General features: G+C 32.5%; 45 protein-coding genes (1 of these 45 running past the window's edge). 18 read left to right on the top strand and 27 right to left on the bottom strand.

Annotated features, from left to right (window positions below; all coding sequences use genetic code 11):
* Both BMY33_RS10505 and BMY33_RS10500 read left to right on the top strand, forming a co-directional pair.
* Positions 1-1469 carry the 3' portion of a SusC/RagA family TonB-linked outer membrane protein gene (locus tag BMY33_RS10505; protein ID WP_091408115.1) on the top strand. The gene continues 1534 nt to the left of window position 1, outside the view, so 1469 of the gene's 3003 nt are visible here — the last part of the coding sequence; its start codon lies beyond the left edge, outside the window; the stop codon is at positions 1467-1469.
* A 29-nt stretch (positions 1470-1498) separates the two neighbouring features.
* Positions 1499-2872, top strand: coding sequence for a RagB/SusD family nutrient uptake outer membrane protein (locus tag BMY33_RS10500; protein WP_244543004.1), 1374 nt, complete (start codon positions 1499-1501; stop codon positions 2870-2872).
* Positions 2873-2942: 70 nt separating this feature from the next.
* On the opposite strand, the gene BMY33_RS10495 is transcribed toward BMY33_RS10500, so the two are convergent.
* The 4 genes from BMY33_RS10495 to BMY33_RS10480 are packed head-to-tail and all read right to left on the bottom strand — an operon-like array spanning position 2943 to position 9690.
* The gene (locus tag BMY33_RS10495) at positions 2943-6485 is read right to left on the bottom strand and encodes an efflux RND transporter permease subunit (protein WP_091408111.1); all 3543 of its coding nucleotides are present in this window, start codon (positions 6483-6485) and stop codon (positions 2943-2945) included.
* Positions 6486-6490: 5 nt separating this feature from the next.
* Positions 6491-7657 carry an efflux RND transporter periplasmic adaptor subunit gene (locus BMY33_RS10490; protein ID WP_091408109.1) on the bottom strand — a complete coding sequence of 389 codons (1167 nt, stop codon included), beginning with the start codon at positions 7655-7657 and terminating at the stop codon, positions 6491-6493.
* 8 nt (positions 7658-7665) lie between these two features.
* Entirely contained in the window at positions 7666-9087 is a 1422-nt protein-coding gene (locus tag BMY33_RS10485; RefSeq protein WP_091408108.1) for a TolC family protein, read from the bottom strand.
* A gap of 3 nt (positions 9088-9090) precedes the next feature.
* Positions 9091-9690, bottom strand: a complete 600-nt coding sequence (locus BMY33_RS10480) for a TetR/AcrR family transcriptional regulator (RefSeq protein WP_091408106.1) — start codon at positions 9688-9690, stop codon at positions 9091-9093.
* 296 nt (positions 9691-9986) lie between these two features.
* On the opposite strand from BMY33_RS10480, the gene BMY33_RS10475 reads away from it, so the two are divergent.
* Positions 9987-10961, top strand: coding sequence for a polyprenyl synthetase family protein (locus BMY33_RS10475; RefSeq protein WP_091408105.1), 975 nt, complete (start codon positions 9987-9989; stop codon positions 10959-10961).
* A 96-nt stretch (positions 10962-11057) separates the two neighbouring features.
* On the opposite strand, the gene BMY33_RS10470 is transcribed toward BMY33_RS10475, so the two are convergent.
* Entirely contained in the window at positions 11058-11402 is a 345-nt protein-coding gene (locus tag BMY33_RS10470; RefSeq protein WP_091408103.1) for a hypothetical protein, read from the bottom strand.
* A gap of 181 nt (positions 11403-11583) precedes the next feature.
* On the opposite strand from BMY33_RS10470, the gene BMY33_RS10465 reads away from it, so the two are divergent.
* Complete coding sequence (locus BMY33_RS10465; RefSeq protein WP_091408102.1) at positions 11584-12210, top strand: hypothetical protein; 627 nt, start codon at positions 11584-11586, stop codon at positions 12208-12210.
* An 11-nt stretch (positions 12211-12221) separates the two neighbouring features.
* Here the strand turns inward: BMY33_RS10465 and BMY33_RS10460 are convergent, their stop codons facing one another.
* Both BMY33_RS10460 and BMY33_RS10455 read right to left on the bottom strand, forming a co-directional pair.
* A complete protein-coding gene (locus tag BMY33_RS10460; protein WP_091408101.1) occupies positions 12222-12593 on the bottom strand; it encodes a hypothetical protein in 372 nt (123 codons plus the stop codon).
* Between the two features lie 138 nt (positions 12594-12731).
* Positions 12732-13253: an alpha-ketoglutarate decarboxylase gene (locus tag BMY33_RS10455; RefSeq protein ID WP_244543003.1), complete on the bottom strand. Its 522-nt coding sequence runs from the start codon at positions 13251-13253 to the stop codon at positions 12732-12734.
* Positions 13254-13367: 114 nt separating this feature from the next.
* Here BMY33_RS10455 and BMY33_RS10450 point away from each other — a divergent pair, with 114 nt between their 5' ends.
* The 3 genes from BMY33_RS10450 (at position 13368) to lpxD (ending at position 18730) form a co-directional block, all read left to right on the top strand.
* The gene (locus BMY33_RS10450) at positions 13368-16154 is read left to right on the top strand and encodes a 2-oxoglutarate dehydrogenase E1 component (protein ID WP_091408100.1); all 2787 of its coding nucleotides are present in this window, start codon (positions 13368-13370) and stop codon (positions 16152-16154) included.
* 60 nt (positions 16155-16214) lie between these two features.
* Positions 16215-17447: a 2-oxoglutarate dehydrogenase complex dihydrolipoyllysine-residue succinyltransferase gene (gene odhB, locus BMY33_RS10445; protein ID WP_091408099.1), complete on the top strand. Its 1233-nt coding sequence runs from the start codon at positions 16215-16217 to the stop codon at positions 17445-17447.
* Positions 17448-17740: 293 nt separating this feature from the next.
* Positions 17741-18730, top strand: a complete 990-nt coding sequence (lpxD, locus tag BMY33_RS10440) for a UDP-3-O-(3-hydroxymyristoyl)glucosamine N-acyltransferase (protein WP_091408097.1) — start codon at positions 17741-17743, stop codon at positions 18728-18730.
* 78 nt (positions 18731-18808) lie between these two features.
* Here lpxD and BMY33_RS10435 read toward each other — a convergent pair whose 3' ends face one another.
* The 4 genes from BMY33_RS10435 to BMY33_RS10420 all read right to left on the bottom strand — a co-directional run bounded on the left by BMY33_RS10435 (position 18809) and on the right by BMY33_RS10420 (position 25314).
* Positions 18809-21337 carry a glycoside hydrolase family 9 protein gene (locus BMY33_RS10435; RefSeq protein ID WP_091408096.1) on the bottom strand — a complete coding sequence of 843 codons (2529 nt, stop codon included), beginning with the start codon at positions 21335-21337 and terminating at the stop codon, positions 18809-18811.
* A 484-nt stretch (positions 21338-21821) separates the two neighbouring features.
* Positions 21822-22769 carry a GYDIA family GHMP kinase gene (locus BMY33_RS10430; protein WP_091408094.1) on the bottom strand — a complete coding sequence of 316 codons (948 nt, stop codon included), beginning with the start codon at positions 22767-22769 and terminating at the stop codon, positions 21822-21824.
* Positions 22770-22887: 118 nt separating this feature from the next.
* Complete coding sequence (locus tag BMY33_RS10425; protein ID WP_091408092.1) at positions 22888-23541, bottom strand: ATP-binding cassette domain-containing protein; 654 nt, start codon at positions 23539-23541, stop codon at positions 22888-22890.
* A gap of 456 nt (positions 23542-23997) precedes the next feature.
* Positions 23998-25314, bottom strand: a complete 1317-nt coding sequence (locus tag BMY33_RS10420; protein WP_091408090.1) for a hydroxymethylglutaryl-CoA reductase, degradative — start codon at positions 25312-25314, stop codon at positions 23998-24000.
* A gap of 251 nt (positions 25315-25565) precedes the next feature.
* Here BMY33_RS10420 and BMY33_RS10415 point away from each other — a divergent pair, with 251 nt between their 5' ends.
* From BMY33_RS10415 to BMY33_RS10385, 7 genes are all read left to right on the top strand, one after another.
* Positions 25566-27737 (top strand): S9 family peptidase, encoded by a 2172-nt coding sequence (locus tag BMY33_RS10415; RefSeq protein ID WP_091408088.1) that lies wholly within the window; start codon positions 25566-25568, stop codon positions 27735-27737.
* Between the two features lie 33 nt (positions 27738-27770).
* Positions 27771-29159 (top strand): peptide MFS transporter, encoded by a 1389-nt coding sequence (locus BMY33_RS10410; protein WP_091408087.1) that lies wholly within the window; start codon positions 27771-27773, stop codon positions 29157-29159.
* A 16-nt stretch (positions 29160-29175) separates the two neighbouring features.
* Positions 29176-30924 (top strand): peptide MFS transporter, encoded by a 1749-nt coding sequence (locus tag BMY33_RS10405; protein ID WP_091408085.1) that lies wholly within the window; start codon positions 29176-29178, stop codon positions 30922-30924.
* A 99-nt stretch (positions 30925-31023) separates the two neighbouring features.
* The gene (locus BMY33_RS10400) at positions 31024-31563 is read left to right on the top strand and encodes a thioredoxin family protein (RefSeq protein ID WP_091408084.1); all 540 of its coding nucleotides are present in this window, start codon (positions 31024-31026) and stop codon (positions 31561-31563) included.
* A 179-nt stretch (positions 31564-31742) separates the two neighbouring features.
* Positions 31743-32399: a hypothetical protein gene (locus tag BMY33_RS10395; protein ID WP_091408082.1), complete on the top strand. Its 657-nt coding sequence runs from the start codon at positions 31743-31745 to the stop codon at positions 32397-32399.
* Positions 32400-32676: 277 nt separating this feature from the next.
* Positions 32677-33015, top strand: coding sequence for a hypothetical protein (locus tag BMY33_RS10390; protein WP_091408080.1), 339 nt, complete (start codon positions 32677-32679; stop codon positions 33013-33015).
* A gap of 233 nt (positions 33016-33248) precedes the next feature.
* Positions 33249-34538 (top strand): serine hydrolase domain-containing protein, encoded by a 1290-nt coding sequence (locus tag BMY33_RS10385; RefSeq protein ID WP_091408079.1) that lies wholly within the window; start codon positions 33249-33251, stop codon positions 34536-34538.
* A gap of 7 nt (positions 34539-34545) precedes the next feature.
* On the opposite strand, the gene BMY33_RS10380 is transcribed toward BMY33_RS10385, so the two are convergent.
* The 6 genes from BMY33_RS10380 to surE all read right to left on the bottom strand — a co-directional run bounded on the left by BMY33_RS10380 (position 34546) and on the right by surE (position 40156).
* A complete protein-coding gene (locus BMY33_RS10380; protein ID WP_091408077.1) occupies positions 34546-36588 on the bottom strand; it encodes a ComEC/Rec2 family competence protein in 2043 nt (680 codons plus the stop codon).
* 205 nt (positions 36589-36793) lie between these two features.
* Positions 36794-37351, bottom strand: coding sequence for a hypothetical protein (locus tag BMY33_RS10375; protein WP_091408076.1), 558 nt, complete (start codon positions 37349-37351; stop codon positions 36794-36796).
* Between the two features lie 93 nt (positions 37352-37444).
* Positions 37445-37957 carry a C40 family peptidase gene (locus BMY33_RS10370; RefSeq protein WP_091408074.1) on the bottom strand — a complete coding sequence of 171 codons (513 nt, stop codon included), beginning with the start codon at positions 37955-37957 and terminating at the stop codon, positions 37445-37447.
* A gap of 10 nt (positions 37958-37967) precedes the next feature.
* Complete coding sequence (lpxB, locus tag BMY33_RS10365) at positions 37968-39077, bottom strand: lipid-A-disaccharide synthase (protein WP_091408073.1); 1110 nt, start codon at positions 39075-39077, stop codon at positions 37968-37970.
* A gap of 22 nt (positions 39078-39099) precedes the next feature.
* On the bottom strand, positions 39100-39381 hold the full coding sequence (locus tag BMY33_RS10360) for a hypothetical protein (RefSeq protein WP_091408071.1): 282 nt from the start codon (positions 39379-39381) through the stop codon (positions 39100-39102).
* Positions 39374-40156: a 5'/3'-nucleotidase SurE gene (gene surE / locus BMY33_RS10355; RefSeq protein WP_091408070.1), complete on the bottom strand. Its 783-nt coding sequence runs from the start codon at positions 40154-40156 to the stop codon at positions 39374-39376. Before surE ends, BMY33_RS10360 begins: the two co-directional genes overlap by 8 nt.
* A 170-nt stretch (positions 40157-40326) precedes the next feature.
* On the opposite strand from surE, the gene BMY33_RS10350 reads away from it, so the two are divergent.
* Together BMY33_RS10350 and BMY33_RS10345 are read left to right on the top strand one after the other, a co-directional pair.
* Positions 40327-42462 (top strand): carboxy terminal-processing peptidase, encoded by a 2136-nt coding sequence (locus BMY33_RS10350; RefSeq protein ID WP_091408068.1) that lies wholly within the window; start codon positions 40327-40329, stop codon positions 42460-42462.
* Positions 42463-42471: 9 nt separating this feature from the next.
* Entirely contained in the window at positions 42472-43584 is a 1113-nt protein-coding gene (locus tag BMY33_RS10345) for an ABC transporter permease (RefSeq protein WP_091408067.1), read from the top strand.
* A 196-nt stretch (positions 43585-43780) separates the two neighbouring features.
* On the opposite strand, the gene BMY33_RS10340 is transcribed toward BMY33_RS10345, so the two are convergent.
* From BMY33_RS10340 to BMY33_RS10325, 3 genes are all read right to left on the bottom strand, one after another.
* Complete coding sequence (locus BMY33_RS10340; RefSeq protein ID WP_091408065.1) at positions 43781-43960, bottom strand: hypothetical protein; 180 nt, start codon at positions 43958-43960, stop codon at positions 43781-43783.
* Between the two features lie 274 nt (positions 43961-44234).
* The gene (locus BMY33_RS10330; protein WP_139195628.1) at positions 44235-44426 is read right to left on the bottom strand and encodes a hypothetical protein; all 192 of its coding nucleotides are present in this window, start codon (positions 44424-44426) and stop codon (positions 44235-44237) included.
* Between the two features lie 166 nt (positions 44427-44592).
* Entirely contained in the window at positions 44593-46188 is a 1596-nt protein-coding gene (locus BMY33_RS10325; protein ID WP_091408061.1) for a vitamin K epoxide reductase family protein, read from the bottom strand.
* 457 nt (positions 46189-46645) lie between these two features.
* On the opposite strand from BMY33_RS10325, the gene BMY33_RS10320 reads away from it, so the two are divergent.
* Positions 46646-47446, top strand: a complete 801-nt coding sequence (locus BMY33_RS10320; protein WP_244543002.1) for a DNA/RNA non-specific endonuclease — start codon at positions 46646-46648, stop codon at positions 47444-47446.
* Positions 47447-47478: 32 nt separating this feature from the next.
* On the opposite strand, the gene rodA is transcribed toward BMY33_RS10320, so the two are convergent.
* From rodA to purH, 6 genes are all read right to left on the bottom strand, one after another.
* Complete coding sequence (gene rodA / locus BMY33_RS10315; RefSeq protein WP_091408058.1) at positions 47479-48732, bottom strand: rod shape-determining protein RodA; 1254 nt, start codon at positions 48730-48732, stop codon at positions 47479-47481.
* Positions 48732-50600 carry a penicillin-binding protein 2 gene (gene mrdA, locus BMY33_RS10310; RefSeq protein ID WP_091408056.1) on the bottom strand — a complete coding sequence of 623 codons (1869 nt, stop codon included), beginning with the start codon at positions 50598-50600 and terminating at the stop codon, positions 48732-48734. Before mrdA ends, rodA begins: the two co-directional genes overlap by 1 nt.
* Positions 50597-51103 (bottom strand): rod shape-determining protein MreD, encoded by a 507-nt coding sequence (mreD, locus tag BMY33_RS10305; RefSeq protein ID WP_091408055.1) that lies wholly within the window; start codon positions 51101-51103, stop codon positions 50597-50599. The genes mrdA and mreD overlap by 4 nt, the downstream gene beginning before the upstream one ends.
* Positions 51096-51923, bottom strand: a complete 828-nt coding sequence (gene mreC / locus BMY33_RS10300; RefSeq protein WP_091408053.1) for a rod shape-determining protein MreC — start codon at positions 51921-51923, stop codon at positions 51096-51098. The genes mreD and mreC overlap by 8 nt, the downstream gene beginning before the upstream one ends.
* A 137-nt stretch (positions 51924-52060) precedes the next feature.
* The gene (locus BMY33_RS10295) at positions 52061-53089 is read right to left on the bottom strand and encodes a rod shape-determining protein (RefSeq protein ID WP_027393894.1); all 1029 of its coding nucleotides are present in this window, start codon (positions 53087-53089) and stop codon (positions 52061-52063) included.
* Positions 53090-53132: 43 nt separating this feature from the next.
* Positions 53133-54665 (bottom strand): bifunctional phosphoribosylaminoimidazolecarboxamide formyltransferase/IMP cyclohydrolase, encoded by a 1533-nt coding sequence (gene purH / locus BMY33_RS10290; RefSeq protein ID WP_091408052.1) that lies wholly within the window; start codon positions 54663-54665, stop codon positions 53133-53135.
* 139 nt (positions 54666-54804) lie between these two features.
* Between purH and BMY33_RS10285 the strand changes: the two genes are divergently transcribed.
* Positions 54805-56058 carry an ABC transporter permease gene (locus tag BMY33_RS10285; protein ID WP_091408050.1) on the top strand — a complete coding sequence of 418 codons (1254 nt, stop codon included), beginning with the start codon at positions 54805-54807 and terminating at the stop codon, positions 56056-56058.
* A gap of 311 nt (positions 56059-56369) precedes the next feature.
* On the opposite strand, the gene BMY33_RS10280 is transcribed toward BMY33_RS10285, so the two are convergent.
* Positions 56370-57671, bottom strand: a 1302-nt coding sequence (locus BMY33_RS10280; RefSeq protein WP_170837057.1) for an Ig-like domain-containing protein, incomplete at its 5' end; no start/stop codon positions are given.

Below are 57671 nucleotides of genomic sequence, written 5' to 3'. Positions count from 1 at the left end.
AAGTTGGTAATCAAGAAGGTTTTGTAGCAGAAGGTCGAAATAATTTTACTCAGTTTAACTTATTAGCTTTTGCGGTATGGGATCATACTGCATTTGATGGGAATTTAAATCTTACCACTCAAGGAGGGGTTAGTTATTTAGAGCAACAGGCGAACTTAGTAAATAGTAGAGGTTCTAATTTGTTTGGAGGACAAACTAGTGTTGATCAATCTGTAAATCAGGTAATTGACCAAACAAGGTCTAATCAAAAGGATTTTGGATATTTTGCACAGGTAGAAGGAAATTATAAAGATCAAATTATAGGAACATTAGGATATAGATTAGATAAATCCACTTTAAATGGAGATGTAAACAAGTTTTATGGTTTTCCTAAGGCTTCTTTAGCAATAAATGTAGCTAATTTTGATTTTTGGCAATTTGAACCTATAAATCAGTTAAAAATTAGAACGGCCTATGGAGAAACAGGTTCTTCTGCAGCGTTTGGTTCTGCCTTTACAAGTTTAAATCCAAATAACATTGGAGGTAATGGAGGACTTGGTGTTGGTACAAGAGGAGATAGAGATATAGAACCAGAAACATCTGCTGAATTTGAGGTAGGTTTAGATCTGGGGATATTAGATAGTAGAATTTCTTTTGAAGCTTCCTACTATAATAGAAAAGTAAGTGATTTGATATTATCTAGAAACGTACCAGCTTCTTCTGGTTTTACTACTGAAACAACGAATTTAGCGGATTTGGTAAACCAAGGTTTAGAATTAGCAGTACGAGGAGATGTTTATAGAAGTGATAACTTCTTTTGGAATACTGGAATTCAGTTTTACTTTAATAGATCAGAAGTTACACGTTTAGACGTACCTGCATTTGCGCAACCAGGTGCTGGTTTTGGTACTGGTTTAGGTACATTTTTTATAGAAGAAGGACAACCTGTAACACAGATTGTTGGTAATATTGATCCTGACGGAGATGGCCCATTAGAAGCAAGTTTAAAGCAAGTAGGAAATGTAGAGCCAGACTTCCAGATGGCGTTTAATAATCAATTTACATTATTTAAACAAATTGATGTTTCATTCTTGTTACAATGGAAACAGGGAGGAGAAAATCTAAATTTATCTAGATTTCTTACTGATTTAGGACAAACTTCACCTGATTTAGAAACTCCAGAAGGACAAGCTAGGTTAGGAACTGCTGCCAATGCTGAACGTTTTGTAGAAGATGCGGGATATGTTAGATTAAGAGAAGCATCAATTTATTATAGATTCCCTTCCAATATTATAGAAGGACTTTTTGGAGAAGTAGTAGAAGGTATAAAGCTAGGAGTTTCAGGTAGAAATTTATTTACAATTACTGATTATAGTAGTTATGACCCTGAAGTTTCGGTAAATGGAGGAGCAGGTTTATCTAGTGGGATAGAGGTAACTCCCTTCCCGAGTTCACAGCAGTTTTACTTCCACTTAAATGTTAATTTTTAAAATAAGCGATAATGAAAAATAGATTAATAATGAAAACGAAATATCATCTGATGCTTGTTTTACTTGTTTTGGTAACGGCATCGTGTTCTTTTGACGAGGAGATTGATCCAAATGGACCTAGTCTTGGAGGCGTAGAATCTAATGCTTCTTTACGACAATTGAATGAATTAACTATAGGAGTTCAAGCTACCTCTAGAAATGGTCAAGGAATTGAAACTACCGCTAGTGGTACATTGGCGAGAGAATTATATTTATTTGACGCGGATCCTAGAAATACAGGAGATTTATTAGGAAAAAACGGAATTCAATTAGATAATAATTCTTTTTATAGTACAGCTCAATTTACAGGAAGTTATAGATGTATTAAAAATGCAAATGTATTATTAGCGGCTTTAGATAATACACAAGTTATAGAGGAAACAGATAAAAATGCATATCGAGGTTTTGCTAAAACTTATATTGCATATGAACTTATTCAAATTTTGAAATCGTATGGTACAGCAAGAATTGACGTTGCTGATCCTGATAATCTGGGACCTTTTTTAGAATTTGATGCAGCGCTTGTAGAGATTAGAAACTTATTGGATGATGCTCAAAATGATTTGAGTGGATTTACTTCTTTAGATCAATTTTTGTTTCCTATTTCTGGTTTTGATGATTTGATTGATACATCTGGTGAGATGGGAGATGATGTAAGAGATGATGATGGTCAGATTACAATTGATGAATTTCTTTTGTTTAACAGAGCTGTGGCGGCTCTTGCTGCAGTATATGCAGAGGATGGAACAGGTGCACTTTCTGAATTGTCAAATTCTTATTTTGATCTTATGGGTAGTTTAACTAATGGTCCTAAGTATGTTTTTGGATTAGGAGCTGGAGATCAGCCTAACGGTGTTTTCCGTTCGCCTTCTACATCTGCAGAGGAACCAAATAATGCAGATCAGATTATTGTTCATGATAGTTGGATTAATGACGCAGAGGCAGGTGACACCAGAGTTGCGTCTAAATCGGCTGTTAGACCAATGCCAAGTGCTCAGGATGGATTAAATGGAACTCATGAAACAAGATTATATGCATCTAATGTAGCATCAATTGATATTCTAAGAAATGAAGAATTAATCCTCCTATATGCAGAAGCAAGTATATTGGCAAGTAATTTACAAGATGCCGAAGATGCACTTAACATAATTCGTAATGCAGCTGGCTTGGTTAATTATGGAGGGCTTCAAAATGCTGATGATTTAACAACTGAACTTTTAAATCAGAGACGTTATTCTTTGTGGGCTGAGAATCATAGAATGTTTGATCTTAGACGATATGATTTGTCTAATACGTTACCTATTGATAGAGCAGGAGATCAAGTATTCAATGTTTTACCAATACCATTGTCAGAAAATCAATAATCATTTTATATTGTTAGAAAATAAAAACGCCGCAAAGTTTGCGGCGTTTTTTAGTACTATGTCTATAGTATTAAGTAGTTGAAGGTACCGGAATTTCTGTATTTCCATCACTTTCAAAATCTTGATCATTAATTATAGTTGTTTTCGCACTTTTCTTTCTACGAAATCTAGCTTTTACTTTATGTACTATAAAGAATAAACATGGTACGATGATTAAAGTTAAGAAAGTAGCGATAATCAATCCGTAAATCACTGCCCAAGCTAAAGGTCCCCAGAAAATTACATTATCTCCACCAATATAAATTTTCGGATCAAAGGAAGAGAATAAAGAGAAGAAATCAATATTAAATCCAACCGCTAATGGTATTAAACCTAATACTGTAGTAATAGCTGTTAGAATCACAGGTCTAAGACGAGCTCTACCTCCTTTTACTATTAATTTCATTACTTCGTCATTTGGTAGTAATTCATTCTCAGGAACATCAAGTTCAACCATTTTACGATCGATTAATAATTGTGTATAATCCAATAGTACTACACCATTATTTACTACAATTCCTGCTAGTGAAATAATCCCCATCATGGTCATCATAATTACAAAAGCAGAACCAGTGATTAAAATCCCACCAAATACTCCTATAAAACTTAAGAATATGGCGATCATAATAATGGTGGGCTTAGATATAGAACTAAATTGAAAAATAAGGATAAGCATAATAAGTCCTAATCCGGCAAAAAACGCTCCCATTAAAAATTCCATTTGCTTATTTTGCTCTTCAATTTGCCCTGTGTAATCAATTTCGACATTTTTTGGCTTCCCAGTAAAACTAGCCATTTCGGTTTGTATTTGGTCAACAATAGCTCCTGCATCAGTATACCCTGGCTGTAATCCTGAGTAAACGGTTACTACTCTTTTAGTGTCTTTATGTTTCACAGCACTAAAAGAAGAAGTATTCTTTTTAGATGCTACAGCAGAAACTGGTATTTCTTTAAGTCTTCCTGTTGCTTGATCTCTAAAAGTGATGTTTTGATTAAATAAAGCACTTGTATTATATCTATTGGTTTTGTCAAAACGAACATAAATATCATAATCTTCACCTTCTTTCTTGTAAACCCCAGCTTTTTCTCCAAAAATAGAACGACGTAATTGATTCCCTACCTGACCAGCTGCTACACCTAATTCTCCTGCTTTTTGCCTATCGACAACTACTTGCATTGCAGGTTTTCCTTTATTAACATCAATCTTTAATTCCTCTATCCCAGGAATATTCTTTTCATTGATGAAATTTTTCATACGCTCAGCTACGTTGATAAGTTCATCATAATCTTTTCCTTCAATTTCAATATTAATAGGGTATCCTGCGGGTGGCCCTACAGCATCTTTTTCTACAGAAATAGCAACTCCAGGATAAATCCCTTTTAATGCTTCTTGTACTTTAAATCGTAGTTCTTCAGAGTCTTTTCCTTTTCTGAATTTATACTCTCTCATCGCAGCAATGATTTTAGCACGATGCGGCATTTCGGCACTACTACCACCATCTGTTTGGGGATTACCAGCACCTTCACCAACTTGCGATACAGCTGCTTCTACTAAGAAATTGTGATCTTGTCCTTCAATATATTCCTTGTCATTTATAACAGCATAAACACGACCTTCAATTTCTTTGGTGATTTTATTGGTCTTTTCTATATCAGTTCCTTGAGGATATTCTACATATACAATTATTTGATTTGGTTTATTATCAGGGAAGAATTCAATTTTTGTGCGTTTACTTCCTACCGATGCACCAAACATTCCAAAAACTACAAATAACAAAAGAAAAGTACCAAATACAAATCCATAGGATTTCCAACCTCTCAAGGCAAAAGAAAGGAATCGTTGATAACTGTTTTCTAACCAAACTAAAATTCTACTTTGGAAAAAAGTAGCCATTCTTTTTAATAGATATTTATATATCCAGAACATAATGGCAGTAAAAATCATTAAAGTACCAAGACCTCTTGCAGGACCGCCAACGATCATTATAAATATTCCGAATCCACCAAGAATTAGGCTTAAACGTATCAGTTGTTTTAAAGTCAACTCTTTCTCCCCAATATCCATAAACCTAGAAACTAACATAGAGTTAAAAAAGATGGCTACAAATAATGAAGAACCTAATACAACGGATAATGTAATAGGGAAATATATCATAAACTGCCCCATTACACCAGGCCACATACCTAAGGGAACAAATGCTGCTACAGTGGTTAGCGTAGAAATAATAATTGGAAATGCTATCTCGCCAATTCCTTTTTTGGCAGCTTCTATCCTAGACATTCCTTCTTCTTCCATCAGGCGATAAACATTTTCTACCACCACAATACCATTATCCACTAACATTCCTAATCCCATAATTAAGGCAAAAAGAATCATTGTATTCATAGTGTATCCTAATAGAGATAGGATCATAAATGATATGAACATCGACATTGGTATTGCAAACCCTACGAACAATGCATTTCTAAATCCTAAGAAAAACATTAATACGCCTACAACTAAAATAATCCCAAAAATGATATTGTTTACTAAATCATCTACCTGATTAATCGTTTTGGTAGATTGATCATTGGCAATACTAATATTTAAATCTGTTGGAAATATATTTTCCTCCGCGTTCGTAACAATATCGCGGATTTGATCTGCAGCTTCTACCATGTTCTTTCCAGAACGTTTTTTAACTTCTAACATTACTACATTATCACCAAACTCTCTGGCATAGGTAGTTTTGTCTTCTTCTTTAAAAGTTACTTTAGCGATATCTCTAAGATAAACAGCTCCATCTTGAGACTTAACTACAAAATTATCTAACTCAGAAGGGCGATCGATCTCACCTAGAATTCTAATAGTTCTTCTTTGTCCGCTTGCAACCATATTACCTGCAGACATGGTTATATTTCCATTTCTTATGGTATTAAGAACGTCATCAAAACTAACTTTAGCAGCCATCATTTTATAAATATCTACTGCTACTTCGACTTCCTTTTCCTGGGCTCCTCTGATATCAACACCCTTAATTTCTTTAAGATCTTCAATCTCATCTTCTAGGTATTCTCCAAATTGTTTTAACTTATCTACTGGATAATCTCCAGTGATATTAATATTCATAATTGGAGTTTCTTCAGATATACTGAGATCAAAAACATTAGGTTCTACTTTGGCTCCATTAAAAGTAGGCCAATCTTCATTGGATTTTTCAGAATCTACTTCGTCTTTAACCTTTTGTTTTGCTTGTGCAACAGTGAATTTTTCTTCAAACTCTACTGTTATAATCCCATAATCTTCCTGTGATGTGGATACTATTTCTACAACCCCACCAAGGTTTTTTAACTTATCTTCTAAAGGATCGACAATTAGTCTTTCTATATCTTCAGAGGTATTTCCAGGATATGGAACACTGATATATATTTTTGTTTCATTAATTTCTGGAAAATTCTCTCTTGGCATAGAAAAATATGCAGACAGTCCAAGAATGAAGAAAATAGCCATCATTACATAAATTGTAGTAGGGTTGTCTATTGCCCACGATGATAACCTAAATTCCTTATCTACTTTTTTCTTTTTAACTTCCATAGGATTTAGTTTATAATTTCGACTTTTTGACCATCTTTAACACTTCTGGCGCCTTCACTTATAATAGCATCGCCATTTTTGATGCCTTCAAGGATTTCAATAAAATCTCCCTGTGTTTTTCCAGTTTTTACAATGGTACGTTTAGCTTCGGCAATGTTGTTAGTGTTTTTTCCAGAAGTAACATAGGTATATTGATCTCCTTCTGAGTTTTCAGAAATAATACTCTGTGGTATTAAAATTGCCTTTTCGCTAGTATAATCATTGATTTTTACTTTAGCAGTAAGGTTAGGCTTAATAACACCATCCTTATTTGGTACTGCTACCTCAACAGTAAATGAACGATTATTTGGGTTTATGTAATTACCAACTTGTCGAATTTTTGTATCGATAGTGGTACCAAGTATAGGAAAATGAACTTTTGCTTCTTTTCCTTTTACGATACTAGAAATGTAACTTTCAGGAACTTCTATCTCGATATACATATCGTTTAAGTTAACGATACGGATCAATTCTGTTTGTCCTGGGGCTACTACACTTCCTTGTTCAGCTATAACGTCATCAACAATTCCAGAAAATGGAGCGGTTACTACAGACCTAGCTAATTGTCGTTTCATCTGATCAACTCCGTTTTTTGAAGATTCATAATTCGTTTTTGCCTGTAAGTATTGAATTTCAGAACCTATTTTTTGTTCCCATAATTTTTTCTGACGCTCATAAGTAGTTTTTGCTAATTCTGCCTGCACTTCCATTTGAGCTACTTGTTGACTAAGACCACCATCATCAATTCTTGCTAATGTTTGTCCTTTAGAAACGCGTTGCCCTTCTTTTACGAATACTTTTAGAAGTGTTCCTGAAGTTTCCGGATATAAAACAATATTCTTTTTTGTTTCTACACTTCCTTGTAATTCTAAATAATGAGTGAACAGGGTGTCTTTTGCTTGTATTGTAGTTACTAATGGAAGTTTTTTGATACTGTCTAAAGAAGCTATTGCTTCATCTAATTGTTTTAGCTTATAAGCTACAGCTTGTTGTTCTGCTACAACTTCACTTCTTTTGGCTCTAATTGCTGTTAGATCTCCATTTTCTATTACTTTTTCAATAGACTTGCCGTCTTTTTGTCCACAAGAAACAAGAAGAAGGAATACAGAGAATATGGTAAGTATTTTTTTCATGAGTATGTCTAGTTATTAGGTGTATTTTGAATTGATTCTAACTTGGCTTTATTGTTTATAATGGTAAGCATTGCTTGTAGTACCTCTTGTTGTACACTATACAATTGTAATTGAGCCTGTCTTAGTTCAAAGCTAGAAGCCAATCCTTCGGTATATTTTATTTGATTTTTGTTTTCTATTCTTTCTGCCAAAGCAAGATTTTGTTTTGATGTTTCATAGGTTTCTAAAGAAAGCTGATAATCACTTACCGTAGAGTTGTATTGTAGCTGAATTTGTTGCTGTACTTCTGTGAAAGATGTATTAGCTTGTTCAAAAGCAATTCTTGCTTGTTGAGTTTTCGCACTCCTTCCTAAAGAGCTGAAAATAGGTATATTAAGACTTACTCCTAATATAGAAGATTGAAACCACCGTTGTTCATTTTCTAAGAATGTAAAAGTGTCACTATTAGCTTGTGTTCCATAATTGACAAAAGCGGATAATGTAGGCAAGGCTTTACTTTTTTCTAGTTTTAGTTCAAGTCTTCTTTGCTCCGTTAATAAGTACCCTAATCTATAGTCAACATTGTTTTCTATTATAAAGGGTTTTAATCCAACGGATGTATCAACATTCTTAATTGTCAAATTATCAAGGTTATCAGATAAAACAGTGTTGGAATCTACATCCACTCCGATAGTTAGATTAAACATTTGTAATGCAATCTTCGATAACCTTTGTGCATTGTTCAATTGATTCGTAATTTGGAGTAACGTGATTTGTAATTGTTCTACATCCTCTTCTTCTGCTAAACCATTTTCGAAAATCTTTTTTCTTTCTTCATAGTTTTTTTCTAAAGCAGCCTTGTTATTCTGAAGTATTTTAATGCTTTCATCTGACACCAAAACACTCCCGTAGGCATTAATGACACTTTCACGAACATTAAGTTGAGTTTTTTCCTGAGAATCATTGGTATATTGTAAAAAACTTTTAGCTGCTTCTAAGCCAACAAGATAAGATCCGTCAAAAAGTAGTTGAGATAATGTGGCACTTGCGGTCAGTTGTTGTTTAGTTCCAAAAACTACTGGTATAAAACCATCAAGAGGATCGGGAGAACCGTTAGCAGTTAAGTCAAAAAATTCCTCAACTGTATTAATAGTACTTTCTCTACTGTCAAAAGCTGAAGCGGGCAGTAAAGAAACAGGTTGTTTTAATTGATTTTGATAATCAATTGCAGCATTAATTTGTGGTAAACCCGTTGCTGTGGTTTCCCATTTTTGCTTTAAAGCTTTAGCTACATCACGTCTAGCGTTTATAGACTGATAACTATTTTCTAGTGCAAATTCGATTGCCTCATCTAAAGTAAATGAATATTGAGAAGAAACCGGAGTTTCCTGTGCAAAAGAAAATGTTGTAAATAAGCTAAAGAAACATATCGACCAAAGGTTGTTTCTCATAATTTATGGTTGTTTTAATAGGTTGTCTAAAATTTTTAATCCTTTTTCTGTGGCAATACCACGTACATGATATTCTAAATAGTCTGTCATTAATTTCGATACTGGAAAATGTTGAATAGGAAACATTTCTTGATCTTTTATTCCTGTCATTCCCATAAAATATAGTCTTGAAATAATTTCGATATCTATATTTTCTCTAAAAACTCCTGTTTTAATACCTCGCTCTAGATTTTCAATTACGCATTCTTGCATAGTTTCAAACTGTCTTACTTTAAGACTACTATGTATTCTAGGGTAATATTTTTGAAGTTGGTATTGAGGAGATGTTTTTTCATCTTTCAAATGATACATAACAAAGGCCTTAATAGCATATAATTCTTCTATAGGTTCTTTGTTTTCTTCTAAAATGGAATCGATACCGTCACTAATAGTGCAAAACAAATGATCCGTAGTAGCTTCTACTAATTTTGTTTTATTCTGAAAATGCGCATAGATCGTTTTCTTAGAAATCCCTAATTCAGAAGCGAGGTCGTCCATAGTTACACTTTTGAAACCAAAGCTTAAGAACATATCATTTGCTTTCTCGATTATTTTTTCCTTCATCTAGGGTTTGAATTATTTTGTGCAAATGTACATGAGGAAACTTTAAAAACATTAAAAGTTTCCTAAGTTTCACAATTTTTTAACAATGAAATAACTTGAACCGTCCTTTAGATGAGTTGAGTTGTTGAGAAGCTACATTTTTTATATAACGAAAAATGATATTCAACTTGGACATTGATTTCCATAAATTATTTAGTACGATAAATATAATTGATAAGTATTTTTGATAATAGATATGGTTTTTAACTAAACGGTTTTTTAATTTTTATTTTACCTTAGCACAAAAAAAATAAGTAGTGAATACCATTTTAAATTATCAAGAATACTTTTTAGATTATTTATCAGAGAATACTATAAAAAAGGAGCCTAAAAATCTTTATGAACCTATTTCATATATCCTAACACTGGGGGGGAAGAGATTAAGACCAGTCTTGGTGCTAATGACTTCTGAGATTTTTGGTGGTTCCTACGAAAAGGCACTAGATGCGGCTTTAGCTATTGAAGTTTTTCATAACTTTTCTTTGGTTCATGACGATATTATGGATGATGCACCACTTAGAAGAGGAAAAGAAACTGTTCATGAAAAATGGGATATTAATACAGGTATTCTTTCAGGAGATGCTATGTTGATTAATGCTTATCAGCTTTTTGAAAATTATGAAGGAGATACTTTTAAGCAATTAGCACAATTATTTACTAAAACTGCTATAGAAGTATGCGAAGGGCAACAATATGACATTGATTTTGAAACAAGAGATGATGTTACTATTCCAGAATATTTAAAAATGATTGAGTATAAGACTGCAGTGCTTGTTGCTGCAGCTATGCAGATGGGGGCTATTATAGCGGAAGCTTCTAATACATGTAAATCTGCTATTTATGATTTTGGAAGATTGCTAGGCTTAGCTTTTCAACTACAAGATGATTACTTAGACGCTTTTGGTGATCCAGCTACTTTTGGTAAGCAAGTGGGTGGGGATATTATCGAAAATAAAAAAACCTTTTTATATCTTAAAGCGATAGAAAATGCAGATGATAATGTAAAAAAACAATTAGAAGGACTTTTTTCTTTAAATCCAGAAGATCCATCTGAAAAAATACAGACAGTTAAAAGTATTTTTGAAACTACAGGAGCAAAAGAGAAAACAAGAATAGAAATTGAAAAATATACAGAAAAAGCTTTTGAAGTTCTAAATGATTTGTCTATTTCACAGGATAAGAAGAAAATTTTACAAGCTTTTGGAGAGCAATTAATGAATAGAAATGTATAAAAAAACCTGATTTATGATTAAATCAGGTTACGCTTAGTTGAGGCAAAAAAATACTGCGTATTAATATTAATAAAGGTAGTGTAGGTGACTACTCTATTAACTTCTTTTATTTTTTTTAATTTTTACTGATTTAAAGTTGAAATCAGTGTTGGCAATAAAGTTTTCTCCGGTTTTTACATTCATAAATTTCCATTGATACCCTTCATTAGTTTCTTTTATATCCGATCTTGCTATAGAAGAAATGGGTACACCAAGGTAATTTTGAATTATACTATTAATTTTATGATTAATTTCTTTAGTCTTAGAATTTGTAATTGAACTTTTTTTGTCAGCTATTTTTTGAGTAGATACAGTAGGGTCTGTTTCTTCCATTGTTTTTTTGGAACTAGAACAGCTGATAATAGAAAGACCTAAAATAGCAATGAGTAATTTTGTTTTCATAATGAGTTTGTTTTACAGTTCAAAATTACTGACTAAGCATAGTTTTTTTATGGATTAAGCATAATTAAAACGTGTAATATTAGATGATTTGTAATTTTTTCCGATTAAGAACATATGTTTTTAGAAAAAATCTAGATAAATGTATATTGTAAGCATAAATTATAAATAAGTAAATGTTGTTATGAAAGTGTTTGTTAGTGCGTTTTTGTTATTTTTTCTAAATTTTATGTGTGCTCAAGAGAGTTTTGATAAAATTAATGACTCATATGAAACGTTTTTAGAAAGAATTACAGCTAAGGATACTTTAATAAAAAATAGAACAAAATATTATAAATGTGCAGAGGATCTATCAGGAAGAATTGAACTATATTATCTTGATGATGAGTTAAGGTTAATGACTCATATTTATAAGCAAGGTTTTGGGAATGATACATTTTTAGAAAATTATTTTATAGAAGAAGATGTGCTAAGACTGAAGACTTCGATTTCTGAAATAATGTATATGAATACTCTTTATAAAGAAAGTAGTCAAGGTGTATCTTCTACAAGTGCAGAAAAAGTAGTTGAAGTTACTGAACAGAGAATGTATTTCGAAAATAATGAGAAATCAAAATGTTTCGAAAGAAAGCATAGTGAGAAGCTTGCTGATTGGGATCAACAATATTTTAATACTCTTACGCTTAAAAAAGGTATCTGTATAGAAGGTGTAGAAGATATACGTTATAAGTATAGACTTCTCAGAAAAGCTGAAAAGAAATTAGATAACTATTCTAATAGAAAACCTAGATGTATTTTTCATATCTGGTAAAATAATATATTTTAGAAATCGGATACTTGGGTATTCGACTTTTTATTGTTCTTTATTATTTTAACAGACTCAAAATTAATGTCAGTAGATCCTATAAAGCTCTTGCCGTTTCGTACATTCATAAATTTCCAATGATATCTTGAATTTGTGAGTGTAATAGGTGAGATGGCTATAGAAGATATAGATATGCCCAGATGCTTTTCTATAATTGCATTAATTTCCCCTTGTATTTTGGGATCGTTTACCTCACTTAATCCTTTTTTTTCTTTTTTTACGTAATAAGGATTGTTGTTAGGATCAAATTTTGTGGTTACCGCTTTTTTGTTACTAGAACACGAGGATACTGCTATCGCGATGGATAACATAAGAATATGGTTTTTCATTTTACTTTGGGGTTTTAATCGTAATTGATATTAAAAGTAGAAAAAATACAGGAAAACGATAGAGCTTCTGCTATATATTAGATGACCGGTATTTTTTTCTAGATAAAAAACGCATTTTTCTCTGTAGTATTGTGGTTTTTAGAAAAATACTCTCACGAAAGGGGCGTAAGCACTAGCATAAATACTTTTGTTGTCATCATATAATACATCATATCGTAATCCGACACTCACAAATCCTATTCTATAGCCTGCTCCAATAAACAAAGCCGGATACCAATAATTATCACTTATGTCTCCTCCTTCAATTTCAAAATTTCTACTTACTCCCATTTGTTCGAACTCTGCAGATAGTTGTAACGCCGGGAGAGGGTTATAAAGAGTGATAAGACTAGCTCCATAATTAGTAGCGGTGAAATTACGCGAGTCCGTGTACCCGAAATTAAGTCCGAATCCCATACTGAAGTGATTGTTAAAGTCATAGATGGCAGAAGGAGCTAATATTCCATTAAAAGTATCGTCTGTAAATCCAATCCCTATATTTCCTCCAATTCTAACTCGAGACCAAAAATTGTCTTCCTGAGAATAACATTGTTGTAAGGAAAATAATATTAAGGAAACTAAGGTTATGATTTTGATTTTATGAATAAGAAACACTTTCATTGTTAAAATTGTAAAAAAATGTTACAATAAATATATATAATTCGATACTCAATATACTGTAATTATTGTATTTTTGTGATGTTTTATAATAAAAAGACGGTTGAATACCTACATATGGATAAATATTCATTTTTGAATGCGGCTAATACCGCATTTTTTGCAGATTTATACGATCAATATTTGCAAAACCCAGATAGTGTAGAACCTAGTTGGAGAGCATTTTTTCAAGGATTTGATTTTGGATTAGAAAGTGCAGAGGACTCTGGGGAAACAATTTATATAGAAAAAGATTCGGGAGATAAGGCGATAGCTGTTCCCGAAAATCTTCAGAAAGAATTTCAGGTAGTGCGTCTTATAGACGCATACAGAACCAGAGGTCATTTGTTTACCAAAACAAATCCGGTAAGAGAAAGAAGAAAATACCATCCTTCACTTGCTTTAGAGAATTTTGGTTTAAGTCAAGGTGACCTTAATACGGTTTTTAATGCTGGAGAGATTATTGGAATTGGACCTAATACATTGAGCAATATAACCGTTCATTTAGAGCAGATATATTGCGATGCTATCGGTATTGAATACATGTATATTCGAAACCCTGAAGAAAGACAATGGATACAGGATCGAGTTAATTTTAATACAAATAGGACTAAATTTTCTACTGATCAGAAAAAACACATTCTGAAAAAACTAAATCAAGCAGTTTCTTTTGAAAGTTTTTTGCATACCAAATATGTTGGACAAAAACGTTTCTCTCTGGAAGGAGGAGAGTCTTTGATACCAGCATTAGATGCTTTGGTAGAAAAAGCTGCTGATATGGGGGTTAAAGAATTCGTTATGGGGATGGCACATCGTGGTCGTCTGAGTACACTTACTAATATCTTCGGGAAAAGCCCTAAAGATATTTTTAGCGAGTTTGATGGTAAAGATTATGAAGAAGCTGTTTTTGATGGAGATGTGAAGTATCATTTGGGGTGGACTTCTAAACGAAAAACGGATTCTGGGAAGGCAATTAATATGAATATTGCTCCAAATCCTTCTCACCTAGAAACAGTTGGAGCAGTTGTGGAAGGAATTACCAGAGCAAAGCAAGATAAACATTACAAAGAAAATATATCACAGGTTTTACCTATAGTTGTTCATGGAGATGCAGCTATTGCGGGACAAGGGTTAGTTTATGAAATTGTGCAAATGGCACAATTAGATGGATATAAAACAGGTGGAACTATTCATATAGTAGTAAATAATCAGATCGGTTTTACTACTAATTATTTAGATGCACGTTCATCTACTTATTGTACAGATGTTGGTAAGGTGACTTTATCTCCAGTACTTCATGTGAACGCGGATGATGCAGAAGCTGTAGTGCACGCTACAAATTTTGCATTAGATTTTAGAATGAACTTTGGTCGTGATGTATTTATTGATTTATTAGGATATCGAAAATATGGTCATAACGAAGGTGATGAACCTCGTTTTACACAACCTAAATTATATAAAGCAATAGCAAAGCATAATAACCCTAGAGATATCTATGCAGAAAAATTAATTTCTGAAGGGATTATTAAGGCTGAGTATGTAAAAGAACTGGAGAAGGATTATAAAGCATCTTTAGAAGAAGAACTAGAAGATTCTCGTAAGCAAGAGAAGACTGTTATTACACCATTCATGAAAGATGAATGGGACGGGTTTACTCGAGTTCAAGAGGATGAAATGATGGCAGTTGTAGATACTACATTTTCCAAAGCAGATCTTACTGAAATTGCAGAAGTGATTACCAAATTACCTTCTGATAAGAAATTTCTTCGTAAAATAGAACGTTTGATTGATCAACGACATAAGATGTTTTTCGAAAAAGATCAATTGGACTGGGCTATGGGAGAATTACTGGCCTATGGATCATTATTGAAAGAAGGTTATGATGTTAGAATGAGTGGGCAGGATGTTGAGAGAGGAACTTTTTCTCATCGACATGCAGTTGTTAAAGTTGAGGATAGTGAAGAAGAAGTCTTGCTACTGAATAACCTGAAAGGAGAGCAGGGAGACTTTTGTATTTATAATTCATTACTTTCAGAATACGGAGTTGTTGGGTTTGATTATGGATACGCTATGGCTAGTCCAAAAACCTTGGCAATTTGGGAAGCTCAATTTGGAGACTTTAGTAATGGAGCTCAGATTATGATTGATCAGTACATTTCTTCTGCGGAGGATAAATGGAAGCTTCAGAATGGATTAGTAATGTTATTACCACATGGATATGAAGGCCAAGGAGCAGAGCATTCTTCTGCTAGAATGGAACGTTACCTTCAATTATGTGCTAAAGATAATATGTTTGTAGCAGATGTTACTACACCAGCTAATATGTTTCATTTGTTAAGAAGGCAAATGAAAGCTACGTATCGAAAACCCTTAATTATTTTTACTCCAAAAAGTTTATTGCGCCACCCTAAAGTAGTTTCTTCGGTAGAAGAATTTGCTAATGGAAGTTTTCAGACAGTAATTGATGATCCTGTAGCTAAGGCAAAAGATGCTAAAACTTTGGTTTTCTGTACGGGTAAGTTTTATTATGACTTATTAGAAGAAAAAGAAAAGTTGGGTAGAAATGATGTTGCTTTAGTTAGATTAGAGCAATTATTTCCACTTCCAGCAAAGGAAATGGATAAATTAATTAAAAAATATAAGGCTACCGATATTGTTTGGGCTCAAGAAGAACCTCGTAACATGGGTGCGCTAAGTCATATTTTAATGCATTATGATGATGCGAGTTCTTTTAGATTTGCAAGTAGAAGACCTTACGGTGCTCCTGCAGCTGGTAGTGCAACGAGATCTAAAAGAAGACATCAAGAAGTGATTGATTTTGTATTTGATAAAACAAAAGATAATCAAAGAAGAAAAAGAAAATAGTAAAGTAACTATAAATCGAAATATTTTCGCGAAAGCGATATAAAGTATAAATTTAGAATTATGGCTTTAGAAATGAAAGTCCCTTCTCCGGGAGAATCCATTACAGAAGTAGAAATAGCTCAATGGCTTGTAGAAGATGGTGATTATGTAGAAAAAGACCAAGCAATAGCGGAGGTAGATAGTGATAAAGCAACATTAGAGCTTCCTGCAGAAGCTAGTGGTATTATTACCCTAAAAGCAGAAGAAGGTGATGCTGTCGCTGTTGGTGAAGTTGTGTGTCTTATTGATACAGATGCAGCTAAACCAGAAGGAGGTTCTTCGTCTCCTAAAGAAACTCCGAAAACAGAGGGAAAAAAGGAAGACGTTCCAACGCCTGCAAAGACAGAGACACCAGCTCCAGCTAAAACTGAAACATATGCAACCGGAACAGCTTCTCCGGCAGCTAAAAAAGTATTAGCTGAAAAAGGTATTAATGCTTCTCAAGTAAAAGGAACTGGACGCGATGGACGTATTACTAAAGCGGATGCAATTGATGCAAAGCCGTCTATGGGTACTCCAGGACCAGGAAGTAGAGGAGAATCACGTAAAAAATTATCTATGCTACGTCGTAAAGTAGCGGAGAGATTGGTTTCTGTGAAGAATGAAACTGCAATGTTGACTACTTTTAATGAGGTGGATATGCAGCCGATATTTGATTTAAGAAAACAATATAAGGAAACATTTAAAAGTAAACATGGAGTTAGTCTTGGGTTCATGTCGTTTTTTACCTTAGCTTGTGTAAGAGCGCTAAAAATGTATCCAGCTGTTAATTCGATGATTGAAGGTAAAGAGATGATTTCTTATGATTTCCAAGACATCAGTATTGCTGTTTCTGGGCCAAAAGGATTGATGGTTCCTGTAATTAGAAATGCAGAAAATTTAAGTTTTAGAGGAGTTGAATCTGAAGTTAAAAGATTAGCTATTAGAGCTCGTGAGGGTCAGATAACAGTTGATGAAATGACAGGTGGAACTTTTACCATTACCAATGGAGGAGTTTTTGGTAGTATGTTATCTACTCCAATCATAAACCCACCACAGAGCGCTATTCTTGGAATGCATAATATTGTAGAAAGACCAATTGTAAGAGATGGACAAATAGTTGTAGCGCCTATAATGTATGTTGCTTTATCTTATGATCATAGAATTATTGACGGTAAAGAATCTGTTGGGTTCCTAGTAGCGGTTAAAGAAGCTTTAGAAAATCCGGAAGAATTGTTAATGGATAATAATATAAACAAGGCATTGGAGATGTAATACATGCTTTGTTTTACATAAAAAAACCTCAATTCAAAAGAATTGAGGTTTTTTTATGTAAAAATCTTTCTAAGAAAGGGAGATGATGATCTGTGGAGCAGATCAAAGGTTGTATTAATTGTTGGAAACTAAAATTAAAGATTTTTTTAGTTTTGTTAAAAAATTAACTAAATTAACAGTTTTGTATTGTTTTTAATACTTCATTACTTTTTATAACATTATTGTTTATAACAACTTTGTGAATTTTTCAAAAATGATAGATCATAGAATCTAATAACAATTAATAATAAACAATGGTATCATTTACAATAGAAGAAATCAAGACTATTCTACAAGGGAAATTAAAAGGTAATACCAGTCAAATAATAACTGGATTAGATGAATTGAAAAACGCCAAAAGAGATCAGATTACTTTTATTAGAAGCAAGAAGTTTGCTTGTCTATGGGACACCTCTAATGCCTGTGTGGCCATTGTGAATGAAACTTTAGATATTGAACCTGGTCCAGATCGAGCATTTATTATGGTGAAGAATGCAGATTTTGCGATGTCCAAGTTATTAGAAGAATTTGGCCTAGAAGATCCGGTTTTTGATATTGATATTCATCCAACAGCAGTAATCCATGAATCTGCTATTGTAGGAGTTGGAAGTAAGATTGGCGCAGGTTGTTATATAGGTAAAGATGTTGTTTTGGGTGATAGTGTTGTGCTTTATCCTAATGTAACTGTTTTTGATGATTCAGTGATAGGTAATAACACCGTTATTTGGTCTGGAACAGTAATTCGAGAGCGTTCTGAAATTGGTAGTGATTGTATTTTTCATAATAATGTCAGTATAGGTGCGGATGGTTTTGGGTATTTACCCAATGAAGACGGTCGCGGACTTTGGAAAATTCCACATATTGGAAATGTTATCATTGGTAATGGCGTTGAGATAGGTGCTAATTCTTGTATTGACCGTGCTAAGTTTAGTTCCACCATATTAGGAGATGGTTGTAAAATTGATAATTTAGTTCAGATTGGACATAATTGTAAATTAGGGCGTTTTTGTATCATGGCAGGTAGTAGTGGTTTGGCAGGTTCTGTTACATTAGGTGATGGGGTTGTTATTGGAGGAAGTGCTTCTATTAAGGATCATGTAACAATCCATTCTGGAGCTACAGTGGCTGCAGGTTCGGGTGTTATGAATGATGTTCCGGCAGGGAAAACTGTTTTAGGGTATCCTGCTTGTGATTCACGAGAAATGCTTAAGCAATGGGTTACTTTACGGAAACTAGCTAAATAGATTATAAAATTCGATTGTTTAAACATAAAAGGTTCAAAACTAATTAGTTTTGAACCTTTTATGTTTAAATTTAGTTTTTTACTGCTTTATAATTTTTGTTGTATAACTATCAGTATTACTATTGATTTTTATTAAATATAATCCTGCTGATAAATTACTAATATCTAGATTGGATTGTTCACTCTTTAATTCTTTAGAAAAAACTTTTTTACCCTGAAGAGAATAAATCTCGATGTTGGAAGATGTGTTAGTAGTCGGAAATTTTATGTTCAAAATATTACTTGAAGGGTTAGGGAAAACCTTTACAGAACTTATCTTTTGTTCTTGATCATAAACCGATAGAGTGGCTGTCTCTTTTTGATAGAAATTTAAAGCATGCATCGCATATACTAAAGGAGCGTTCCAGTTAATAGTAATTTCGTTTGTAGAATAAGAGCACCAATGATCTACATATTTTGAGGCCGGTAGATTAGATGGAAAACTAACTCCAGAACCAGAACAATCACCTGTATCTGGGTTGTTTTCATTTTGTGGTCCACCTACGATCATTCCTGGAATAGGTGCAGAAATACCATCTGCATCTGATATCCTATGATGAGGTTCGAATACTTGTTTATCTCCGAATCCAGTTACATAAGAATATCCAGTTCCATTTCTACCAAAGATATAATCCATGGCAGTGTAAGCGGCATCTATATATGATTTATCTTGCGTGAGTTCATATGCTCTGATAAGTAAAATTAATTGGTTACCTACAGCTCCATTACTTCCCCAAGAATAATCATTGGAAGCCATTGTAATTTTCATAGGTGAGGTGTTTACTTGATCCTTTAATTGATCAGCTGTACTTAACAAAGTATTATTGGCTGCGGTAACATTAATTGAGCTTGCTAAACTCGTAGTGTAGTGAGCAATTGAAATTAAAGCAAGAGGATCACTGTATGGCCAACTTGGAGTTCCTCCTCCAATAGAATTTACATCAATATCATCTCGGTATGTATTTTCTCTAGTTGTAATAAATAATTCAACCGCAGCCCATTGAAATTCATCGGTCACATTACTATCTCCATATTCTCCTGTAAATATATCAGCAACAGGTGTTCCATTGCCTTGTTTATAATAGATGGCAGGATTAGATTGTGCCCAAGCGTAAGCGTCTTTTGCTGCTTGTTCCAATTGGGCACTAAATCCAGGTCTTATGCTTTCATAATCAGAAAAAACTCTTGATGCTACTGCTGTTACCGCAGCAAAATTTAAGGCAGCTGCTGTAGATTTCTGTACAACAAATCTTTCTAAGTTATACGTTGCTGGCATAACTCGGCCAGAAAAGCTTTTAGCGGTTAATTTGTGATATACTCCACCGTCATTAGGGTCCTGCATGTCTAACATCCAATCTAAGTTCCATAAAACTTCATCCAAAATATCAGGAAGATTTCCACCTTGTTCTGGGATATTGTATTCTAAACTTTCCCATTCGGTTCTATAATGTTCAAAAGCAGCTAATAAAGTATATGTGCTAATTCCACTGTTTACAATATATTTATTATAATCTCCAGCATCATACCAGCCTTTTGGAGCAGAAATAACCGTTCCTTCAGGTCTTGCTGATGTAGCTGCTGATGAGTGAACTCGAACAACATTATCCGGAGTTCCTGCAGGTCTTGCATATACACCTGCGTGAGCTGATTCTAGAGCGGTAGAAGAACGATTGTAATAGTAGTATTTAAATGCTTCTTCTCTAAGTTCTGCGTATCCATCTGTACTTACATTAAAAGTAATCTCTTCTTGATCAATCTGAAAACGATATGTTCCAGCGGTATTAACTTCTGAGATGTCAATATTTACAATATGTTCTCCGGAATCATTCCATAAAGAGGACGCTCCAGTAGTTCCTGATAATATTACGTTATTAGAACTATCCAGTATCATATACGATTGGTTGCTAAAACTGCCTTGAGCAGCAATACTAATTGTTTTATTTCTATCTATCAAGTATGATACTTGATTATAACGAACTTCATATGCTGATGGCGGCGGAGGTGTTTCTAAAGGTTCTCCGAAAGAAATCCAATCGATTTCAATAGTTCCTGAATATCCTCCTTGAGCAGCATTTACGAAAAATTGAACAAAAGCTATTTTAGAAGGGTCTACAGGACAAGGAGCTGTAGCTTGAGTACAATCAGATCCTCCATAACCTCCATCCTGTAAATTAGAAGAATAATCTAGTTCATAAATAGTAAAATCATTGTCTATTCTAACGGATAGAGGACTTAAATTAGAAACAAAACCATCTTCATCTTGTATGTCGATTCTTAAATCTGGATTTGAGGTACCTTTTACCTTAATAAAGAGTTTAGTCTGATTTGATATGTTTACTGATGCATCCGAACCATTGTTATGCAATGTATATTTGAATGGGCTGAATGCTGTTGCTGTACCATTAGCATTTATTTGCAAGTTGTCATTAGATAATGAAGCCGAATATGCAGAAGTTGATTCTACACTAAGTATACTTTCGTCGAAGTTATCACTATAGATAATTTGACTATTGGCAGTAAATATTACTATGAACGAAAAGATAATAGTAAATAGATTTCTTTGTTTCATTGGGACAATTTTTTTTAAATTTTAAGGGTTATTTTTTACGTTTTAACTTTTAAAAAATTATAAGATCTTGTATTTAAAATAAGTTAAGTTATTGTGGAATTGTTTAAAAGATAAAATTTAAAAAGTCACGAAAACTTTATACTTAGTTTTAAGTAACTTTTTTCTTTCTATCCGGTTTGTGATTTGTATTACCAATATATTTTTAGACTTCAGTTAATTATTTGATTCATTATTATTCTCAAGTCAATTATTAAAGATAACGAAGAATAGTAGTATGTATTTGTATCACAATCTTTACATTTTATGAACACGATATTTTGAAGGATGATGAAGATGTAAAAACCCTTCCAGACACATAGTCTATAGGTGTTTTTCTAAAAAAGATTAGAGGTGTAAAATATCTAAATTATAGATATTTTATATAGAGGAATGAATGTTATTTACTAGTAAAAAAATGTAAATCACTTCTTTTTTCTAAAAATAGTTAGTATAGAACCATTTCAGAATATGGTATAATAGTGTGATAACCTTTATTTAAAAAATAATCAATATCAGAAACTGTTCCTGTAGCTAGGATAAAATCTCCGCCCCAGCCACCTAAGCTTTTTATACTTCCAGAGTAATCCGAAAACAAAGTAGATTTTACCGTCGGTGTTTTGATAATTTTAGATATTACTTGTTCGTGTAAATCAATGAGTTTACAGAATTCTTCTAATGAAGAGCAATTTAATAGTGTATTGGTAATTTCTTTAATTTTTCTCGCAGCATCGTCAAACTCTTTAAGCGGTAAGGACTGATAATGTTTGATAGATTGTTTGCTATCTTGTTTTCTATTAAGATATATGAAGAATAATTTATTTTTGAATAAGGGATCAAATTCCGCTTTATCGATTATCGGTTTATCTTCTTTACGTGTGTAAAATATAGGAGTTTTATGTTGCGCACTGGCAATATCATAACCACTTCCTCCAAAACTTTCTTTTAGTAAAGTGAAAGCATTAACATCTGCCCATTGAGCGATGTTATTAATAAGTGTGGAAGAAGAGCCTAATCCCCATTCGCGATTAAATTCTAAACGAGTTTCTACAATGTATCCCTTTTCATACGAAAGAAAATCTGAGTTTAAATCCTTAGCTACCTTTAGTATTTCTAAAAGTGTTTCAGAAATACCTATACCCTCTTCATCGGTTAAGAAGGGTGTATTAGAGGAATTAACTTCTGATATGGTTAAAGGGAGTTTAATAATTGTTTCGAACCAGCAATTATTATCTTTATCAAGACTTTTCCACAAGATATGTCCAGAGTCATTTTCTTCTACTGTTAACCATTGGCCTTTTTTAGTTGGTAGGGCAAGTGCCTTAACACCATCCAGAACAAGATATTCAGAAGTAAGGAGAAGTTTGCCGTGGCTATAAAATGATTTTTTCAACATATGAGTTTATCTTAACCAAAAACAAATGTACTTTTTTACAACATTTAATAAATAAGAATACGATAAATATATTTATTATAACTGTATTGAATACAGTTTTCCTTTGCTTATAAAAAAATTAGAGACTGTTTAAGTAGCCATAGCTAATAAGTTCACTAGGATCCTTTATTAGTGTAGAAGTAGTGTTATTTAGTAGGTATATATCATCTGATATGTCGAGAATTTGACGATACATATGATCAGTTAGAATGATAACTTTATTTTTCTTTTCCTGCGAAATAAGTTTTATAAAGGTTTCTATATATAGCGGAGCTATATTAGAAAAGGGTTCGTCTAGTAATACAACTTCTCCTGGACTCATTAACATGAGATAGGTTTCTACGACTCTTTTCTCACCTCCTGAAAGATCATATATTTTTGGGTTATTATACTTTTGGAAAGTATGGAATATACTTATAAAAGATTGCCACCTAAGATCGAATAACTTAAAAACCTTTTCAAGTGAAATGTTTTTTGGGATTGTATCTTTTTGGGATAAATACTTTATTTTTCCGGAAAGATAAAGAGGTTTTTTTTTATTTTTTTTATCAATACGAATCAGTTTATTTTGGGGTTTTAAGTGTCCAAATATTATTTTCAATAAGCTGCTTTTACCCGAGCCATTTCTTCCTAATATTCCTGTAACTCTTCCTTTTTCAGCTTTGATATAGACTCCATTTAAAATGAATTTATTGTCGTATGATAATTCTATGTTGTCAATTTCTAAGATCATCTTATAACGTATTGAAATGTATAAAATGTGATGACAGAAGTTATACAATCGCATAAGAATCCAAATAAAAAAAGATGCCTGTTATGCAGCCCTAAGTTTTCATAAAACAGGAATCGATCTGTAAAGGAGACCTCCATATTAGTATAAGTAGCTAACTTATGCCAAGCTTTTAGCCCTAAGAAATAAATCAGTTTTATTAGAATTATAAAAGATAGATTAGTGCTTTTTTCTCTAAATAAAAGTAACAGTGTAATAAAGGTGAGTATATAAAAATGTTTTTTGTAGAATAGAAAAAGTAGATATAATTTTGTCGACATAACTAAAATTGAAAAGTGTTATTTAACTATTGGAAGGTATTTATTGGTAATACCAAACCTAATAACAAGTTTTAATAATAAACGGTTAAATTGTCTTAGTATGACAGACTATTATAAAATAAGAAAATTAATAAGAGGCTTAATTTCTCAGTTTTTCGATTTGTAGTACCACTTCACTATGCGTTACTGTATTAGTCTTAAAGTGTTCAACTAACTTTTGTTTTTCTTCATTAGTAGCTTGAAACTGATTAAGAATGTTCATTAAATGCATTTTCATATGCCCTTGCTGAATTCCTGTGGTAATAAGAGAATTAATCGCAGCAAAATTTTGAGCAAGTCCAGCAACCGCTGTAATTTCCATAAGCTTTTTTGCATCCGGGCTTCCTAGTAAATTTAAAGCCAATTTTACTAAAGGGTGTAGTGTAGTTAAACCTCCAACTGTTCCAAGAGCTAATGGTAATTGTATCGAAAAATGAAATATATTATTTTCAATTTTCGCTTCAGTTAGGCTGGTGTATTTACCATCTTTTGAAGCATAAGCGTGCGCTCCAGCTTCAATAGCCCTAAAGTCATTTCCTGTAGCTAATACAACGGCATCAATACCATTCATAATTCCTTTGTTGTGTGTTACAGCTCGGTAGGGTTCTATTTCTGCTATTTGTACAGCTCTTACAAATTTTTGTGCGTACTGCAAAGGAGTTAGGTTGTCTTTGCTTGGTAGATCATCAATAGCACAAGAAACAGAAGCTCTAACTAAGCATTCAGGAACGTAGTTAGAAAGAATACTCATAATAATTTCTATAGTTTTTTCAGATTCAGAAAATTTGATGTATGCGGCAGCCGCCTTGGTCAAAAAATCAGCAAACTGTTCCAAACAAGAGTTTATGAAATTGGCTCCCATAGCATCAACAGTACTAAAAGTACAATGAAGTTGATAGTAGTTTTCGATTTCTAATGATTTATCCCTAAGTTCAATATCAATGATTCCACCACCTCGCTTTTCCATATTTTTAGTGATATGAGAAGCTGAGGAAATAAGATCAGACTTTATGTTTTTAAAGAATATATTTAACTTTTCAATATCTCCAGAAAATGTAAAATGTACCTGTCCGACTTTTGTGGTAGACAATACTTGGGCGTTAAAACCGCCTCTGCTTTGCCAAAATTTAGCCGCTTTACTTGCGGCAGCAACTACAGAACTTTCTTCTATAGCCATTGGGATGGTAAAACGTTTGTTGTTAATTAAAAAATTTGGTGCTACGGAAAAAGGTAAATAATAATTGGATATGGTATTTTCAGTAAACTCATCGTGTAATTGCTGAAGTTTTTCATCAGAATTCCAATAAGTTTTAATAATATCGATCGTGTTTTTGTCATTGTTAAAATGATGTTTAACTAACCAATTTATTTTTTCGTCTTTAGAAAGCTTAGAGAAGCCAGAAACTACTGGAGCCATATTGTTTTTTTACTATAAGGGCTCAAAGATACTATTCTGTTTTGTTTCAAACGATTTTTATGAATTCATAAATATCATTTCGTACTATTTTAGAAGTATGTTATTCTGTCAATTCATATGATTTTATTAATGATATGGTAATAAATATTGGTTTCTCGTATTCCATTTTATGGTATTTAACGTCAATTGTTGTATTTTTCACGGATTTTTTAGTATTCTTGGCGCTAACATTTTTTTATTGAATTTAAGATATGAAGATTACCCGATTGTTTTTTGGAATAGCATTTTTTATAAGTTTTGTTACTATAGCTCAGGACAAAGCATTTACCTTAGAAGAGATATGGGGAGGAGCGTTTAGAACAGAAAGATTGCAATCTTTACATTCTATGAATAATGGGACACAGTATTCAGTTTTAGAACGAGATAATACATCTGGTGAAACTTCTATAGAGATATATGATTATGCTACTGGAGAAAAGGCAAAAACATTAATTAAGTCTTCTTTTATAGATGACCTGAAGTATTTTCAAGGTTATGAATTTAGTAAAGATGAGAAGAGAGTGCTACTTGCTAGTGAATTAGAACAGATTTTTCGTCGATCTTCAAGAGGGATTTATCATTTGTTTGATGTTGCTTCCAATAGCAGTTTTAAGATTAGTGATAAAAAAATACAGTCACCAGCTTTATCACCAGATGGAAACAAAATAGCGTATGTACTGGATAACAATATATATGTTTTGAATTTTGTAACTGGAGAAGAGATTCAGTTAACAGATGACGGAAAAAAGAATGAGATTATTAATGGTATTACTGATTGGGTTTATGAAGAAGAATTTGCCTTTGTAAGAGCTTTTGATTGGAGTTCTGATAGTAATAAAGTGGCATTTATAAGATTTGATGAAAAAGAAGTTCCTGAATTTTCCATGGATGTATATGGTGCAGAATTATATCAAAAACAGGATGTGTTTAAATATCCTAAAGCCGGAGAAAAGAATGCGAAAGTTTCATTACACATAGCAGATTTGACAAGCATGTCTTTAGATGAGATAAAACTAGGAGAATATAAAGATTTTTATATTCCTAGAATCAAATGGTCATCAAATCCAGATATTTTGAGTGTGCAGGTATTAAACAGACATCAAAATAATCTGGATTTAATTTTTGTAGATGCAAAGACGAAAGCTCCAAAAATTGTGCTTAATGAGAAGGATGAAGCTTATATTGATATTACTGATAATCTTACTTTTTTAGAAGATAATAGTTTTATTTGGACTAGTGAAAAAGATGGGTTTAACCACATATATCATTACAAAGAAACTGGAGAGTTAATCAATCAAATAACTACAGGTTTGTGGGAAGTAACTAATTATTATGGATATGATGCTAAAACAAAAACTATCTTCTATCAAAGTGTAGAGAATAAAAGTGTTAATAGAGATATTTACGCTGTAGGTTTAGATGGAAAGAATAAGAAGAGATTAAGTAAGAAAGAAGGAACCAATGATGCAGATTTCAGTGCGGATTTTAGTCAATATATCAATTACTTTTCTAATGCAGCTACGCCCTACGAGTTTACTTTAAATAGCGGATCGACTGGAGAAGTTATAAGAGAAATCAAGAATAATAAAGAGTTACAAGATAAATTATCTCAATATGACGTAAGACCAAAGGAGTTTTCTACCATTGATATTAATGGAGAAACGCTAAATATGTGGATGATTAAACCTAAGGATTTTGATCCTGCTAAGAAATATCCATTATTTATGTTTCAGTATTCTGGACCTGGGTCACAATCAGTGAGTAATTCTTGGAATAGGAGTAATGACTATTGGTATATGATGTTAGCACAACAAGGATACATTGTTGTTTGTGTAGATGGAAGAGGTACAGGTTTTAAAGGAGCTAAGTTTAAAAAAGTTACTCAAAATGATTTAGGGAATTTAGAAGTTCAAGATCAGGTAGCTGCGGCAAAACAACTAGGAGCTTTAGATTATATCGATGCTTCTAGAATTGGTATTTGGGGATGGAGTTATGGAGGTTTTATGTCTAGTAACTGTTTGTTTAAAGCACCAGATACTTTTAAGATGGGTATTGCAGTAGCTCCTGTTACTAGTTGGAGATTTTATGATACGATCTATACGGAACGATATTTGATGACTCCACAGGAGAATGCAAAGGGATATGATGATAATTCTCCTATCAATTTTGTAGATGGATTAAAAGGTAAATTTTTACTAGTACACGGTAGTGCAGATGATAATGTACATGTGCAGAATACGATGCGTTTGATTGAAGCGTTAGTGCAGAAAAACAAGGATTTTGATTGGGCTATTTATCCAGATAAGAATCATGGAATTTATGGAGGTAATACTAGATTACATCTATATAATAAAATGACCAATTTTATTAAAGCGAACTTATAATCATTAAACAACTCATTTAATTAAACTAACATAATGACAAATACAGTAAAAGCAGCTCATCAAAAAGAGCTTTTTGGGCATCCGGTAGGATTATATATTTTATTTTTTACAGAAATGTGGGAGCGTTTCTCTTATTATGGAATGAGAGCAATCTTCGTATTATATCTTACAGCTAAAACAATTGATGAAAATGCAGGGTTAGGGTGGTCATCTGGAGAAGCACTAGCGCTATATGGATGGTATACAATGGCAGTATACGTAGCTTCAATTCCAGGAGGATGGATTGCTGATAAGTTTTTAGGTCAAAAAAAATCTGTTTTAATTGGTGGAATTTTGTTAGTTGCTGGACATAGTATTTTGGCAATAGAAGAAATGTGGGCTTGGTATTCTGGGTTAGGTTTAATTGTAGCTGGAGTTGGAATGTTAAAGCCAAATATTTCTACAATGGTAGGAGGTCTTTATAAGCAAGGAGATATAAGAAGAGATAAAGGTTTTACGATTTTTTATATTGGAATTAACCTAGGAGCATTTTTATCCAGTATCATTGTTGGATATGTTGGGGAAGTACATGGATGGCATTATGGATTTGGACTAGCTGGTATTGGAATGGCTTTGGGACTTTTACAATATTTGCTTGGTCAAAAGTATCTTAAAAGTGTTGGTAATTTTTTAGGAACTTCTGAAGATGCGAAGGATAAAGAAGCTATGAAAAAACCACTTACGAGCATAGAAAAAGACAGAATTGTTGTACTTCTTATTTCTTTTTTATTAGTTATCGTTTTTTGGGGAGCTTTTGAACAAGCTGGTGGATTAATGAATCTTTATGCAAGTGGTAAGACAGATAGAATGTTTATGGGATATGAAGTTCCTGCATCATGGTTTCAGTCTTTAAATGCAATGTTTATTATCTTTCTAGGTACATTGGTTGCCTGGTATTGGGCAAATAGAAAATTAAAAGGGAAAGTATCTAGTTCTTTGTTCAAAATGATCATAGGACTAATTATTATGGGAACGGGTTTCTTCTTTATGACGGCGGCTTCTATGGAGTTTGAATCTAATGGTTCTTCTGCTATGTACTGGTTAGTGTTGGCATATTTGTTTCATACAATTGGAGAGCTTTGTATATCTCCTGTAGCTTTATCGTTTATAACAAAATTGGCTCCTGTTAAGTATGGAGCATTAATGATGGGGGTTTACTTTGCAATGACTGGTTTTGGTAATAAATTAGCAGGGTTGTTAGGGGAATCTGCGGAAAGTTTAGGAGAATTTACAATATTTACTGGTATAGCAGTTTTTTGTGTGGTGTTTGGACTTTTAGTAATGTTATTTAGAAAAAAATTAGAAGTATTGACTCATGGTGTTGAGGATAAAGAAGGTACAATTCATGAAGAAGCTGAAGGTTATGAGTTAGCAGATAATTAAAATTTTATCTAAAAATATGAATACTGATATAGAAAATTTATTTAAGGATAAGGTTTTAGGACATCCATCGGGGCTTTTTGTTCTTTTCTTTACGGAAATGTGGGAACGCTTTTCGTTCTATGGGATGAGAATTCTCTTAGTTATATTTCTTACTCAACCCTTGTTTGGAGAAAATCCGGGTTGGGCTAATTGGCCTCGAGAGCATGCCTTAGCTTTATTCGGTACCTATGCCTCTCTATTATATCTTACACCTATTTTGGGAGGATATATTGCAGATAAAATTACAGGGTATAGATGGGCTGTTACTATTGGTTGTTTGGTAATGACACTTGGGCATGTTTCTATGGCATTTGAGACAGAAACTACTTTATATATTGGATTAGGATTACTAGTAATAGGAACTGGTTTGTTTAAACCTAACATTACATCTATCATTTCTGAAATGTATAAAGGTAATGATTCAAAGAAGGATGGTGCTTATACCATATTTTATATGGGTGTTAATGCAGGTGCTTTTTTTGGTATCATGCTTTGTGGATATTTAGGAGAAAATTTTAGTTGGGCTTGGGGTTTTGGATTAGCTGGAATTTTTATGTTTCTTGGAATGATTCAATTCTGGTTAGCAAACCCATTATTTGGAGAGATAGGAGCAAAGCCAAATAAAGAATTAAAAAAAGAAGTGATTTTAGAAAAAGGAGATAAGCTTAATCCTTTTACTATTGTAGATAAAATTTTAATTGTAATAAGTGCAACTATAGGATTAACTTGGCTGATTAATGACCCTATGTCCAAAATAGGAGGTGTTAATTTGTTTGATTTTACTTTAGGTAATTATGAAGGCCCAACTATAGTAATCATTTTTGGGGTATTGTTGTTTTTGTTTTTAATTATCTCTAGAATTATTAGATACAGTACTATAGTCAGGGACAAGATGATAGCTGTGGCAATTTTTGCTTTCTTTACTGTATTCTTTTGGGCAGCATTTGAACAAGCAGCTGGATCATTGAATATTTTTGCTCGTGATTATACAGCAAGAGACTTATCGGGCTCTGCTGCGTTGATTTTTAAAAGTATAGATGCTATTTTAACTGTAGTTCCTTTAATAATTATTTCCTGGGTTTTATATTTATTATTTAAGAAGACATTTTCTAAAATTGGAGTGTCTAATGTAGTACTGTCTATCTCTTTTGTAATTATTTGGGGAATAGTAATTTGGAAGTTAAATAATGAGTTCAGTAAGGACACCACAGAAGTGGGTGCAACTTGGTTTGGAATTTTGAATTCATTCTTTATTATAGCACTAGCACCCTTATTTTCTCGATGGTGGGAAAGTAAATATAACCCTAGTGCAGCTTTTAAATATGGTTTTGGACTTGGATTATTAGGTTTTGGTTTTGCATTGCTTGCTTATGGATCATCAGGAATTCCACAAGGGGCTCAGACAGCTTCAGTTAGTATGATTTGGTTGATCTTGGCATATCTTTTCCATACATTAGGAGAGTTATGTTTATCACCAGTTGGGTTATCTTATCTAAGTAAGTTGGTTCCTGGTAGAATGATTGCTTTTATGTTTGGTATTTGGTATTTGGCAATAGCAATCGGCCAGAAAGCTGCTGGAACTTTGGGAGGAATGATTGATGAGGTTACAGCTAATTATAATTTATCAACTTTTTTTCTCATATTTACAATAGTCCCTATTGTTGCTGGAGCTTTAATAATGATATTAAATCCATTACTTAAGAAGTTAATGCACGGAATTCGTTAATACTAAAATATTACTTTCCCCGTTACCCAAAACGGAGGAAAGTTTTTAATAAGGAACAGTTTTTGTTTCGACTAATATGTAAATACAAATTTTGAACAAATGAAAAACCTACTTTTACTATTCGGACTTTTGCTTGTTTTGCAATCCCATGCGCAAGAGATCAATTGGATGTCAATGAATGAAGCATTGGAGGCGCAAAAGAAAACGCCAAAGAAGATTTTTATGGATGTGTATACCGATTGGTGTGGTCCGTGTAAATTACTGGATAAAAAGACTTTTCATAATAAAGATGTAGTTGAGTATGTAAATACTAATTATTATGCTGTGAAGTTTAATGGGGAAGGTACTGAAGAAATAAAGTATAATGATTTTACCTATACTAATCCTAACCATAATCCTGATAGAAAAGGTAGAAATAGTCAACATTTTTTTGCTAATGCTTTAAAAATAAGTGGATATCCTAGTATCGTTTTTTTTGATGAGGAAGGCAATTTAATTGCTCCAGTAGTGGGATATAAAACTCCGCAACAGCTGGAAATTTATTTAAAGATGATTCATACTAATGATTATAAAAAACTAACAAATGCAGATGCTTGGCAACAATATGAGCAATCTTTTGTGAGCACATTTAGTAATTAAAGTAAATAGTTTAATCCTTTACAAAAACCTCTTATCATTTTTTGATAAGAGGTTTTTTTTGATTGTAGGCTTTTGGTTCTGAGAGTTGTAATATTTGATTTGAAATTTTTATATGTATAGAGGTAACATAAGGTGCTTTTTTGACACATATAAGAACAAATAAAAGTAAATATTATAAAATGAGAAAAATCATATTCAGTCTTGTTGTTTTATGTACCGTAGCTAATAATGGGATGGCGCAGGAAATAAGTTTAATTGGTAGATTAAACGGAAGTATTGGGTTTAATTATGAAACCATAGATTATAGTGGAGGAAACCTAGCATATAGTCCTGGTGGGGGAATGGGATTTGAAGTTGGTGCTGAATATAGTTTTTTTAAGGGTTTATCTGGCTATGGAACATTAGGCTATCAGTATAATTTAGCATTCCAATTACAAAGTGGAACAGAAGGCTCTAATAAAAGTTCTGTCACTTTTAGTCGAACGTTTTTTACCTTTGGTATAAATAAGTTTTTTAAATTATCGGATAATACATTACAAGGAATAGTAATTGGTGTTGGTGGTAATTATAACATTCCTGGGAAATTAAAAATCACCGAAAACGATTTCTCTGCTGATCCAATTGAATATGAATCTAATATAGGCTTTCATATAGATGCCAAACTTAGGCTGAAATTATCGAATGCACTTTTTCTAGAACCAGGTATTAGATATAGGCAGTTAGAGTTGGATGCAGAATCATTTGGTTCTAATACTATAGCTGCTTTACCTTCTCATTTAAGAGTATTAAATACTTCAGGTATTGAAATCGCTGTATCTATCGTTAAAAAAATGTAGAATACAGTTTTAAATTAAATAGTTCAGATTCCCTTTTGTCTTAATGATGAAAGGGAATTTTTGGTTAGGATTTAAAATAAATTAATGAAATTATATTTTAAAAACCATTAGGAATTATTCCTAATTTTGTATCTTTGTTTTGGAATTATTCCTATTTATAGATTCGTTAAACTTCATTAAAAGAATCTTAAAAGTGCAATCTTGGAGTGTGTTTTGTTATTATAAAATAAAATATACTATATGCATAACATCAGTACCTAATTTTAAACTATACCTTATGAGTGGTATTAAGTATGAAATACAAAATAGGAGACTTAGATCCTATAAGCACACATTTGATTATAACTTTTGTAAGCAAAAGTATAATGAGTATGCGATGATGGAATTAGAAGAGTTTAAAAAATGCCTTAAGAAACCTGATAGATTAGGTGAGATAGGGCATTTGTGTAGCTTCATTCTTTGGGTAAAGAATAAAGAACAAGATGAATATAGAGATTGTTTAGGAGATTACGGATTGATTCATTTATTATTTCATTGCTTAGAGAGTAAGCACAATGCTGATATTCATGCAGAGTATATACATATGCTTTTTAAAGAGGATATCAAGCTATCTTAATAAGAAAAACAAAAACTGAAAGTTTTTTCTTTCATATGAAACCTTTATAAGTCTCTAAAGTAGTTAAAAAGTGTTAAAATTTATAAAAAAATGTATTTCAACGATGATATATGCATATAATCGTTATATTTGGTCAAAATTGAAATAATTAATAAACCGAATCGTTACATAAGAGTATTTAGAATCTCCCCGATTTTTCGATTTTAAATATTTAAAATAGAGCTTAACCTAATATGAAAAAACGTTCCCTCATTGCCCCTTCAATGTTGCTGTTAATCACATTGCTTTTTCCGCTGATCTCTGCTAAGAAAATAGAGGAAACCAAATTAATTGAAGAATTAAAACCGGCGCAAGCTTCTGCAAACTTTTTTAAAAATCCAATATCAGATAGGCAGAAAGAGTTATTGGTTGATGCTGTAGAGAAATATTTTAATAAAGCATTGAAACAACATAAAATTGTTGGAGCCGGAGTTGGTATTGTGAAATGTGATTCTGTTATCTATTTAGGTGGTTTTGGAAAAAGAAAAGCTTCACGTAAAGATATAATAGATGAAGAGACTATTTTTAGAATAGGCTCTGTTTCTAAAGGTTTTGCAGGAGTACTATCCGGAATATATGTTGAAGAAGGCTTACTTAATTGGGAAGATAAGGTACATGATTACGTCTCCAATTTTGAGTTAGCTAATAAAAAGTGGACAGATAGTGTGACGCTATCACATATTTTATCACATTCTTCTGGTTTACCATATCATAGTTTTACTAATTTAGTTGAAGATGGAATTGCTTTAAATACTATAGCAGGTCAGTTTAAAAGTATTAAAACAATAGCAAAACCTGGTAATATTTATAGTTATCAAAATGCGGTATTTGCTTTAAGCGGAGCGATGATAGAGCAGGTGAGTGGGAAATCATATGGAGAAGCAATCTCAGAAAAGATTTTTGGCCCCCTAAAAATGAATAATGCATCTACAGATCATAATTCATTAAAGACAGCTTCTAATGTCGCAATGCCTCATAGAAAATATGGTAGAGGTTGGAAATCTCTTAAACTAAATCAAAAATACTATAATGCTATCCCTGCTGGAGGTGTAAATGCTAGTGTGGCGGATATGGCTAAGTGGATGCGATTTTTATTGGGACACAATCCTAATGTGATGAGCTCCGATGGATTAAAAAATGTTTTTAATCCCGTGATCAATCTTCCTGGCAAAAGTAAATATTATCAGAGATGGACAAATCATCAAGAATCACAATATGCACACGGATGGCGTATTCATGATTTTAAGAATAAAAAAACTGGTGAATCGAGTAGAATGATTCATCATGGAGGCCACGTAAATAGTTATAGAAGCGAAATTGCCATTTTTCCTCAGGAAGACCTAGGAATAACTATTCTTTTTAATAGTCCAACGAAACTAGCAAGAACTGTTGTGCCAGATATTCATAAAATTGTGAAAGAAGTAATGGATATGCCTGTAGAGGAATTATTAGCAGAAGTATCTGACCTTAAAAATAATTTATAAAAACTATTTAATTCAATATAAAAGCTCCCTTTTTATCTGTCCGATGAAAAGGGATGTTTTGTTTTACACAGTTCTTTTCCCATTGATCAAGATAACTTTTATAATTACTTCCATCCGCAACAATTAGCTTAGGTTTTAGCGTTTGAATCACTCTGTCTAGATGAATTTTTGGAGAATTAGTCAAAATAATAATATCAGGATGTATTTTTTTAATTTGATAGATACTGGAGCTATCAATCACTAAGATTGTTTTCGTTTTGTAATGGTAGATGTTATTCAGTTTTTCAGTGTTGTGAAGTTTTGAATTATTTTCGATTAGATAGTTTTTTAAGAGGTAATTTTTTGCAGTTATTGAAACAGAGTCTTTAGTGAATAATCTTAAATATTGATTTTGTAAAACGCCCAGCGTGGTATTTCGGTAGTTATGGAATACAATAAGTTCTTCTTTAGTAAGATTTAGATGTCGTTCATATATCATAGTTGATAAAAAAAGAACACTGCTTATTAATACGGTAATTATGTTTCTGGAACAAGTTTTCTTGAGTGTGAATATTAGAGAAATAATAAAACTATATCCTGTAATAAGCATTCTGAAGGAAAAGTAAATATTTGTAATTATAAATATTTCTTGTTTAGAAACCCAATACACGATAAAATTCATTGCGTTTATAAAGTTCCCGAATATGAGAGCTATCCAATCGGTTAACAACTGCATTTCTGCTAAGAATATAACAATTATTCCAAACCCTAAAATGATTCCTAAAACTGGAATGATTATAAGATTAGAGATAAAAAATAGCAAAGGAAATTGATGAAAATAAAATAATAGTAGAGGTAATAAACCAAGTTGTGCAGCAATAGTAACAGTAAAAGTCTCCCATAGTTTTGTATCTATGTAAAATCGAGGAGTGTATAATTTGGCTAAAGATGGTTGTATCCAAACAATTGCAAATACTGCTAAGTAACTTAATTGAAATCCAATAGAAAATAATAATAAAGGCCGTACGCATAATAGGGCAAACATGGATACTATTAAGGAATTATAAATGCTAGTTTTTGAACGAATATGCATTCCAATTGCTATAAAAGAAAACATAGTAACTGCTCTAAGAACTGAAGGAGATAAACCGGCAATTACAGCAAAACACCATAGTATTAAAATAATGAATATAGTTTTAGCCACTTTACCATTTTTTCTAAAGTGATTTAACGGCTTTAATATAGAATTTAGAATTAGTAAAAGTATTCCAATATGCAATCCCGAAACGGCTAATATATGTATAGCACCGGCATCACGATAATCGTTAAAAGTATTAGAATCTATGTCTTGTCTTTGTCCTAGAAGTAATGCGTTGATAATTGATAATTGCTTCTTGTTAAAATTATATGAAGCTAGATTTTGATGTATGTCTGTTCTAATAAGGTGTGCAATGCGATATATGGAAAATACATGTAGGTCTGTTGGCTTTAATTGTTCGAACTTTAGATTGATTTTATGAAAAACATATTGTTTGCTTAAAAAGTCCGCGTAATCAAATTGGTTTGGATTTAAGGCAGTAGCTATAGGTTTTAATGTTTCGAAAGTAACATATGAATCCCCAATTGTTAATTTCTGGTTTAAACTATCCTTTGCTATTTGTATTAGTAGTTTTCCTTGAGTTGTTTCTTGATTTATTGATGTGATGTTGACAATGTATTTTTCATAATATGTACTCGGTTTTAGTCTTTCTTTTATATGAAAACTAATTACATTAGGGTTTTTGTCGTTTTTGATTAAATTAGTGTAATAATTAGAATTGTGTTTTGGGTTATTAATCTTTACAATGGTAATTCCAAAAAAGGTAAAAGTCATAATAACCAATACACTAAATCCAACAGTACTTTTAAATATTTTTTTAGCATACCACCAAGAAACAAGAAGACCTGTTATGGCAATTATTTGATAGGTAAGAACCAATTTTAGCTCTATTTCACTATAGTAGCCAATGATTATTCCTGTGATTAGGGAAAGAGTTAAAACTAGAAAAGGGATATTAAGTAATTTATGCACCTATTAAAAATTAGTTAATAGGTTATTTAAAGACCTATAACTAATCGTGTCTCATAAACTTAATATGTTACCTGTAGATTTTTATTTTCTTGGGTTTAAATGTTTTTTTGATAAAAGAAATGTTAGTTAATGTCTAATCAATTAAAAGCAATGTTTAAGAGTCTTTAGAAAGAAGAGAGTAAATGTGATTAAAGGAGTAAAGTGATTATTTCTTTATTCGATTTCTTCTCCTAATGGTTCCAGAAAGTTCTCTCTTTTTATCTTTAATAGTAACTTTACCAGTATCTACTTTTACAGTATAGTCAGGATGTGGTCCATGTGGGTCTACATCTAAAAGGATATGTAGTTTTGAATTAGAAGTAGGACCAAAATTATAGGTCTCCTGATACCCTTCATGTGTTAATGCATCTATTCGTTTTCCATCGTGACGAATAATCATTTCAAATTCACCACCTATGCCAGTTTGCTTATCAGGACGTAAAAATTTTCTACTATATGGTTTCATTCCTATCAAACTTCCAAAATAACTGGATTTTGGTGTATGAAACCAGTTTTTGAATCTTGGGGCTTCTTCCCAAATATATCCCTTATTGTCTCGAAATTTATTACCCATATAATGGGTTAACGTAGTAATTTCTTTTTTTACATTAAAAAGATTTCTATTAAGATGATAATAGGTGAACTGATCTTCATCAAATTCCTGACCATTTACTTTAGCATCTATAACTTTTTTAACTTCTAAAGGATCTAGAGAATATTCCATTATGAAAAAATGATTTTAGTATACTAATTTAAAATATTTAAGGGAATTTATGATCAATAAAATAAAAAAGTATTGAAAATTAAAGAATTAAGATTATAAAATTCTTCGAACTCCAGCAAAACAATTGTTCCAATACCTTTCATCTAAACTTGATATAGTAACTCCTTTAGAGGTAGAAGCATGGATGAATTCTACTCGATTCCCAGTTTTTACTACTAAACCTACATGGTTGATTGCATTTTTATTTTTGTTAGTTCTAAAAAATAAAAGATCACCTACCGTAACATTTTTTAAAGATATTTTTTTTCCTTGCACAGACATAGCTTTAGAAGTCCTTGGGAGGACAACCTCTTCCTTTTTAAATGATGTGTAAACTAACCCAGAGCAATCCATTCCTTTTTTTGTAGTACCTCCATATTTATATCGTGTACCTTCAAAAGTTTTTGCATAATTGATGATGCTGGTTATTTTTTTGTTTTTGGGTGTTGCTCTTTTAGTTTTTGATGTTTTTGCGGTCTTTCTCGAAACAGTACTTCTTTTTTTAGCACCTCCGCAAGAGGCTAAAGTAATGGATAGTATCAGTAAAAAATAAAATAGTTTATTCATTGGGGATCTTTTATTTTACAGTTTCTACAATTAGATTGGCAGTTTTGTCACTGGCTCCTTTTCCACCAAGTTTCTTTTCTAGATCATAATATTCTAAAAACATTACTGCTCTCTTATAGTCATCTAATATTTTTATTAGCTCTTCTTTTAGTTGTTTCGTATTAAAATCACCTTGGATTAGTTCTTTAACCACAGGCTTATCCATTATTAAATTCACTAAAGAAATATATTCTAAATTGATAATTTTTTTAGCAATATGATATGAAATAGTATTTCCTTTATAACATACTACTTGTGGAACTTTAAATAATGCAGTTTCTAACGTTGCAGTTCCTGAAGTAACTAAAGCTGCGTTGCTTAAGCTTAAAATATCATAAGTACGATTCATTATTAAATGTACTCCTTCTTTTTTTATAAAGGGCTCATAAAATTTTTCATCTTGACTAGGAGCGCCAGCAATTACAAATTGATAGGATGGAAAATCATCAACTACGCTAAGCATCACTTCTAACATTTTTGTGATCTCTTGCTTTCTACTTCCTGGTAATATCGCTATAATCGGTCGCTCATCTAGCTGGTATTGTTTTTTGAAATTATCGGGGATTACTTGATTGTGATCGGCAATAGCATCGATAAGTGGGTGTCCAACAAAATTCACCTCATAGTTATATTTTTTATAAAAATCAGAAACAAATGGAAGTATAACGTACATATGGTCCACATTGGCTTTAATAGTTTTTACTCTTCCAGCTCGTGATGCCCATACTTGAGGGCTTATATAATAATGTGTGATATAGCCTTTTGGTTTAGCCCATTCGGCGATGCGTAGATTAAAACCGGAGTTGTCTATTAAAACAAGTGCATCTGGATTGTATTGTTCAATGTCTTTTTTACATTGTTTTATAAAACCTAAAATTTTAAATAGGTTCATAATCACTTCAAAAAAACCCATAAAGGCTCTTTCTTTATAATGTAGAACCATGGTACCACCTACTGATTGCATTAAATCTCCTCCCCAAAACCTAAATTCTGCATTGGGATCTTCTTTAAGAATAGATTTCATAAGGTTAGCACCGTGTAAATCTCCTGATGCTTCTCCTGCAATAAGATAATATTTCATTTTTATATACTTTCGTCGTGTATTAACTAAACTTACTAATTGCAATACTCACTGCTGCAATTAAGGTAGCAAGAAGCACGCCACGTGCTCTATATGGTTTGTTTTGTTTTAAAAATAGAAAGAAAATGATAAGATTTAGGATAGCCCCTAAAGCAATCAAACTTCCTAAAAAATTGTTTTGTTGCGCAGCTTTTAAGGTTTCTGCAATGCTTAATTCAGAAAAGAGTAATATATACAAAACGATTCCAATAGCATTGGCAAATATTCCGGTAAAAAAACCTAATAGAATTTCTTTTTTAATCATGTAACGACCAGTTGTTTAATTCTTGTATAAAATGGTGTGCGGTGAGATCAAATTTCGTGGGTACAATTGATATATATCCATTGTGCAGAGCCCACTCGTCTGTGTCTTCTCCTTTGTCTTCATTAATAAATTTTCCAGAAAGCCAATAATAATCTCTTCCCATTGGATTCGTTCTTTTATCAAACTCTTCTACCCAATGCGCATTGGCTTGTCTGCATATTTTGATACCTTTTATGTTCTTTTCTTCTAATTTCGGGATATTGACATTCAGTACAATACCTTTTGGTAATCCGTTTTTAAGTACATTTTTTACTATATTTTTTATGAATTTTTTAGAAGGGCCAAAATTTGCATTCATACTATAGTCAAGTAAAGAAAATCCTATGGCAGGAATTCCTTCAATTCCTGCTTCTACTGCAGCACTCATAGTGCCAGAATAAATAACATTAATTGCAGAGTTAGAACCATGATTGATTCCACTTACACATAAGTCTGGTTTTCTGTCCAGAATTTGCCTTGTTGCCATTTTGACGCAATCAACTGGCGTTCCAGAACAACTATATTCCTTTTGCGGTGCTTCTTTGTCAATAGTAATAGGATCACAATACAAAGTGTTGTTTATTGTAATTGCGTGACCCATAGCGCTCTGAGGGCTATCTGGAGCAACAACGAATACATCGCCAATTTCATTCATTATGCTGATTAAAGTTCGGATTCCTGGAGCTGTTATGCCATCATCGTTGGTTACTAAAATCAAAGGTTTTCTTTGCGGCATTGGATTATTTTTTTCACTGGTAAAAATACATTTTTTTTATTCTAAATATATTATTAGTAATCAGTAGTGTACATTATTAGTTCTTTTAAGAAAAATTTAGTAATATTACCTATTATTGGCACGATTTTTAATGTATTTTGCCTGAACACCCCTAAATTAAAAATGAGCGTATGAAAAAGAGTTTTTTGGTATTGATGCTTACCGTAATTGTATCAGCTGCTTCGTGTAGCTTTACAACAAAAATTGATAATGATCCTGATAAAGATCGAATATTGATTGATCTTATCAGTTATGTGTTAAGTAAGGGTCATTACGATGCAAAGGATATTAATGATGATTTCTCAAAGAATGTTTTTGTTGATTATATTGATGCTTTAGATCCATTAAAGCGATATTTTTATGAGAGTGATATTGAAGAATTTAAAAAGTTCGAAACTTTAATTGACGATCAGATCAGAGATAAGGAGATTGATTTTTTCAATCTTACTTATGAAAGACTACAACAAAGAATGATCGAAGCTAGATCTTTATACAAAGAAATTTTAGAGCATCCATTTAATTTTGAAAAGGAAGAATCTATCAATACTGATTATGAAAAATTAGCATATGCTAGTGATAAAAACGAAATGAAAAATCGTTGGAGATTACAGCTTAAATTTAATGCTTTATCTAGTTATTATGACAAAGTAGATGAGCAGATAGATTCAATAACAAAAAATAAAGAGTTTAAAAGAAAATCGGCTGTCGTTTTAGAAGAGGAATCTCGAGATATAACAACAACTTCTTTGAAAGAGTATTTTGAGTTTGCGGATGATTTAGAAAGAAAAGATTGGTTTTCTATTTATATAAATTCAATTGTAGAAGAGTTTGATCCACATACCTACTATTTTGCTCCACAAGATAAAGATCGTTTTGATATTGCTATGTCTGGAAAATTAGAAGGAATAGGAGCAAGGCTACAAAAGAAAAATGATAATGTAAAAATCATTGAGATTATTTCTGGAGGTCCAGCTTGGAGAGGTAGTAAGGTTGAAGTCGGAGATTTCATTATGAAGGTAAAACAGGAGGATGAAGTTGAGCCTGTTAGTATTGTAGGGATGAGACTAGATGACGCAGTAAGTCTTATTAAAGGGCCGAAAGGAACTAAAGTGATTCTTACGGTAAAAAAGGTAGATGGAACTATAGAAAATGTTGAAATCGTTAGGGATGTGGTTGAATTAGAAGAAACGTACGCTAAATCTTCGGTTGTTAAGAAAAACGGGAAAAATTTTGGAATTATAAATTTACCTAAGTTCTATTTCAATATGCAGGACTATAACCAACGTAATGCTGCAAAAGATGTAAAACAAGAAATTATTCGTCTAAAGCAAGAAGAGATGGAAGGTCTTGTAATTGACTTAAGAGATAATGGAGGAGGGTCTTTACAAACCGTAGTTGATATTGCAGGATTGTTTATTGATAAGGGACCAATTGTTCAAGTGAGAACGAAAGGAGAGTCTCCAGAAGTTTTAAGCGATAAAGACAGAAATGTTCTATGGGATGGGCCATTGGTTATTTTGGTAAATGAGCTTTCTGCTTCTGCATCAGAAATTTTAGCTGCGGCTATGCAAGATTATAAAAGAGCCATAATTATAGGAAGTAAGCAAACTTATGGAAAAGGAACCGTACAAAACGTAATGGATCTAAATCGATGGATGCGAAGTAATGATTTTGGAGATTTAGGAGCTTTAAAGCTTACTACTCAGAAGTTTTACCGAGTTAATGGTGGGTCTACTCAATTAGAAGGAGTAAAAAGTGATGTCGTTGTTCCGGATCGTTATAGCTATATTGATATAGGAGAAAAGGATCAAGAAAACCCTTTGCCTTGGGATAAAATTCCTGCAGCTGATTATACTTTATGGGATGGTTATATTGATTTTGACCAAACTATAAATAAAAGTAAAGCTCGTATGGCAACGAATGACCAATTAAAATTAATTGAAGAAAATGCTAAATGGGTACGAGAAAAAAGAGATGTTAATGAGTACTCTTTAAACTATGGTAAGTATAAGGCAAATATAGAATTGAATGAAAAACAGGCGGAACGTTTCGATCGTTTGAATGATTATAAAACTAATTTGACTTTTGAATCTTTACCATATGAAAAAGATTTAATGCAGAAGGATTCTATTCTTGAAGAAAAAAGAAATAGATGGCATAAAAGCCTTAGTAAGGATGTATATGTAGAAGAGGCATTAAGTGTTTTAGAAGATATGAAAATTAATAATATTCGTAGATCTAAAAATCCACTTACGTTGAAGAACTAATTTGCTTTAATGCAACAGACTACATCAAATTCACTGACAAAGTTAGCGCTCCAAAGATTTAAGAAAAATTTTTGGGGCGTTTTGAGTTTTTGGTTTATTTTTATTTGTGCACTTGTGGCTATTTTAGCCTATTTATTAGCTCCTGATAGTTCTAAGAATGCAAATCAAATGCATTTATCTATTCATTCTAAAGGGCCGGGGTTTTCTGTAAAAATGCTAACAATTCCATCAGATGGAGTGTCTGATCAATCTTATTTTAATAAAGTTTTCTTTGGTACCAAAAATATGGATACCGAGATTCCTATAGAATCTTATAGCTTTCATAAGGACATTATAAAAGTTGTTCCTTATACGGAAGGGGAACTCATAGGAGTTTCTAAGACCATTGAACTTAGAAGTTTTCCTAAAGGGTTTGGGAAAAATGAAATAGCTCAAAAATTTATTGGTGACAGGACATTTGTTTTAGGGACTGATAAGTATGGTAGAGATATGTTAAGTAGGATGCTAATTGGAATTCGTATTTCTTTTTCGATTGGTTTTGTAGCTGTGCTTATATCCTTAATCTTGGGGATATCTTTAGGAGCTATTGCGGGGTATTTTGGAGGGAAGGTAGATGTCTTTATTATGTGGTTAATTAATGTTACTTGGTCTATTCCTACCTTGCTTTTAGTTATAGCTATCACATTAGCCCTAGGGAAAGGTTTTTGGCAGGTTTTTATTGCTGTTGGACTTACTATGTGGGTAGAAGTCGCTAGAGTCGTTAGAGGGCAAGTTTTGAGTATAAAACAAATGCAGTATGTTACAGCGGCTAAAGCGTTAGGTTATAATCATGTTAGAATAATAATGAAACATGTACTCCCTAATAGTTTAGCACCTGTAATCGTAATTTCTGCAGCTAATTTTGCTGGGGCAATTTTAATAGAAAGTGGATTAAGCTTTTTAGGAATTGGAGCGCAACCTCCAATGGCTAGTTGGGGGGCAATGATTAAAGATCATTACTCCTACATTATTTTAGGAAAGGCATATTTAGCAATCATACCTGGTTTGGGAATTATGAGTTTAGTGATGGCCTTTATGTTAATAGGGAACGCATTGCGAGACGCATTGGACGTGAAGGAGTAATTTACTTATGTTCTATTAGATTGTTTAACGATAGTCATCATAATGATGATGACTCTTCTTGCTGCTAATAGATTTTTGATTGGGTTCTATTATCAAGCATTTAATTTTCTCAAAGAATATTAATGTTAAAAAGAGAAAAGGATTAAATAAATGATTTAATCCTTTTACTAAATTTAAAAATGCTTTAAATTAATTTTTAAAAACATGGTGGTCCTTGAACCCAAGTGTATCCATTGTGATAACAGCAACTCAATGCTGGGTCACAGCGTCTTCTTCTGTTACTCTGATTAGATAATACATAAATACCTCCATTAACATCTTGTTGTTGTTGTTTGGAAAGAATTTTAGCTCCTTCTAATTTTTTGATTTGCTTCATAATTTTTAGGTTTTAAGATTAAATATTAAGTTTTACCAAGCTCCACCACCATTACAGACGTCACCCGAACAGGTGTAATAAGGATCGTTACCCAAAAATGGATATTGTTGGATCCACCATCCTTGGGAGCGAGGGCCACAGCAGAATTGTTCTAATGTTGGAATGTAGCCTCCGGAGATTAATTTTTGTTGTGATTTACTCAGTTTTTGAGTACTGTCAAGTGCTAAAATGTTTTTTAACATAATTCTGGTTATTAAGAGTTAAAATACGGTTACTAACAAGGTGCAATATGCGGATAATTAGGTCCGCAATAACAACCATACCATTGGCAACCACTTCTGGGGCTGCAGTTTTGTTGGTCATTTCCATAACAACTGGTTCCAAATCCAAATCCTCCATTGATTTTGCTTTGAGAGTCTTTGTTAATTTCAGAAACATTGTCAATTCTTGAGATTTTTTTTAACATAATTTTGGTTTTAAGAGTTAAAAAATATTCCCCGAAAGTTTAAAGACATCCGGGGAAATGTCTGAGTGAGTGTGTGAAGAAAAAGAACTTTTAATACGTCTTTTTACTATTAAATAACTTCTCTATAAAAGAAAAGGTCGTTTCTGATAAAATAATCTGTGAGCAATTAAACTCCAACAGGCTTTTCTTGCATATTGTAATCAGGTTCTTGTTGGTTTTCAATCATCATACTAGTGAAATGAAAAAACTCGTCGTAACTATATTTTTTAGGATAAATAGATGTGTTCATAAGAGAGGCAGGTGTATAAAATAAGTTGTTGCTTTCTGCCCATTTAGATTGATTTCTTAAACTTTCTACATGTTCCATATTGTTTTTTGGAGCACCATATTTTTTTACCCAAGTACTATATGTTCTGTCGTTAAACCATTCGCTATATGCTTTTACAAATCTTTCTGATCCATCAGTGTGATATATTTCCATTAAGCGTAAACTGATCTGCGTGGCTTGATTGTCAAGGTCGTCTAACGATACTTTTAATCGTATGACAATCTGAAGTTGCTCGCTCATTGTTCGTAATACTCTTGTATATGCTTCAAAAGCACCTTTACAATATCCACACATTGGATTAGTTAGGCTGATAATCTTGAATTGAGCATTTGGGTTACCTAAAATAATTTCATTAGTAATCGTCGTATTATCTGTAACTTTTTCGGATAAACTTAATAAGTGCTCAAATATTTGTCGGTCTCTTTTAAAATGATTGAGTTTTATATTTTCGTTTTTATAATCTTTATTTTCTACAAGATTTTGTTTTATGTGGATATAAGCCAATGTTCCTAGTGCAGAAATCATCACAAAAGAAGCAATTGATACTAAGGAAAAACTAAAAGGTAGACTATATAGTGATACTGCAATCAAACCTGTAGATATGGCACTTATAGCAATACATATAGCACACCATTTTTTAATTACAAATGCTTGCGAATAAATTGAATAAATTATGAAGGGAATTCCTATAAGCGTCGGTAATAATAAAGTGCTATTATATCCATAAAACAATTGGTATATAATAAGAATACCAAAAAAGGCAATGCTGGCATCTGCTAAAGAGAAGTTTTTAAATAATTTACCGGTGTTGTTGTTTATTACATCACCACAATTAGAATTTCCAACAGAAGTACAAAATTGGTGCATTGTATTTGATTGGATGCCTAAACTTTCTCTAACAGCAAAAAGACTGAAAACTACACCAGAGATTGATAGTAGTAAAAATAATACTTGATATAAATCAAAAGATCTAAAAGCAAGCGTTGTCAAAGCACCTAATAATAATCCTCCGAATAGAATATTTTGCACTAGAGATTCTTTTGAGAAAATAGCGCTGTTTCCCGTATTATGCTCAACAGCTATTACCTTAGGAACCCATATTTTTTTGAACTCTTCATAGGTGAATTTCTTGGTGTCGAGATCAGTATGTTTTAGTTCAACATTTCCATTCTTGTTAATGATAGATACAATTTCTTCAGAATTCTCTTTTTTTACTAGAGAAACAAAACTTTTTGGTAGTTGATCTAAAGCATCGACCGGGACTTCTACTGCAATGTTATCTATATCGAAATAATCAAGTGTGTCAGTAATTGATTGAAAACTAGGATAATTTGGATGAATTTGTAATTGTAGTTCTAAATCTTTCTTATCATAATTACTAATTCTATTTTGGATTAGAACAGTTTCAACTATTTTTTCAATGTTATTCTTCATGAATCCTTAAGATGTTTGTTTTGCGTGCTTACTTCTGATAAAGATAGTATAAGTTGATTGCCCCATATCTACTTGCATCAATATTTTTTCTTTAACAATTAAGAGTTTCGAAATTTATTTTCAGAATTAAAAGCTTCCTAAATTAGAGATTTTAAAACTTTTATTAAACGAGGATATTACATAAAATAGAGGTGGAATAACCGTAATTTTATAGTTTATTTATGTTAATTTTTTAATCTAAAAAACTGTTTTACAGGTATTTATATTCTTTTAAAACATTCAAAAGATATGTTTTTGGATTTATGTTAAAGTTTGGTTTTTTGAAACATTTGCTGGGTTAATGTAGCTGATAATCTGTTTTTTCCCCAAAAACTCTAGTCTATGTAATGAATGATATTCTAGTGTAATTGGATTTTGATACTTTTGCAATCAATCTAAGAAATTAAAAAAGATAAGTTTGAAAAGAAAGTATATATATCCGTTAATGGTTTTGATCGTTACCGTTGGTTTTTATTATGTCGAAAAACATATAGACGAGACAAAAGGTGAGTACACTAGCGGAAAAATAGAAAATAAAGAATTAGGTTTTTTCTATCTCCCAACTTCTACAACTAAGACTGTAATCTCACATAATAACTACTCTTTATCTTATTCCGAAAAACACGAACAACCAGAATGGGTGGCTTATGAGTTAAAAAAAGAACATCTTGTCAAAAATGAATTTAAGAGACCATTTTTTGAAGTTGACAATAAGGTGAGGTCGTCTTCAGCAGATTGGAGAAACTATAAAAATTCTGGGTATGACAGAGGTCATTTATGTCCTGCAGCAGATAGACGATTTACTTATGATGCATTTGTAGAGACATTTCTTACATCAAATATTTCTCCTCAAAATCACGATTTTAATGCTGGGATTTGGAATCAGTTAGAACAAAAAACAAGATATTGGGCAAAAAAATACAATGGAGTTTATGTAATAACTGGTGGAATATTAACAGATGATCTTAAAACAATTGGATATGAAGCAGTTTCAGTTCCTGAGTATTTCTATAAAGTAATTTTAGATTACAGTTCTAAAAAACCAAAAATGATTGCGTTTTTAATTCCTAATAGAAATACAGATAAGAAATTATCTAGTTTTGTTGTTACTACTGATAGTATAGAGAAATTATCGGGGATTGATTTTTTTCCAAAATTATCTGATGATTTAGAAAATAAACTAGAAGCCTCTTCTAGTAAAAACGGTTGGAAGTTTTAATCTCTGTAGTATAAACAGTTTGATCGGTTTATTTACCATTCATTGACTCTATTAGAATCAAGTTTGACAAAAATGAAAAGTAGTAATGTGAACCCCCATAAACCAGATCCTCCATAACTAAAGAAAGGCAGCGGAATTCCTACGGTAGGTAGTAAACCGGTAACCATCCCTACATTTACTACAAAATGAACGAATAGAATTCCTACTACGCTATATCCGTATACTCTACTGAATTGAGATTTTTGTCTTTCTGCTAGATATAAGAGTCTTATGAGTAATCCAATAAACAGTATGATTACTGTGGTAGCTCCAAGAAAGCCCCATTCTTCTCCAACTGTACTAAATATATAATCTGTATGCTGTTCTGGTACGAAACCACCTTTGGTTTGAGTTCCTTCTTTCCAGCCTTTTCCAGTCCATCCACCACTTCCGATAGCAATTTGACTTTGGTTTGTATTGTATCCAATACCTTTAGAGTCAACTTCTTTTCCTAAAACGATATTAAAACGATCACGATGTCTTTGTTCAAAAACGTTATTAAATATGTAGTTGACAGAAAAACAAAATCCAGTGATAACAATAATTGTCAATAGATATCTGGAATATTTGGGCTTGTGTTTCCTATTTCTAATAAGAATTAATAGCATTATTGTTGCAATACCAAGAACGACCCATAATGGAGTGAATAACAAAGTTAAAATGAATAAAGCGGCAGCAGAGGCTCCAATGATAAGATATGTCGCTGCGAGCCCTTCTCTGTATAAAGGAAAGAAAAAAGCAGCATAGACCAATGCACTCCCAGGATCAGGTTGAGGTATAATTATTAACGCAGGTAAGGTTATAATTAAAAATGCTCGTAGTTGGTGGTTGACTAAATTAATATTAGTCTGCATATCACTTAAAAATTTAGCAAGGGCTAATGCGGTTGCTGCTTTGGCAAACTCTGAAGGTTGTAGACCTACAGGTCCGAATGCATACCACGATGTGGCACCATTAACATTTTTTCCAAATAAAAATAGTCCTAATAAAGACGCTAATGATATAACATAAATCAAACCAGCAAATCGTTCATAAAACTTGGTTTCAATCGCTTGTGTTATAACTATGATAATAATACTTAGCGCAATCCAGTATAATTGTTTGATATAAGGTTTTGTAAAATCTGTTAATGAGAAAACTTCATCACCATAGGATGCAGAGTATATGTTACCCCAGCCAAAACCTATCAATAATAAAAACAAAAGTATAGTTAGCCAATCTATAGCTCCTACTGCTGATCTACCCATTATTGGTTGATTTTAAAAGGTTCTCCGCTATAAGGTTTTGCATATTCTTCTTCGAGGCTATGTGTTAATACCCAATCTTCAAGATCAGTTCTGGAGATAGATTGTTTTAAGTATTTTTCTATCATTAAACTGGCAATTTTACCAGCATATCTGGATCCCCAATATCCATTTTCTATGAATACTGTAAGAGCAATTTTTGGATTGTTTTTGGGCGCAAAGGCTATAAAAACTGAATGATCAGTCAATTGCATACGTTCTCCGTCGACTACGGTGTAATTTTCTGCAGTTCCTGTTTTACCGCAGATTTCTATATCTTTTACTTGTAATGATGCGGCAGTACCTTGAGTATATACTTGATGCATTCCTTCGATTACTGGTTCAAAATGCTCTTTATTTATTGTTGTGTATTTAGGTTTGGTAAAATTTTCAATCTCTATAGGTTGGCCATCAATAGCTTTGATTATATGTGGAGTATGAAAATATCCTCTATTCGCTATGGCTGCAGTCATGTTTGCTAATTGAATTGGTGTAGCTAACACTTCTCCTTGTCCAATAGCATTTGATATAGTAGCGGTAGGGTACCATTTATATTTAGGGTAGTTGTATTGTCTATTGTAAAATTTGGAATTCGGTATTAACCCTTTACTTCCACTTGATAAATCGTTGCCTAGATAATTCCCTAGTCCAAAACTTTCTACATGTTTTTCCCAGTTGTCTATACCTTCTTGAGGAGTGTCATATTTATTAATACTTCTTAAATATACATTTGCGAAGTAAGCATTACATGATTGAGCAATACCAGGTATCATGCTTAAAGGACTTCTATGCGCATGACAACCCAGTTTGGCCTTTTTACCATATCGAAATCCATGATTACAAGAAAAACTTTCTTTAGTGTCTACAACTCCTTCTTGTAGTCCAATCAATGCAGTTATTGCTTTAAATGGAGATCCAGGAGGATATTCTCCTTTTACACCACGATCAAATAATGGTCTAGAGATAGAATCATAGTGTAGTCTAGTGTAATTAGGAGATCTTTTTCTTCCTACTAATAATTCTGGTTTATAACTTGGAGCTGTTATTAATGTTAGAATTTCTCCTGTTGCAGGATCTAACGCCACGATACCACCTCGCTTATTCTCCATTAATTTTTGACCGTATGCCTGTAATTCTTCGTCAATAGTTATAGTAAGATCTTTACCATTAACGGGAAGCGTATCGTATTTACCATTTTTATAAGGACCAATATCTCTGTTGAACCTGTCTTTCTGTATTCGTTTTATTCCTTTTATTCCTCGGAGTTGGTTCTCATATTGTTTTTCTACTCCTTGCATTCCAATTAAATCACCGGAGAGATAGTAAGGATCCTTTTTTATTAATCCATCATTTACTTCGGCAATATACCCAAGTACGTTTGAAGCATTTATGGTATGATAATCTCTAAGAGAACGTTTTTGTATGTAAAAACCATCAAATTTTCGCATTTTTTCTTGTAAGTATGCATACTCATCTTTGGTTAATTGAGGAATGACTACAGATGGAACACGAGGGGAGTAGACCCTTGCTTTGCTCAATTGCTTAACGAGTTTTTCTTTTGTGATCTTAAGTATTGAACAAAATTCTAAAGTATCGAATGGTTTTAGTTCTCTTGGTATTACCATTACATCATAAGAAGGTTGATTGGTAACTAAAAGCTTACCATTTCTATCATATATAGCTCCTCGTTGCGGGTAATCATATAATACTTTGATTGCATTATCTTCCGATAGTGCAGCAAAAGAAGTGTTGTAGATTTGTAAATAAAAAAGTCTTGCGGTGAATACAATACCGGTGCTTATGATGATAAGATAAAGTAATAATTTTCTCATGAGTCTTTTCTTCTGAACAATACTAGAACAACCATAATGACTATGATTGAAAATAGACTAGAAAATAACGTTTTTTTGGCAATTAATAGTATGTGAGAAAAGTTAAATATTTCTAATGAGAAAAGTATGATATGATGTATCAAAACTATTAAGGTTACATATGCTAAACGCTGGCCAAAACCTACTTTGCTTAACTTCACTGTTTGGAACTCATAGCTTAATCCAAAAACTGATCTTAGAATTACAGGGCGTAAATATGCTATGCATATACAAGCTGTAGCGTGGATACCACCAGAATCTCCAAATAAATCTATGGTTAACCCTAAAATAAAACTTAAAAAGAGGAATAAGCTTTTATTTATATTTATTGGAGCAAGTAGAATGAAAATAATATATATATAGGGGTTTAGGTACCCCAAAAAGTTTATATGATTAAGCACAAAAACTTGAACTAAAACCAGAATTAGGAATCTACCTATATATAAAAGAATATTATTATTCATCTACTTTAGGGGTTTCTAACAATTTAATTTCTGTTGCGTGATTACTTCTTATTGCATATATAAAGCCGATATCCGTCATGTCATTAAATAATTGGACATCAATTAAAAAATAACTCTGATTTTGATCTAATTCATAGTTTAATATTGTTCCAATTCCTATTCCTCTAGGAAAAATAGTAGATCGCCCATTAGTGATAATCGTATCTCCTTTTTTTAAGATAGCTTGTCTTGGAACAGTTTCTAGTTGAACTATGTTTGGATCTTTACCATTCCAAACTAAAGATCCGTATTGATTGGATCTTTTTAATCCCGCATTAATTCTAGAATTACTATTTAATATAGAAATAACTCTACTGTAGTTTTTAGAGGTGTTCTCTACAATACCTACAATTCCTTTGTCTGTAATTATCCCCATATCTGATTCAATACCATCTTTTTCACCTTTATTGATCAGAATGTAGTTGTCAGCTTTGCTATAATCATTTTTATAAACATTCCCTTCTATAAAAGTATAAGGTTGATTAAAAGATGATGTGTCTATATATGTGGTAGCTATCGTATCCCTAGTTAATTTACTTAGTCGATTTCGTAACTGTACGTTTTCTTCTAATAGACGTTCATTTTTATTCTTGAGTCCAAAATAATTATTTATCGAATATCTCCACCCATAAACACCTCCTGAAAGAAAATTGGTAGAACTTATAAATTTACTCTTGTGATAACTATGAGATTGAATTGTAAGAATTAATGATAAAAACAAAAGCAGCAAAAATAATAGGAAGTTTTTGTTCCGTATTAAAAAATTGATAATCTGCTGCATGTCTTATGGGGATACTAAATTCTAATAATATTATGTTTTTATAGTGTGTTTTTTCACTTGATTAAAAACAATTAAAGCAGAATAACGTTAAAAATGAATTTTAGGTATATTCTACTTATAATTTTTATAAAAAACTATTATTTAATCAATACACTCTTATATCTATTAATGTTTTTAAGGGTAATTCCAGTTCCCCTTACAACTGCTCTCAACGGGTCTTCTGCGATATAAACAGGTAAATCAGTTTTTTGAGACAATCTTTTGTCAAGACCTCTTAGCATTGAACCTCCTCCGGCAAGATAAATACCAGTGTTGTAGATGTCTGCAGCAAGTTCTGGCGGTGTTTGCGATAATGTTTCCATTACAGCATCTTCAATTCTAAGAATGGATTTATCTAAAGCTTTAGCAATTTCACGGAATGATATCTGAACCTGTTTTGGCTTCCCTGTAAGAAGATCACGACCTTGTACATTCATTTCTTCTGGAGGTAATTCTAAATCTTCGGTTGCAGCTCCAATCTGTATTTTTATTTTTTCTGCAGTTCGTTCACCAACATATAAGTTATGTTGAGTTCTCATGTAATATATAATGTCATTAGTGAAAACATCACCTGCAATCTTTACAGATTTGTCACATACAATTCCTCCTAAAGCAATTACTGCAATTTCTGTAGTACCTCCACCGATATCTACGATCATATTTCCTTTAGGCTGCATAATATCAACACCAATACCAATAGCTGCAGCCATTGGTTCGTGAATAAGATATACTTCTTTTCCATTAACTCGCTCTGCACTTTCTTTTACAGCACGCATTTCTACCTCCGTAATCCCAGAAGGAATACAGATAACCATTCTAAGTGCAGGAGTAAAGATCTTTTTTTTCAAAGCAGGAATATCTTTAATAAACATGCTTATCATTTTTTCACTAGCATCAAAATCTGCAATTACTCCATCTTTTAATGGTCTAATGGTTTTTATGTTCTCGTGTGTTTTTCCTTGCATCATTGCAGCTTCTTTACCTGCTGCAATTATTTTTCCAGACATAATATCCCTGGCAACAATGGATGGACTATCCACCACTACTTTGTCATTATGAATAACTAAGGTATTTGCGGTACCTAAATCTATAGCAATTTCTTCAGTAAAGAAGTCGAAAAATCCCATATAAAACGATAAAAAGGGTTAGAATTGAGTAAATGTACTAAAATTAATGCTTAAAATGACGTGTTCCGGTCATTACCATAGCAATTCCGTTTGCGTCACAGTAATCAATACTTAATTGATCTTTTATAGAACCCCCAGGTTGTATAACCGCTTTAATGCCGGCATTGTCTGCAAGTTCCACACAATCAGGGAATGGGAAGAATGCGTCACTTGCCATGACAGCCCCATTAAGATCAAAATTAAATGATTTTGCTTTTTCTACAGATTGTTTTAGCGCATCTACTCTAGACGTTTGTCCAGTTCCACTAGCTAATAATTGCTTCCCTTTGGTAAAAACAATAGTATTAGATTTCGTGTGTTTGCAAATCTTAGAAGCAAATAGTAAATCTTCAATCTGTGTTTCCGTTGGAGTTACTTTAGTTACGGTATTCAAGTCTTCTTTAGCATCAGTTTTTAAATCTTTATCCTGAACCAAAGCACCATTAAGACAAGAACGAACTTGTGTTTTTGGTAACTCGATATTTTTTTGAATCAGAATGATTCTGTTTTTCTTTCCTTTTAATATTTCTAAAGCTTTATCACTATATGATGGAGCAATCACTACTTCACAGAACAATTTATGAATTTCTTCAGCAGTAGCAATATCAATTTCGGTATTACTAACTAGTACACCTCCAAATGCAGAAGTAGGATCACCAGCTAATGCGTCTACATATGCTTGATGTATAGTAGGCCTTTGTGCTAATCCACAAGCATTATTATGTTTAAGGATAGCAAAAGTAGGTGCATCGTCCTTAAATTCATTCATTAAACTTACTGCAGCGTCTACATCAAGAAGGTTGTTGTATGATAATTCTTTTCCATGTAATTTATCAAACATTGCATCAAAATCCCCAAAGAAAAATCCTTTTTGATGGGGATTTTCACCGTAGCGTAAAACTTTTCCTTTGGTTTCACTAATCTTAAGTGAAGCAATTTCATGATCACTATTGAAATAATTAAAAATAGCACTGTCGTAGTGAGAAGAAACATTAAATGCCTTCGCAGCAAAACGCTTACGATCTTTTAGTGAGATACTACCATTTCCTTCCGAAATGACCTCTAAAAATTCAGCGTAATCTTCTACAGAAGCTACACACGTTACATCTGCAAAATTCTTAGCTGCTGCTCTAATTAAAGAAATCCCTCCGATATCAATTTTTTCAATAATATCTTGTTCAGGCGCACCTGATGCAACTGTTTTTTCAAATGGATATAAATCAACAATCACGATGTCAATTTGTGGAATTTCATACTGTTCAAGCTCTGCAACATCACTATCATTATTTTGACGATTTAGAATTCCTCCAAACACTTTTGGGTGTAAAGTTTTAACTCTTCCTCCAAGAATAGAAGGGTAAGAAGTAACATCCTCCACTGGAATAACATTCACTCCCTGATCTTTTATAAATTTTTCAGTACCACCAGTAGAATAGATAGTAATACCAAGTTCATCTAATTTTTTAACGATAGGTGCTAACCCGTCTTTACTGAATACAGAAATTAAGGCAGATTTAGCGGTTTTTGTGTTGCTCATGACAATTTTTAGTTAGTAAAACGCAAAAGTAGCAATTTAGTTATCAATTAGACAACCCATTGCGCGTAATTGTTTTAGATATTTTGTAACAAAATTGCAAGGAAAACGTCCTATCTTTATATTGTTCAAAAAACAGCACATGCTTATCTATCTTAGAGTACTAAAAGAGAGTTTTAATTTTGCGATTAACGCTCTTCGAAACAATAAATTAAGAACCTTTCTATCTTTGTTAGGAGTTACTATTGGTATATTCTCCATTATTGGAGTTCTTGCTGCGGTTGATTCCTTAGAGAAAGAAATTAAAGGAAGTATAAGTTCTTTAGATAATAGTACCATATATCTTACTAGAATCTCTTTTGGACCTACTCAGGTTCCTGATTGGAAAAGAGAACAATTTCCTGATGTAACTTTTGAAGAATATCAGCACGTAAAAAGAACTATGCCAGATCTGAAGGCAGCAAGTTTTTTGTTAAATGTTGGGCAAGAAACTTTAAAGTATAATGATAAAAGTATTAGTAATGTGGATATGGTACCGGTTACTAATGATTATTATGATATTGAAGAGTTGCAAGTAGTCCAAGGAAGATTTTATAATGAGCAAGAATCAGTAGGAGGAGCTCCAGTAATTGTAATTGGTGATGAAATAGCCAATAGTCTTTTTGGGTCGAGTGATCCAATTGGTAAAAAGATTCGTGTTTATGGTAGAAAATTTACGGTAATTGGTGTTTTAAAGAAAGAGGGGAGTGGTCTTTTTGGCGGTTCTAAAGATACTGCTGCAATATTACCGGTTAATATAGTAAGAAGACTTTATGGAGATAATAATAAGTTTACATTTCCAATGATTATTATAAAGCCAGAATCAGGTAGCGATGTGCCTGAATTTGTAGCTTCCTTAACCCAGAAAGTGCGTTCTTATAGAGGTTTAAAGCCAGATGAAATTGATGATTTTTTCGTGAATCAATTACAAGGCTTTACCGATTTCATAGATAATATCACAGGAACAATGTCTCAAATAGGCGGTTTTATTGGTATGTTTTCGCTTTTAGTAGGAGGTTTTGGTATTGCAAATATTATGTTCGTTAGTGTAAAAGAGCGGACGAACCTTATTGGAATTCAGAAAGCGTTAGGAGCTAAGAGAAAATTCATATTGCTTCAATTTTTGTTTGAAGCCGTGATCCTCGCCGTATTTGGTGGGTTAATTGGTTTAGTGTTAGTTTGGTTAATTTCTAAAGGGGCCTCTAGTATGACGGGTGATTTCGAGTTTATACTTTCTACTTCCAATATGTTTTGGGGAATGTTTTGGTCTACTTTGATCGGTCTTATCGCAGGTATTTTTCCTGCTTGGATGGCAGCTAGATTAGATCCGGTAGAAGCAATTAGAACTGGAATGTAGAGGAAGAGTATGTTTTTATACTATACGAAGCGAAGCAACAGGTAAATATTCATTCCTAGGGCAATCAATATAATTACCAAAACGGCAACAGGTATTAGTTTTATAATAGTATTTCTCTTTTTGTTTGGGGTCATTATTGCAGTTGTCATAAGGTAAAAGTACTATGAATTAAGAGGTTACGAAATAGGTAGAAATACTTGTTTGTGTTTGTCAATAAATTTTAGTCGTATTTTGATCCATTTTTAAAATAGATATGAAAATAAAAAAAGCCGAAGTATAACTTCGGCTTTTTTTATTACAGTGAAATAAATTTACTGTTTTACTATCCTTTTCGTCGTTGAGCCTGTTTCGGAATATATGGTTATTAAATATAATCCAGAACGTATTGATGAGATATCTATAGTATTTATAATGCTACTAGAATTTAATTTTTGTGAAAGAATTAATTTTCCACGAATATCAAAAATTTCAGTACGCTCTATCTCTAAGCCAATTGCTCCTGTGATATTTATAATATTATTGGAAGGAGTTGGATATACAGTAAGAGCATTTGCTAGAGTTTCGTCGTTAACATCTAGTAAATTATCATATACGATACTGAATTGAGTTGCTACGGTATTTCCATTTCCTGAAAGATCATTTACGCTGTTTGGGTTAATATCTACGGTTATCGTTCCTGGTGTAGTTGCTGTTATTGTAGCTGTATAGGATAATCCTCCTCCAGAAAGATTAGCAGCTGTACCATTTCCAACAATGATATCGCTGATATCAAAACCTGTAATATCTTCATTAAAATTTATAGTTATTTCGAATGAAGAGTTACTAGTAGGGTTAGGTTCCGTAGAAGAAATGCTTATCGTAGGCGGTGTAGTATCCTTAGTTCTAACGTCAACAGCAGATATGCTTTCAGTATTACCAAGAGCGTCAGTAAGAGTAACTATTAATGTAATTAGTCCATCATTTAATCCGCTTAGATTAATTCCAGTGATCTGATCTGTAGCAGTGGCAATGACTCCCGATCCAGTTACGTTGGTCCCACCACCATCACTTTCAAATAAATAATTATACGTAGCTCCAACTTCAGCTGCACCAAAAGTGAAATCAATTCCTGTTTCATTTGTTAAGTTTATAGCGGTCTGATCAATGCTAACGGTAAATCCGGTTGGACCAGTATTATCAACATTAAAAGTAGTACTTGGTCCAGCAGCTAATGCTGTATTTCCGGCAGTATTACTTGCAGTTCCTGCAGCAATAGAAATTCCGATGGTTCCATCACCAGTGATACTACTAATCGTTACTATTCTTGTAACTGTTCCTGACCCTGTGATAGTTACAGAACCTGCTGCATCACCAGTAGTATTTAAAGATATATCACTAGTAGCTAAAGTTACTGTATCCGCATCTGTATATGTTATAGTATAAGTAATAGTTCCAGTACTTGTATCTGTGGCACTTGGTGCTCCAATTGTTGCCGTTGGAGTAGGGGCAACATCATCATTTAAAATATTTAATGTGGCACCATCGGTAATATCGATGTCTCCAGATGCTACCGTTGCTGGAGATAGTCCACTCATAGAGATGGAAACCGTTTCATCTGCTTCTATCTTGGTATC

Source organism: Aquimarina amphilecti (assembly GCF_900109375.1).
Classification (GTDB): domain Bacteria; phylum Bacteroidota; class Bacteroidia; order Flavobacteriales; family Flavobacteriaceae; genus Aquimarina; species Aquimarina amphilecti.
Note: the sequence above shows the minus strand (reverse complement) of the source record. Positions and strands in the feature narration are given on the sequence as shown.

Excerpts from the sequence above, each read along its gene's own strand:
- BMY33_RS10500 (WP_244543004.1), top strand. The coding sequence starts at position 1,499 with ATGAAAACGAAATATCATCTGATGCTTGTTTTACTTGTTTTGGTAACG.
- BMY33_RS10495 (WP_091408111.1), bottom strand. The coding sequence starts at position 6,485 with ATGGAAGTTAAAAAGAAAAAAGTAGATAAGGAATTTAGGTTATCATCG.
- BMY33_RS10490 (WP_091408109.1), bottom strand. The coding sequence starts at position 7,657 with ATGAAAAAAATACTTACCATATTCTCTGTATTCCTTCTTCTTGTTTCT.
- BMY33_RS10485 (WP_091408108.1), bottom strand. The coding sequence starts at position 9,087 with ATGAGAAACAACCTTTGGTCGATATGTTTCTTTAGCTTATTTACAACA.
- BMY33_RS10480 (WP_091408106.1), bottom strand. The coding sequence starts at position 9,690 with ATGAAGGAAAAAATAATCGAGAAAGCAAATGATATGTTCTTAAGCTTT.
- BMY33_RS10470 (WP_091408103.1), bottom strand. The coding sequence starts at position 11,402 with ATGAAAACAAAATTACTCATTGCTATTTTAGGTCTTTCTATTATCAGC.
- BMY33_RS10465 (WP_091408102.1), top strand. The coding sequence starts at position 11,584 with ATGAAAGTGTTTGTTAGTGCGTTTTTGTTATTTTTTCTAAATTTTATG.
- BMY33_RS10460 (WP_091408101.1), bottom strand. The coding sequence starts at position 12,593 with ATGAAAAACCATATTCTTATGTTATCCATCGCGATAGCAGTATCCTCG.
- BMY33_RS10455 (WP_244543003.1), bottom strand. The coding sequence starts at position 13,253 with ATGAAAGTGTTTCTTATTCATAAAATCAAAATCATAACCTTAGTTTCC.
- BMY33_RS10450 (WP_091408100.1), top strand. The coding sequence starts at position 13,368 with ATGGATAAATATTCATTTTTGAATGCGGCTAATACCGCATTTTTTGCA.
- odhB (WP_091408099.1), top strand. The coding sequence starts at position 16,215 with ATGGCTTTAGAAATGAAAGTCCCTTCTCCGGGAGAATCCATTACAGAA.
- lpxD (WP_091408097.1), top strand. The coding sequence starts at position 17,741 with ATGGTATCATTTACAATAGAAGAAATCAAGACTATTCTACAAGGGAAA.
- BMY33_RS10435 (WP_091408096.1), bottom strand. The coding sequence starts at position 21,337 with ATGAAACAAAGAAATCTATTTACTATTATCTTTTCGTTCATAGTAATA.
- BMY33_RS10430 (WP_091408094.1), bottom strand. The coding sequence starts at position 22,769 with ATGTTGAAAAAATCATTTTATAGCCACGGCAAACTTCTCCTTACTTCT.
- BMY33_RS10425 (WP_091408092.1), bottom strand. The coding sequence starts at position 23,541 with ATGATCTTAGAAATTGACAACATAGAATTATCATACGACAATAAATTC.
- BMY33_RS10420 (WP_091408090.1), bottom strand. The coding sequence starts at position 25,314 with ATGGCTCCAGTAGTTTCTGGCTTCTCTAAGCTTTCTAAAGACGAAAAA.
- BMY33_RS10415 (WP_091408088.1), top strand. The coding sequence starts at position 25,566 with ATGAAGATTACCCGATTGTTTTTTGGAATAGCATTTTTTATAAGTTTT.
- BMY33_RS10410 (WP_091408087.1), top strand. The coding sequence starts at position 27,771 with ATGACAAATACAGTAAAAGCAGCTCATCAAAAAGAGCTTTTTGGGCAT.
- BMY33_RS10405 (WP_091408085.1), top strand. The coding sequence starts at position 29,176 with ATGAATACTGATATAGAAAATTTATTTAAGGATAAGGTTTTAGGACAT.
- BMY33_RS10400 (WP_091408084.1), top strand. The coding sequence starts at position 31,024 with ATGAAAAACCTACTTTTACTATTCGGACTTTTGCTTGTTTTGCAATCC.
- BMY33_RS10395 (WP_091408082.1), top strand. The coding sequence starts at position 31,743 with ATGAGAAAAATCATATTCAGTCTTGTTGTTTTATGTACCGTAGCTAAT.
- BMY33_RS10390 (WP_091408080.1), top strand. The coding sequence starts at position 32,677 with ATGAGTGGTATTAAGTATGAAATACAAAATAGGAGACTTAGATCCTAT.
- BMY33_RS10385 (WP_091408079.1), top strand. The coding sequence starts at position 33,249 with ATGAAAAAACGTTCCCTCATTGCCCCTTCAATGTTGCTGTTAATCACA.
- BMY33_RS10375 (WP_091408076.1), bottom strand. The coding sequence starts at position 37,351 with ATGGAATATTCTCTAGATCCTTTAGAAGTTAAAAAAGTTATAGATGCT.
- BMY33_RS10370 (WP_091408074.1), bottom strand. The coding sequence starts at position 37,957 with ATGAATAAACTATTTTATTTTTTACTGATACTATCCATTACTTTAGCC.
- lpxB (WP_091408073.1), bottom strand. The coding sequence starts at position 39,077 with ATGAAATATTATCTTATTGCAGGAGAAGCATCAGGAGATTTACACGGT.
- BMY33_RS10360 (WP_091408071.1), bottom strand. The coding sequence starts at position 39,381 with ATGATTAAAAAAGAAATTCTATTAGGTTTTTTTACCGGAATATTTGCC.
- surE (WP_091408070.1), bottom strand. The coding sequence starts at position 40,156 with ATGCCGCAAAGAAAACCTTTGATTTTAGTAACCAACGATGATGGCATA.
- BMY33_RS10350 (WP_091408068.1), top strand. The coding sequence starts at position 40,327 with ATGAAAAAGAGTTTTTTGGTATTGATGCTTACCGTAATTGTATCAGCT.
- BMY33_RS10345 (WP_091408067.1), top strand. The coding sequence starts at position 42,472 with ATGCAACAGACTACATCAAATTCACTGACAAAGTTAGCGCTCCAAAGA.
- BMY33_RS10340 (WP_091408065.1), bottom strand. The coding sequence starts at position 43,960 with ATGAAGCAAATCAAAAAATTAGAAGGAGCTAAAATTCTTTCCAAACAA.
- BMY33_RS10330 (WP_139195628.1), bottom strand. The coding sequence starts at position 44,426 with ATGTTAAAAAAAATCTCAAGAATTGACAATGTTTCTGAAATTAACAAA.
- BMY33_RS10325 (WP_091408061.1), bottom strand. The coding sequence starts at position 46,188 with ATGAAGAATAACATTGAAAAAATAGTTGAAACTGTTCTAATCCAAAAT.
- rodA (WP_091408058.1), bottom strand. The coding sequence starts at position 48,732 with ATGGGTAGATCAGCAGTAGGAGCTATAGATTGGCTAACTATACTTTTG.
- mrdA (WP_091408056.1), bottom strand. The coding sequence starts at position 50,600 with ATGAGAAAATTATTACTTTATCTTATCATCATAAGCACCGGTATTGTA.
- mreD (WP_091408055.1), bottom strand. The coding sequence starts at position 51,103 with ATGAATAATAATATTCTTTTATATATAGGTAGATTCCTAATTCTGGTT.
- mreC (WP_091408053.1), bottom strand. The coding sequence starts at position 51,923 with ATGCAGCAGATTATCAATTTTTTAATACGGAACAAAAACTTCCTATTA.
- BMY33_RS10295 (WP_027393894.1), bottom strand. The coding sequence starts at position 53,089 with ATGGGATTTTTCGACTTCTTTACTGAAGAAATTGCTATAGATTTAGGT.
- purH (WP_091408052.1), bottom strand. The coding sequence starts at position 54,665 with ATGAGCAACACAAAAACCGCTAAATCTGCCTTAATTTCTGTATTCAGT.
- BMY33_RS10285 (WP_091408050.1), top strand. The coding sequence starts at position 54,805 with ATGCTTATCTATCTTAGAGTACTAAAAGAGAGTTTTAATTTTGCGATT.